This window comes from Saccharothrix sabaoui (genome assembly GCF_051756985.1).
Taxonomy (GTDB): Bacteria; Actinomycetota; Actinomycetes; order Mycobacteriales; family Pseudonocardiaceae; genus Actinosynnema.
This window is the reverse complement of the sequence record NZ_JBPKJK010000032.1, coordinates 1-56788: the sequence shown is the minus strand read 5'-3', so window position 1 is coordinate 56788 and position 56788 is coordinate 1. Positions and strand designations below refer to the sequence as shown.

Sequence of the window (56788 nt, the reverse complement as noted above, 5' to 3'; positions counted from 1 at the left end):
GCTTCGTCTGGATCGGGCTGCACGAGCCGGACGAGGAGCAGATCCAGGGCGTCGCGGACACGTTCGGCCTGCACGAGCTGGCCGTCGAGGACGCCGTGCACGCCCACCAGCGGCCGAAGCTGGAGCGCTACGACAACACGCTGTTCATGGTGCTCAAGACGGTCCGCTACGTGCAGAACGCCTCCCCGGACACGGCGAACGAGATCGTCGAGTCGGGTGAGGTCATGGTGTTCCTCGGCCGCGACTTCGTGGTCACGGTCCGGCACGGCAACCACTCGGGCCTCGCCGCGGTGCGCCGCGACCTGGAGGCCGACGCCGACCGGCTCAAGGTCGGGCCGGCCGCGGTGCTGTACTCGATCGCCGACCACGTGGTCGACAACTACCTGGACGTGACCGACCACATCGAGGACGACATCGACTCGATGGAGGCGCTGGTCTTCCAGCCGCGCAGCCGGGTCAGCGCCGACCAGATCTACCTGATGAAGCGCGAGGTGCTGGAGCTGCGCCGCGCGGTGATGCCGCTGGCCGTGCCGCTGCGCCGGCTGGCCGAGGGCTACACGCCGCTGATCCCCGAGCAGGTGCGCTCGTACTTCCGCGACGTCGACGACCACCTCACCGAGGTGTCCGAGCGCGTCATCAACTTCGACGAGCTGCTGACGACGCTGGTCAACGCCGTGCTGGCGAAGATCACGCTCCAGCAGAACTCGGACATGCGCAAGCTCGCCTCCTGGGTGGCGATCATCTCCGTGCCGACGATGGTGGTCGGCGTGTACGGCATGAACTTCGACCACATGCCGGAGCTGCACTGGCGCTACGGCTACCCCATGGTGATCTCGGTGATCATCGCGGTCTGCCTGACCCTGTACCGAATATTCCGCCGGAACGAGTGGCTGTAAGGACCCTCCGCCCCTTCTCCCCCGACGGGATGTGCCCACGATGACCCGGATGCTCACCAACCTGCGGTTCTGGATCCTGACCTTCCTGCTGGGCTGGCTCGCCACCGTGACGCTGCTCATCGCCAACGGCGCCTGACCGACCCGCGCCCGGCCGTCCCGCCCGGTCACCCGCGCCCGACCGCCCACGACCGTCCACGCCGGACCGCGCCGCGCCGGCCCCCGGGGGTTGTCAGTCCCAGGTCCTGGTGTCCCAGGTGAACGGGATGCCGTGGCCGACGCCGGTGCCGAGCTTGAGCGACAGGCCGGCCGGCCACAGCTTCAGCAGCAGCTGGAACTGGTACTTGGTCGGCCGGTGGGTGCGGCGCGGCTCGAACACGAGCAGCGCGAGCGGCGCCATCGGCGTGGCGCGGGCGGCGGCCTCGGCGAGCACGGCCCGGCCCATGGCCCGGTCGGCGGGTGAGGTGTACTGCCAGACCACCGAGTGCCACACGACGGTGAGCACGTCCCGCTCCGGCCGCACGAGCTGCTCCGCCAGCCACTCGGGGCCGGTGGCCCGCTGCACGGGCACCGGGTCGAGCTGCGCCAGGTCGACCGCGGCCCGCAACCGCTCCAGCCGGGCCGGCTGGTCCGCCCACACGAACGACGACAGGTGCAGCCGGCCGCTCTCGGTGGACACGTCGACGGGGTGCGGGTCGCAGCCCGCGCGGCGGACCAGCCGCAGGTTGTGGTCCAGCGCGACCGACGGCCTGCCGGTCCACCGCGGGTCCAGCGTCAGCGGGCTGCCCGGGTCGCCGTAGCGGACGCCGTCGACGCGGTAGGCGATGCGGTGCGGGCGCAGGTTCAGGCCGCCGGACGCGCCGACCTCCAGCAGCCGGACCGGGAACGGCGTGCGCCTGCCGACCTGCGCCGCGGCCAGGTGGGTGGCGGTCTGGAGGCCGCCGAACAGGGGCGCGCTGCGGCCCGGCTCGTTGGTCTGCACGACCGTCGTGGTGACCGCCGCCCGCAGCTCGTCGGTGTGCTCGTGCAGCACGGGCAGGGCGTCGTCCCACAGCGCGTCGAGGTCGGGGCTGCCGCCCGCGGTCGGGTAGTGCCTGGCCAGCGCGGGCGCCCGGCCCTCCAGGACCAGGCGGTGCAGGGCCGCGGCGAACCGCAGGCCGGGGACGCTGCCCTGGCGGTCGCACTCGGCGCCGGCCATCACCCGCGCGGTGACCCCGCCGCGGGCCAGGTCGTCGGCGGCCGCCGCGAGGAGGGCGTGGGTGAGGGGGCTGTGCGTCCGGCAGGAACGGGAGGCGTCGAGGAACAGCTCGGCGAGCACCCCTGGCACGCTAGCGCGCCTCCCCCCGCGCGGCGGAAGGACCACCGCGTCATTTCACCCTTTCACCGGGGAGGTGTCACCTGCGCGGACAGCGCCTACGCTCGTCGGGTGCCGAAGGTTCTCGCGGTGTCGGACGAGGTGGTCGAGCGGCTGTGGACCGACCGGGTGCGCGCGCTGGGCGTGGACCTGGTCCTCGCGGCCGGCGACCTGCCGTTCGACTACCTGGAGCACCTGGCGGACGTGCTGGACCGGCCGTGCGTGTTCGTGCCGGGCAACCACGACGCCGACCTGGGCGGGTACGTCGCCGTGCGCGGGCTGTGGACGAGGGCGGGCCTGCCGGCGCGGTGGCCGGGACCGGCGGGCGGCGTGAACGCCGACGAACGGGTGGTGGACGTGGCCGGGCTGCGGATCGCGGGGCTGGGCGGGTCGATCCGGTACAACGGCGGGCCGAACCAGTGGACGGAGCGGCAGCAGGCGCGGCGGCTGCGGCGGGTGCTGCGGCTGGCCCGGTGGCGGCGGCTGCGCGACGGGCGGGGCGTGGACGTGCTGCTCACCCACTCGCCGCCGCTGGGCTGCGGCGACGAGGAGGACGCGCCGCACCGCGGGTTCGCCTGCCTGCACGACGCGGTGCGGCTGCTGCGCCCGCCGCTGCTGCTGCACGGGCACGTGCACCCGCACGGCGTGCCGCGGCCGGACCGGGAGCTGGGCGCGACGAAGGTGGTGAACGCGGTGGGCTGGAAGGTGCTGGACGTGCCCTCGGCGGCGGGGGTGCGCCGTGCGCCGTGACACCGGGTTCCCGCGCGCCGACGCGGAGAACGACTTCCAGCGCGCCCGGCGGCGGCAGGTGCTGTCGAGGCTGGCGGCGTGGCTGCGGCGGGAACCGGACGACGTGAACATCACGCTGCCGTTCCACGAGGTCGTGGAGGCGCTGGGGCTGGTCGGCGAGAAGCGGCTGGGGCTGTGCACGGTCCGGTTGGACTCGATCGTGGGCAGCGTGGACCGGACCCGGGACTTCGACCGGCGGTTCCGGCCCACGTCGGCGCGCGTGCGGGAGCGCTGGGAGCGGTTGGCGCTGGCGCAGCGGCGCGGCGAGGCGGTGCCGCCGGTCGAGCTGTACCGGGTGGGCGACCTGCACTTCGTGCAGGACGGGCACCACCGGGTGTCGGTGGCGCACGCGCTGGGCCTGGGGGTGATCGACGCCTACGTGACCGAGGTCGTGACGCGGGTCGCGGCGCACGGCATCCGGCACCGGGGCGACCTGATCGTGAAGGACTACCGGCGGCTGTTCCTGGAACGGGTGCCGCTGGGCGGGCAGGCGCGCGCGGCCGTGTCGCTGTCGGACCCGTGGGACTACGCGGAGCTGGGCGAGCACGTGGAGGCGTGGGGGTTCCGGCTGATGCAGGACGAGGGCCGCCTCCTGGACCGGGCGACCGTCGCGGCCCGCTGGTACGCCGAGGAGTACGTGCCGGTGGTCGACATGCTGCGGCAGGCGGACCTGGTGGGCGACCGCACCGAGACCGAGGCGTACCTGTGGGTAGCGGCCGAGCGCTACCGCCTGATCCGCACCCACCGCTGGGACCCGGACGTGATAGCCGCCCTCCGCACCCCCCGCTGACCCGCGAGTCATGCGCTCACGCCCCGAGAGTCATGCGCTCACGCCCCGCGAGTCATGCGCTTACGCCCCGAGAGTCCAACGCTCACGCCGCGCGAGTCCAACGCTCACGCCGCGCGAGTCCAACGCTCAGGACCCCTGAGTTCTGCGTTCACGACTCACGGCGTTAGCCATGAGCGCAGGACACGAGGGTCGTGAACGCATGACTCGCGGGGCACGAGCGCATGACTCGCGGGTCCTGAGCGTTGGACTCTCGGGTCCTGAGCGTTGGACTCTCGGGTCCTGAGCGTTGGACTCTCGGGGGCTGAGCGTTGGACTCTCGGGGCGTGAGCGTTGGACTCTCGGGTCCTGAGCGTTGGACTCTCGGGGGCTGAGCGTTGGACTCTCGGGGCGTGAGCGTTGGACTCTCGGGTCAGCGGGGGGTTTCGAACTTGGGGAGGGGGCGGGCCTGGTCCATGACGCGGTCGGTGTAGCTGTCCAGGAGGCGGGTGGCGATCTGCTGGCCGTAGCCGAGGATGACGGCCCACAGCAGCAGGGCCGCCTGGGACGCCACGCCGATCAGGCCGGTCGTCACGCCCGCGCCGAGGGCGAGGATGCCGACCACCGCCAGGGCCGCGCCCAGCAGCACCTTGATGAGCGCCTGGTAGCCGACCATCACGTACGGCGACAGGCTGGGCCGGCGGCGCAGCAGCAGCACGACCGCCGACAGCACCGCCCCGAACGCGCCGAGCACCTGCACGAGCCACACGTCCGCCCCCGCCGCGACCTTGCCCGCCGGGCACACCGTGGGCAACCGCTCCGAACCGACGCACATGGGCACCAGACCCGGCTTGAGCAGGCCGATCACCCCGAGCAGGGTGTTGACGACGAACAGCACGACCGAGGTGGCGATGAGCTTGTTGCGCAGCGCCCGCGACCCGGCGTGCGCGAAGTCGGACTTGTCGAACGACGCCCGCAGCGCGTCGACGACCATCTCCCGCTCGATCGACAGCGGGTACTCCCCCGGCCGCATCTCCTCCAGCGCGGTGCGCCGCGGGTCGCCGTCGTCGAGGTTCTCCGCGACCCGCGCCTTGAGGCCGGGCAGCCGCCCGAGGAACCCGCTGCCCGCGGCGACGACCGCGATCTCCGCCTCGTGCAGGGACCGCCAGGCGCGTTCGATGTGCCACCCGGACCACCAGGACGCCACGGCACGCCAGCGCGGCTCCTCGCGGGTGATCATGTCCTCGACCACGGCGGCCTCCGCCTCGGCGACCTCGCGCCACCGCTGGCTCTCCTGGTCGAGGGGGTCGGGCGGGCCGAGGGCGGCGAGGTCGGCGCGCACGCGGTCCAGCCGCGACTGGACCACCAGCCGCCAGTCCGTGACGCGGGGCTTGCGCGCACCCATGCCGCTCATGGTGGCACCTGCCCCGACCTGGGCGGACCGCTCATCGGGTGATCGGGGGGAACGCCCGCGGGCACTCCCCCCGACCGGTCACGCCGTGCGGCCGGGTTCCACGAGCTCACGCAGGCGCGGCGGCATGCGCTTCTCCAGGCCGTACGGTTCGAGGTGGGCCTGGAGGACGCCGTCGAAGGCGCGCTTGACGGACGTGGTGTCCCAGGTGTCGCTCTCCAGGATCGGCTGCTTGAAGTACGGGTGGCCGATGAGGTGGAGCTGCCGCCCGTTGCACCGCACGACCTGCCCGGTGATGCCGGCCGCGTCGTCGCTGAGCAGGAACAGCACGAGCGGCGCGACCTTGCCCGGGGTGCGGTCGGCGGGGATGGCGCGCAGCGACCGTTCCGACTTCCACACCATTCGGGTGTGCGCGACCGGGCACACGGCGTTGACGCGGATGTTCTCGTTCTCCAGGTCGAGCGCCCACGACGCGCTCAACGACGCCACGGCGCCTTTCGTCGCCGAGTACGTGGCGAGTTTCCGCTGCCCCAGGAAGGCGCCGGAGGAAACGTTGACGATGGAGCCGCCGCCCTGCTCCCGCATCGCGCGCATCGCGGCCATACCGGTGAATATGACCCCCAGGAGGTTCACCTCGACGGTGCGCCGGATCGTGTCCGGGTCGTCCTCCCACGGCTGGGTCTCGTAGTTCAGGCCGGCGTTGTTCACCAGGCCGTCGACCCGACCGAACTCGGTCAGGCACATCCCCACGATCTTCTCCGCCTCGCTGGGGTCGGCCACGGTGTGCGCGCTGGCCACCGCCCGTCCCCCGTACGCCCGGATGTGCTCGGCGACCTGGTCCGCCAGCTCGGCGTCCACGTCGTTGACCACGACGGCCGCGCCCGCCTGCGCCGCGTGCATCGCGTACGCCTCGCCCAGCCCCCGACCGGCTCCGGTGATCACCACTGCTTTGCCGTCAAGAATCCCCATCTCAGAACTCTTCTCTGTGCTCGGCGGACTCCCCTGCCCCGACTCCGTATCGGTCGGGGTCGTCCCCGCCTTCGACCAGGGTGGGGACCGGCCGGAGGCGCGGGGCCGCCGAAGCGCCCAGGTGCGTGTTTGATGCGCTGAATGGCCTATGCACTTCGTCCCGACCGATGGTCCCGACAGGTCAGTAACGCCCAGTGAGGTTTGTGACGGTGCAAATAAAAGGGCCGCCCCGAAAGCGGGACGGCCCTTCTTCCGGGTGACCGGTTCAGCCGCTGTAGGTCAGGTTGCGGCCGTTCTTCGGGTCGAACAACTGCACCTTGTCCGCGTCGAACCAGATCTCCGCCGGCTGGCCGGTGGTCGCCGCGGACGCCGCGGAGATGCGGGTGACCAGCGGCACGCCGTCGCCGGGGACGTCCGCGGTGCCCGCGTCGGCGGCCAGCTCGGCGAGCTCCGCCGACGTCGCCTGCTCGCCGGAGAGGCTGAAGTAGGCGAACTTGTCGGAGCCCATGGACTCCAGCACGTCGACCTGGCTGGTGAACGTGACGCCGGACGAGCGGACGTGGTCCTCCACCAGCCGGGCGTCCTCGAAGTGCTCGGGGCGCAGGCCCATGATCACCTCGCGGGGCGCGTCGCCGCCCTCCAGCAGCCCGCGCACCCGGTCGGTGAGCGGCACGTCGCCCAGCGGCGACCGCAGCGAGCCGTTCTCCAGGGCGGCGGGCACGAAGTTCATCGACGGCGAGCCGATGAACCCGGCGACGAACAGGTTGGCCGGGTTGTCGTAGAGGAACTGCGGCGCGCCGATCTGCTGCACCGCGCCGCCCCGCATCACCACCACCCGGTCGCCCAGGGTCATCGCCTCGGTCTGGTCGTGCGTGACGTAGACCATGGTCGTGCCGAGCTGCTTCTGCAGCCGCGCCACCGACGTGCGCATCTGCACGCGGAGCTTGGCGTCGAGGTTGGACAGCGGCTCGTCCATCAGGAACGCCTTGGGGCTGCGCACGATCGCCCGCCCCATGGCCACGCGCTGCCGCTGCCCACCGGAGAGGTTCGACGGCTTGCGGTCGAGGTGCCCGGTGAGGTCCAGGATCTCGGCCGCGTCGCGGACCTTCTTCTCCACGGTGGTGTCGTCGACCTTCGCCAGCCGCAGCGGGAAGGCCATGTTCTCCTTCACCGTCATGTGCGGGTACAGCGCGTAGGACTGGAACACCATGGCGATGTCGCGGTCCTTGGGCGCGCGCTCGTTGACGCGCTCGCCGCCGATGCGCAGCTCGCCGGAGGTGATGTCCTCCAGGCCCGCGATCATGTTGAGGGTCGTGGACTTCCCGCAGCCGGACGGGCCGACCAGGATGACGAACTCGCCGTCGGCGATCTCGATGTCCACGTCCCGCACGGCCACCGCGCCGTCGGGGTACTGCTTGGTCACGCTGTCGAGCACGATCTCGGCCATTGCCTCACCCCTTGACGGCGCCGGAGGTCAACCCGGCGACGATCCGACGCTGGAAGAACAACACGAACAGGATGATCGGGATGGTGATGACCACCGCGGCGGCGGCGATCGACCCCGTCGGGTCCTCGAACTGGGAGCTGCCGGTGAAGAACGACAGCGCCACGGGGACGGTCCGCGACGACTCGGTCGAGGTGAGCGAGATCGCGAACAGGAAGTCGTTCCAGCAGAAGATGAACACCAGGATGGCCGTGGTGAACACCCCCGGCGCGGCCAGCGGCGCGATGACCCGGCGGAACGCCTGACCGGGCGTGGCGCCGTCCATCTTCGCCGCCTTCTCCAGCTCCCACGGGATCTCGCGGAAGAACGCCGACAGGGTGTAGATCGCCAGCGGCAGCGCGAACGTGATGTAGGGCAGGATCAGGCCGGGCCAGGTGTCGAACAGCCCCAGCGTCCGCTCGATCTCGAACAGCGGCGACACCAGCGAGATCTGCGGGAACATCGACACCAGCAGCGAGACGCCCACCAGCACCTTCTTGCCGGGGAAGTCGAGCCGGGCGATGGCGTAGGCGGCCATCGTGCCGAACACCACGGCGATCGCGGTGGCGATGATCGCGATGCCGATGGAGTTGACCAGCGCCCGCACGAACTCGGTGGTGGAGAAGATCGACGCGTAGTTGTCGAGCGTCCAGGCGCGCGGGATGAAGTTGCCGTCGCCCAGGGTCTCCTTGGTCTTGAACGACAGCGACACGATCCACAGCACCGGGAACAGCGCGTACACCACGACCAGGACGTTGAGGGCCGTCCAGCGCGCCTTGCGCGCCGTGGTCTCGGCCCCGCCGATGCCCGCCATCAGCGCCTCCCCCCGCCGTCGCTGCCGGGGGCAGCGGTGCCGAACAGCTTGACGAAGATGAACGCGATGATCGCCACCGCGATGAAGATGAGCACCGACATGGTGGAGCCGATGCCCAGGTTGAGACCCTTGATCAGGTTGTTGTAGGTGGTCATCGAGACGGACGCGGTGCCCTGCGACCCGGCGGTGAGCACGAACAGGTTGTCGAAGATGCGGAACGCGTCGAGCGTGCGGAACAGCAGCGCCACCAGGATCGCGGGCTTCATCACCGGCACGATGACCTTGGTGAACCGCTGCCAGCCGCCCGCGCCGTCCATCGCGGCGGCCTTGAGCAGGTCGTCGGGCACCAGGGCCAGGCCGGCCATGAGCAGCAGCGCCATGAACGGCGTGGTCTTCCAGATCTCGGCGAGGATCACGATCATGATCGCCGGGATCTTCTCGGTGAGCACCGGGTCGCCGCCCGCGATGGTCTCGGCGAGGTAGCCGGTGCCGGGCGTCCACGCGTACCGCCAGGAGAACGCGGCGACGACGGTGACGATGCCGTACGGGATGAGCGTGGCGGTCCGCACGATGCCGCGGCCCACCAGGGTGCGGTGCATGATCAGCGCGAGCGCCATGCCCAGCACCAGCTCGATGACCACGGACACCACGGTGATCACGATCGTGATCCACATGGCGTTCCACCAGTACGGGTTGGTCAGGACGGTGACGTAGTTGTCGAGGCCGACGAACTCGGTGCGGTCCGGGAACTTCAGGTCGTAGCGCTGGAGCGACAGCCACACCGAGTAGATGATCGGCCAGCCCGCGACCGCGGCCATGATGAGGATCGCGGGCGCGCACAGCAGCAGGCCCAGGCGGCGCTCGGCCTTCTTGCCCTCGCTCAGCACGGCCTTCGCCCTGCGCGGCGGGGTGTCCGGCTGTTGCGCGTCGCGGACGGGCTCGGCGTTGATCGCCTGGCTCACGGCAGCACCCCCTTGGAGTCGAGCGCGTCCTGGAGCTCGGACCTGAGCCGCTCGGCCGTCGCCTTCGGGTCGATGCCCGCGGGCGGCGACAGGATCGTGGAGATGACCGTGGAGACGTTCTGGTACGCGGGGGTGGCGGGACGCGCGCTCGCGTTCTTCAGCGTCTCCAGGATCGCCTCCTTCATCGGGTACGGCTCGGCCATCTCCGGGTCGTCGTAGACGGACTCGATGGTGGGCGGCACGCCGTCGTTGATGGCCGCGAACTTCTGGTTCTCGGCGTTGCGCAGGCAGGTGACCGCGTCGAACGACTCCTCGGAGTGCTCGCTGAACGCGCTGACCGCGTAGTTGATGCCGCCGACGGTCACCTTGGACTCGCCGCCGCCGACCGCCGGGAAGGGCGCCCACTTGAGGTTCTTCGCGAACTCCGGGTTCGCCTGCGCGGCGGCGTACACGTACGGCCAGTTGAGCATGAACGCGGCCTTGCCGCCCTCCATGGCCAGGCGCGCGTCGTCCTCGGCGGCGTTGGAGAAGGACGGGTCGACCACGTCGGAGGTCGCGAACTCCTTGAGCGCCTCCAGCGCCTCGACCGCGCCGTCGTCGACGACGGCCTTGGTGCCGCTCTCGTCGATGATGCGGCCGCCCGCGGAGTTGACCAGCGTGTTGTAGAGGACGACCAGGCCCTCGTACTGCTTGCCGGTGGCCTCGACCAGGCCGGGCTTGCCCTGCGCCTTCAGCTCGGAGCCGACCCGGATCATGTCGTCCCAGGTCTCCGGCGGGGTCTGCACGAGGTCACCGCGGTACCAGAGGAGCTGCACGTTCGTGTTGTCCGGCGCCCCGTACAGCCTGCCCTCGTAGCGGGCGGTCTCCAGGGGCGTCTCCAGGGTGCCGTCCTCGACCTCGGCCTTCGCCCGCCCGGTGAACTCCTTGATCCAGCCCGCCTCGGCCAGCTCGGCGGTCCAGGTGACGTCGAGCGCGAGGACGTCCATGTCGGTGTCCCCCGCGGCGAGCCTGCGCACCATCTGCTCGCGCTGGCCGTCGGCCTCGCGGGGCAGCTTGTGGTAGACGATCTCGTAGCCGTCGGCCTGCGCGTTGCAGTTGTCGACGATCTTCTGGAAGTTCTCCTGCGGGTACTTGTAGACGTTGACGACGGTCCCGCCGTCCCCCGAACCGCACCCCGCCAGCACGGATGTCGCGACCAGCGCGACGGCCCCCGTGGCGGCCAACCGATGACGCTTGCCCCTCACCGGCCCTGCCTCCTTCCCGACAACGGAGGAGCCAGACGGCCTGCCCGGCACCTCGTCGTGCCCCCGTCCCGGCAAGCAGCCGGTCGGTGGGTCGAACCTAGGCCCGGTGATCAGGTGCCGCAACCACGTGAGCCCAGACGGGCTCTACCCCATGATCGTGAACGGCAAACGTCAGTCTTTCCTCACGTCGGAGGGGCGCAGGGCGAGCTGGGCGAGCAGGTCGCGGCCGCGTTCGGCGGAACGGGGCTGGCACAGCACGTCGTAGCGACCGGCCACCAACTGGCTGGCGCTCTGGAAGTCCCGCTTGCCGCGGGTGGAGCTGTAGCCGACGGCGGCGAAGATCAGGCCGAAGGCGACGCCGACGAGGAGGCCGGCGACGATCGGCCCGAGGCTCGTGCCGGGGCTGGTGTTGAACAGGCTGAGCAGGACGCCGACGAACAGGCCGAACCACGCGCCCGACGCGGCGCCGGTGCCGAGGACGCGGCCCCAGGTGAGGCGGCCGGTGACGCGTTCGACGAGCATCAGGTCGACGCCCACTATCGTCACCTCCTGCACCGGGAAGTCCCCGTCGGCGAGGAAGTCGACGGCCCGCTGCGCCTCCTCGTAGGTGCCGTAGGAACCGATGGGCCAGCCCGTGGGCGGCGTCGGGAGGCGCGGGGGCACGCCGGGTCGGTTCTGGCCGGAGAAGGAACTCGTCACGGTGACCACCTCTTCGCGGTGCTGATCACCCCATCCTGCCAACACCGCGCGAACCGCGCGAAACGGGTGGAGCCGAAACTGATGCGAACGTGACCTGCGCCGGTCCCGCGCGGCGCGGCGCGGGACCGGCTCCGACGGCGTCGGGGGTCAGCCGCGGGACCGGTACTCGCGCAGCAGGCCGCGGCTGATGATGGTCTTCTGGATCTCGCTGGTGCCCTCGCCGATGAGCAGGAACGGTGCCTCGCGCATCAGGCGCTCGATCTCGTACTCCTTGGAGTAGCCGTAGCCGCCGTGGATGCGGAACGCCTCCTGCGTGACCTCGGCGCAGTACTCGGAGGCGATGAGCTTGGCCATGCCGGCCTCGACGTCGTTGCGCGCGCCGGAGTCCTTGAGGCGGGCGGCGTTGACCATCATCAGGTGGGCGGCCTCGACCTTGGTGGCCATCTCGGCGAGCTTGAACGCGATGGCCTGGTGCTCGGCGATGGCCTTGCCGAACGTCCGGCGCTGCTGCGCGTACTCGACGGCCAGCTCGAAGGCCCGCAGGGCGATGCCGCACGCGCGGGCGGCGACGTTGACGCGGCCGACCTCGACGCCGTCCATCATGTGCCGGAAGCCCTGGCCGGTCTCGCCGCCCAGCACCTGCTCGGCGCCGATCCGGAAGCCGTCGAACACCATCTCGGTGGTGTCGACGCCCTTGTAGCCCATCTTGTCGATCTTGCCGGGGATGGTGAGGCCGGGCGCGACCTCGCCGTAGCCCTCGGGCTTCTCCACCAGGAAGGTGGTGAGGTTCCGGTGCGGCTTGTCCTCGCCCTCGTCGGTCCTGACGAGCACGGCGGTGAGGTTGGACGTGCCGCCGTTGGTCAGCCACATCTTCTGGCCGCTGATGGCGTAGCCGTCGCCGTCGCGGGTGGCCTTGGTGCGGATGGCGGCGACGTCGGAGCCCAGTTCCGGCTCGGACATGGAGAACGAGCCGCGCACCTCGCCCGCGGCCATGCGCGGCAGGTACTTCTCCTTCTGCTCGGGCGTGCCGTGCTGCTTGAGCATGTGCGCCACGATGAAGTGGGTGTTGATCACGCCGGAGACGGACATCCAGCCGCGCGCGACCTGCTCCACGACGAGCGCGTAGGTCAGCAGGGACTCGCCGAGCCCGCCGAACTCCTCGGGGATGGTGAGCCCGAACAGGCCCATCTCCTTCATGCCCTCGACGATGTCCGCCGGGTAGGTGTCGCCGTGCTCCAGCGCCTGCGCGTGCGGGATGATCTCCTTGTCCACGAACGTGCGGACCGTCGACAGGATCTCCTCCTGGACGTCGGTGAGTCCTGCGGTCTGGGCCAGGCGCGCCATCGCACGGTTCCCTTCGTAGGCACGGGAGGTTACCGGCGAGTATGGCCCGGTTAACGCTCGTTCGCGCCACGAGAGTGCTCATCACCACGCGCTGAACCGAAACAGCAGCCCCGCGCCCGCGACCGGCCGCTACGCGCCGATCTCCAGGGCGACCCCGCAGTGGCGGCACACGTCGAAGAACACGTGGACGTCGCGGGTGCAGCGGGGGCAGTTCCGGAAGCTGCGCTCCAGCAGGTCGTCGGCGGGCCTGCGCCGGAACAGCCTCTTCCGCTCGGCTCGATGTCTGGACACGCCCTCCACCATGCACGGGGGACGGGGCGTGATCGCCACTCCGCGCCCCGATCTGTGGGCATGCTCACCGGCGGGGCCACCGGTCCGTGACCCCGCCGGCACGACGCGTCACCGCGCCGGGGGTCACTGCTCCGGCGGCGACCACGCGTTCGTGCGGGACATGCCGGCCGCACGCCCCTTCGAGGAGATCACCAGCGCCATCTTGCGGGACGCCTCGTCGATCATCTCGTCGCCCAGCATCACGGCGCCGCGCCTGCCGCCCGCCTCCGACGTGAAGTAGTCGTAGGCGTCGAGGATGTTCTCGGCGTGGTCGTAGTCGTCCTGCTTGGGGCTGAACACCTCGTTCGCCGCGTCGATCTGGCCGGGGTGCAGCACCCACTTGCCGTCGAACCCGAGGGCGGCCGAGCGGCCGGCGACGCGCGTGAAGCCCCCGACGTCGCGGATCTGGAGGTACGGGCCGTCGATGGCCTGCTTGTCGTGCGCCCGCGCCGCCATCAGGATCTGCATGAGGATGTAGTGGTAGGCGTCGCCCACGTCGTAGCCGGGCGGCTGCTCGCCGACGACCAGCGACTTCATGTTGATCGACGCCATGAAGTCGGCCGGGCCGAAGATGATCGTCTCCACCCGCGGCGAGGCGGTGGCGATGGCGTTGACGTTGATCAGGCCGAGGGCGTTCTCGATCTGCGCCTCGATGCCGATGCGGCCGACCTCGTAGCCCATGGTCTTCTCGATCTGCGTCAGCAGCAGGTCCAGCGCGTGCACCTGCTCCGCCGTCTGCACCTTGGGCAGCATGATGCAGTCGAGGTTGGCCCCCGCGCCCTCGACGACCTCGGTCACGTCGCGGTAGGTCCACTCGGTGGTCCAGTCGTTGACGCGGACGACGCGCGTGCGCGACCCCCAGTCGCCCTCGTTGAGGGAGGCGACGACGGTCTTGCGGGCACCCGGCTTCGCCAGCGGCGCGCAGGCGTCCTCCAGGTCGAGGAAGACCTGGTCCGCGGGCAGCGTGCGGGCCTTGTCGATCATCTTCTGGCTCGACCCGGGCACGGCCAGGCACGAACGACGGGGACGCTGCTGGTCGACCACTGGGGTACCTCCTCGTACCGGCCGGTAACTACCTGTCGGGAAGCCTGGCACGCCCTCCGGGTGCCCGCTATTCCGTGAGTCCCGGCTCACAGGGTCGTGGCAGGCTTGACCGGTGGAGATCGAGCGGGTGCTGGACGCCGCGCTGCGCAAGGCCGCGGCGGTGTGGGTGAGACCGGACGGGCACGACGCGCGGCTGGTGTGGGCGCTGTGGCGGGACGGGGCCGTGCTGGTGGCGGTCGGCGGGTCCGAGCAGGTCGTGCCCGGCCTGGCCGACGGCGTCGCCTGCACCCTCACGGTGCGGTCGCCGACGACCCGCTCGCACCTGGCCGACGTGCCCGTGACGGCCCGCCGCGCCGACCCGGACGCCGACACCGCGACCGCCCTGCGCGCCGCGCGCCTCAACACCACCCCCGCCTGGGCCGACGTCTACCGCCTGGAGCCCGCGTGATCACCGTCCCGGCCGGCTTCGGCACCTACCTCGGCGAGGGCTCCGACGCGTGGCTGGCGTCCCTGCCGGGGCTGGCCACGAGGTTCTGCGCCCGCTGGGGCCTGACCCCGGACGGCCCGCTGCTGCACGGCCTGGTCGCCGTCGTGCTGCCGGTGCGCCGCGCGGACGGCCGCCCGGCCGCCCTGAAGCTGACCTGGCTCGACGAGGAGACCCGGCAGGAGCCGCTGGCCCTGCTGACCTGGGACGGCGACGGCGTGGTGCGGCTGCTCGACCACGACGACGAGCACGGCGCGCTGCTGCTGGAGCGCCTGGACCACACCCGGTCGCTGCTGGACGTGCCGGCCGAGGAGGCGGTGGCGGTCGCGGGCGGCCTGCTGCGCCGGCTGCGGGCGGACGGCGCGGGGTTCCGCCGCCACCGGGTCGACGACCTGGTCGCGGAGAACGAGGAGCTGGGCCGCCCGCTCCCGGACGCCCTGGTCCGGGAGGCGCACGAGGTGGGCCTGGAGCTGGCGCGCACCGCCGGCACGACCCTCGTCAACGAGGACCTGCACTACGCGAACGTGTTGCGCGGCGACCGCGAGCCGTGGCTGCTGATCGACCCGAAGCCGCTGTCGGGCGACCGCGAGTTCGGCGTGATCCCGCTGCTGTGGAACAGGTTCGACGAGCTGTCCGGCGAACGCGGCCTGCGGGACCGGCTCGCCGCGCTGTGCGACATCGGCGAGCTGGACGCCGGGAGGGCGCGGGCGTGGACGTTCTACCGGGCGGTCGACAACCGGTTGTGGGCGCTGCGCGACGGCCACCGCGACGTGCTGCCCGCCCTGGAGGCGATCACCTCCGCCGTCCGTCGGTCCACAGTGGAACGCGGCACCGCCCGCGCCGACGAACTAGCCTGATCCCGTGAACCGCGTCTTCGCCGCCCAGCTCGCCGGCCTGCCCGTGTTCGGGCCCGCTGGCGAGTCGATCGGCAAGGTCCGCGACCTGGTCGTGGGCCTGCGCGTGGACCGGCAGCCGCCGCGCGTGCTCGGCCTCGTGCTGGAGCTGGCCACCCGCCGCCGGATCTTCGTGCCGATGCTGCGGGTCACCTCGATCGAGCCGAACGCGGTGACGCTGGCCACCGGGTCGGTGAACCTGCGCCAGTTCCACCAGCGCGCCAACGAGGTGCTGGTGGTCGGCGAGCTGCTCGACGCCCGCGTCACCCTCGACCAGGGCGCGTCGGCGGTGCTGGTGGACGCCGCGATGGAGCCGTCGCGCACCCGCGACTGGCGGATGACGCGGGTCGCCGTGCGCGAGCGCACCGGGCGGCTGGGCAGGCGCGGACCGGTGGTGGTGCTGCGCTGGGAGGAGATCTCCGGCCCTTCGGCCACGCAGCTCGCCGACCAGCCGCAGGGCGCGCACCACCTGGTCGCCGTGTTCGAGCGGATGCGCGCCGCCGACGTGGCGCTCGCCCTGCACGGCCTGCCGGCCAAGCGCCGCTACGAGGTGGCCGAGGCGCTGGACGACGAGCGGCTGGCCGACATCATCGAGGAGATGGCCGAGGAGGACCAGAAGGACGTGATCGCGCACCTGGACGACGAGCGCGCCGCGGACATCCTGGAGGCGATGAACCCCGACGACGCCGCCGACCTGCTGGCCGAGCTGCCGGAGCGGGAGAAGGACCGGCTGCTGGAGCTGATGGAACCGGCGGAGTCGGCGCCGGTGCGGCGGCTGCTGGCGTACAGCTACGACACGGCGGGCGGCCTGATGACGCCGGAGCCGGTGGTGCTCGCCCCGGACGCGACCGTCGCCGAGGCGCTGGCGCACGTGCGCAACCCGGACCTGACGCCCGCGCTGGCCAGCATGGTGTTCGTGTGCCGCGCGCCGACGGCCACCCCGACCGGCCGCTACCTGGGGTGCGTGCACATCCAGCGGCTGCTGCGCGAACCGCCGTCGGCGCTGGTGGCGGGCGTGCTCGACACCGACCTGACGACCCTGTCGCCGGACGCGTCGCTGCCCGACGTGACCCGCTACTTCGCCGCCTACAACCTGGTGTGCGCGCCCGTGGTGGACGAGGCCGACCACCTGCTGGGCGCGGTCACCGTGGACGACGTGCTGGACCACCTGCTGCCGGACAACTGGCGGGAAACGGGGCTGAGCCGTGCCTGAACTGCTGCCCCGCCGGCGGCTCGACCAGCCGCGCACGCCCGCGCGGTTCCGGCTGCCGCTGGACCCGGACTCGTTCGGGCGGTTCTCCGAGCGGCTGGCCCGGTTCATGGGCACCGGGAAGTTCCTGTTCTGGCAGTCGCTGTTCGTGCTGGTGTGGATCGCGGTGAACATGGTCGCCGTGTCGTTCCGGTGGGACCCGTACCCGTTCATCCTGCTGAACCTGGCGTTCTCCACGCAGGCCGCCTACGCCGCGCCGCTGATCCTGCTCGCGCAGAACCGGCAGGACGACCGGGACCGGGTGTCGCTGGAGGAGGACCGGTCGCGGGCCGCGCAGACCAAGGCCGACACCGAGTACCTGGCGCGGGAGCTGGCGGCGCTGCGGCTGGCCGTCGGCGAGGTCGCGACCCGCGACTACCTGCGCAGCGAGCTGGAACGCGTGTTCCGCGAGCGCAAGCGCGGCGGCAAGGACAGCGGCGGCAAGGACAGCGGCGGCGGGAAAGACGGGGGCAAGGACGGCGGCGGCGGGAAAGACGGCGGGAAGAACGGCGGCGGCAAGGGCAGCGGGAAGGACCGCGACGCGAAGGGCGGTGCGAGGGACGAGGACGCGGTGAAGGACGACCTGCCGTCGTCGCCGTAGTCGGCCGCCGCCCGCCCGGGGCCGGCGCCCGTTCAGTCGTCGGTGGAACCGAGCCGGTCGCACGACCGGCCGAACTCCTCCAGCTCGGCCCCGCCGAACGCCTCGGCGAAGTGCCGCACCACGCCCGTGAGGTGGGTGCCGGACGCCACGCGCAGCCGGTCCAGCCCCTCGGGGGTGAGCACCGCGACGACGCCGCGCCCGTCGCCGTCGGCGCGTTCCCGCAGCACGAGGTTCGCGCGCTCCAGGCGGTCGACCAGGCGGGTCACCCCGGAGCGGGACAGCAGGACGGCGTCGGCCAGCTCCGTCATCCGCAGCCGGTGCTGCGGCGCCTCGGCGAGCTGCACCAGGACGTCGTAGGCGGCCAGCGAGAGGCGTTGCTCGGCGATCAGCTCGGCTTCCATGACCCGCGTCAGCCGTGCGTGAGCCCGGAGGAAGGATCGCCACACCCCCAGCTCGGTTCGGGTGGGCAACCGGGCAGATCCGCTTTCCGGCACGGATACCGATGTTACGGAAAGCACGCGACCGGCTTCGCGCTGCCCCCGACTACGAGGTGACCAGCCGGTAGCTTGGAGGTGCGGGGCCGGTCGTAGCATGGCCCTCCCACCACTGAACCCCCTAAGGCGCTCCCCGTGACTCTTCCTTCCGTTGACGACGTGCAGAAGGCGTTGGCCGGTGTCCAGGACCCCGAGATCAAGCGCCCCATCACCGAGCTCGGCATGGTCAAAGAGGTCGTGGTGGGCGCGGACGGCGTGGTCGACGTCGCGATCTTCCTGACCGTCGCCGGCTGCCCGCTGCGCGACAAGATCACCGCGGACACCACGGCGGCGGTGTCCGCCGTGCCCGGTGTCACCGGCGTGCGCGTGGTGCTGGACGTGATGAGCGACCAGCAGCGCACCGACCTGCGCAAATCGCTGCGCGGCGGGGTCGAGGAGCCGGTCATCCCGTTCGCCCAGCCGGGGTCGCTGACCCGCGTGTACTGCGTCGCGTCGGGCAAGGGCGGCGTCGGCAAGTCGTCGGTGACGGTGAACCTGGCCGTGGCGATGGCGGCGCGCGGCCTGTCGGTGGGCGTCGTGGACGCCGACATCTACGGCCACTCGATCCCCCGGATGCTGGGCACGGACGACAAGCCCACCCAGGTCGAGAAGATGATCATGCCGCCGCAGGCGCACGGCGTGAAGCTGATCTCGATCGGCATGTTCACCCCCGGCAACACCCCCGTCGTGTGGCGGGGCCCGATGCTGCACCGCGCGTTGCAGCAGTTCCTGGCCGACGTGTTCTGGGGCGACCTGGACGTGCTGCTGCTCGACCTGCCGCCGGGCACCGGCGACGTGGCGATCTCGGTGGCGCAGCTCGTGCCGAACGCCGAGATCCTGGTCGTGACGACGCCGCAGCAGGCGGCGGCCGAGGTGGCCGAGCGGGCCGGGTCGATCGCGCTGCAGACGCGGCAGCGCGTGGCGGGCGTCATCGAGAACATGTCGTGGCTGGAGCTGCCCGACGGCACCCGCATGGACGTCTTCGGCTCGGGCGGCGGCCAGGCCGTGGCCGACTCGCTGACCCAGGCCGTCGGTTCGGCGGTGCCGCTGCTCGGCCAGGTGCCGCTCGACCCGCGCCTGCGCGAGCAGGGCGACGTGGGCACGCCGATCGTGCTGGCGCACCCGGAGTCGGCGGCGGGCCAGGTGCTCAACCGGGTGGCGGCCACGTTGTCGACCCGCTCGCGCGGCCTCGCCGGCCGCCTGCTGAACGTCTCCCCCGCCGGTCGCTGACCCCCGTTCCGACCACGAAGGCCCCCACCTCCCGGTGGGGGCCTTTTCGCGCGTACCGGAACCCACCCGGACCGTTGACGAACCCGCCGCCCATCTGAAACCTTCTAGCTCAACTTCGCAATAAGTTGACAACAAGTACTCAAAATCCAATAGATGAGCTGAAAGTTCACGGCAGGCCGTCATGGCGGTCTGCCGCGGCACCGCCCTGCACGGTCCTGTTGTCCCCGATGAAGAGGGCACCATGAACAGAACGCAGCGTCCCCGCCGCCTCCTCGGCGGCCTCCTCGCGATCGGCCTGCTGGCGCCCGGCCTCCCCGCCACGGCCGCCGCCGCCCCCGCCCTCGCACCCGCACCCGGCGTCACCACCACCGCCGACGCCGGTCTCGCCGCCGCCAACCTCGCCGCCGGCAGGCCCGCCTCGGCGAGCGGCTCGCACGGCGAGTACCCGGCCTCCCACGCGACCGACGGCAACCAGCAGACCTACTGGGAGAGCCCGACCACCGCCTTCCCGCAGTGGCTCCAGGTGGACCTGGGCTCGGCCGTCGCCGTCAGCCGGGTCACCCTGAAGCTCCCGACCGGCTGGGGCGCCCGCAGCCAGGCGCTGTCCGTCCAGGGCAGCACCACCGGCACCTCGTTCACGACCCTCGCCGCGTCCGCGCCCCGCGCGTTCGACCCGGCCGGCGGCAACGCGGTCACGATCGACTTCCCCGCCGCCACCACCCGCCACGTCCGCGTGCACGTCACCGCGAACACCGGCTGGCCGGCGGGGCAGCTCTCCGAGCTGGAGGTCCACGGCCCGGCGTCCGGCGACACGCGCGCACCGACCGCCCCGACCGGCCTGACCCTCGCGCAGAGCGGCACCCGGATCGACCTGAGCTGGACCGCGGCCACCGACGACGTGGGCGTCACCGGCTACGTCGTGATCGCCAACGGCGTCGAGCGCGCCACCACCGCGGGAACCAGCCACACCGACACCCAGCCCACGTCGGCCACGGTCGAGTACTCGGTGCGGGCGCGGGACGCGGCGGGCAACACCTCGCCGGACAGCAACCGGGTCACCCGCCCCGGCCAGGGCCCGCAGGGCTCGGACCTGGCGCGCGGCAAGCCGGTCGAGGCGTCGTCGTCGGTCTTCTCGTTCGTCCCGGCCAACGCCACCGACGGCAGCACCGCCACCTACTGGGAGTCGAACGGCTTCCCGTCGACGCTCACCGTGAAGCTCGGCGCGAACGCCGACGTCACGTCCGTCGTGGTGAAGCTCGACCCGGCCCAGGCGTGGGGCCCGCGCACCCAGGCGATCGAGGTGCTGGGCCGCGAGCAGTCCGCCGGCTCCTTCACCACCCTGGGGGCCCGCGCCGACCACGCGTTCAGCCCCGCCACCGGCAACACCGTCACCGTCCCGGTGTCCGCCCGGCTCGCCGACCTGCGCCTCCAGGTGTCCGCCAACAGCGGCGCGCCCGGCGGCCAGGTCGCGGAACTCCAGGTCATCGGCACGATGGCGCCCAACCCGGACCTCACCGTCACCGGCCTGACCTGGTCGCCCACCGCCCCCGTGGAGACCGACGCGGTCCGGCTGTCGGCGACGGTCCGCAACGCGGGCGGCGCGGCGTCCCCGGCGACGTCGGTGGCGATCAGCCTCGGCGGCGCGGCCGTCGGCACGGCGGCCGTCCCGGCGCTGGCGGCGGGCGCGTCGGCGACCGCGACCCTCGACGCGGGCAGGCGCGGCCAGGGCACCTACACCGCGTCGGCGGTGGTCGACCCGGCGAACGCGGTCGTGGAGCAGGACGACGGCAACAACGCGTTCACCGCGCCCACCGGCCTCGTCGTCGGCCAGGCCCCCGGCCCGGACCTCCAGGTCCTCGGCGTCACGCCCGACCCGGCGAACCCGGCGGTCGGCCAGCGGGTCTCGTTCGGCGTGCGGGTGCACAACCGCGGCACCACCGCGGCCGGCGCGTCCGTCACCCGCGTCACCGCGGGCGGCACGGCGCTGAACGCGGACACCGCGCCGATCGCGGCGGGCGCCGAGGTCACCGTCCAGGTCGGCACGTGGACGGCCGCGGCCGGCGGCACGACCGTCACCGCCACCGCCGACGCGACCGGTGCCGTCACCGAGACGAACGAGGCGAACAACGCGTTCGCGCAGGCCCTCGTGGTCGGCCGGGGCGCGGCCCTGCCCTACGTGTCCCACGAGGCCGAGGCCGGCCGCTACCGGGGCACGCTGCTGGAGACCGACCGGCTGCGCACGTTCGGGCACACGAACTTCGCCACCGAGTCGTCCGGCCGCCGGTCCGTGCGGCTCACCGCGCAGGGCCAGTTCGTCGAGGTCACCTCCACCGACCAGGCCAACTCGATCGTGGTGCGCAACTCCGTGCCGGACGCGCCGAACGGCGGCGGCCAGGACTTCACCCTCAGCCTCTACGTGGACGACGCGTTCGTGCGGAAGCTGACCCTGTCGTCCCGGCACAGCTGGCTGTACGGCGACACCGACGGCCCCGAGGCGCTCACCAACACCCCGCAGGCCGACGCGCGGCGGCTGTTCGACGAGTCCCACGCCCTGCTCGGCACGTCCTACCCGCCGGGCACCCGGTTCAGGCTCCAGCGCGACGCGGGCGACACCGCCGCGTTCTACGTCATCGACCTGGTCGACCTGGAACAGGTCGCGCCGCCCGCCGCCCAACCGGCGGGCTGCACGTCCATCACCCGGTACGGGGCCGTGCCGAACGACGGCCTGGACGACACCACCGCCATCCAGCGGGCCGTCACCGACGACCAGAACGGCGTCATCGGCTGCGTCTGGGTCCCCGCCGGCCAGTGGCGGCAGGAGAAGAAGATCCTCACCGACGACCCGCTCGACCGCGGTCAGCACAACCAGGTGGGGATCAGCGGCGTCACCCTCCGCGGCGCCGGCATGTGGCACTCGCAGCTCTACACGCTCACCGAACCGCACCTCGCGCAGGGCGGCATCAACCACCCGCACGAGGGCAACTTCGGGTTCGACGTCGACGGCAACACGCAGATCTCCGACATCGCCATCTTCGGTTCCGGCCGCATCCGCGGCGGCCCCGACGGCGCGGAGGGCGGCGTGGGCCTCAACGGCCGGTTCGGCCGCGGCACGAAGATCAGCAACGTGTGGATCGAGCACGCCAACGTCGGCGTGTGGGTCGGCCGCGACCACGACAACATCCCCGACCTGTGGGGCCCGGCCGACGGCCTGGAGCTCAGCGGCATGCGCATCCGCGACACCTACGCCGACGGCGTCAACTTCAGCAACGGCACCCGCAACTCCACCGTGTTCAACTCGTCGTTCCGCACCACCGGCGACGACTCGCTCGCCGTGTGGGCCAACCAGTACGTCAAGGACCGCACCGTCGACGTCGCGCACGACAACGCGTTCCGCAACAACACCGTCCAGCTGCCGTGGCGCGCCAACGGCATCGCCGTCTACGGCGGCCGCGACAACCTGATCGAGAACAACCTCGTCCTCGACACCATGAACTACCCGGGCATCATGCTGGCCACCGACCACGACCCGCTGCCGTTCTCGGGCCGGACCCTGATCGCGAACAACGGCCTGCACCGCACCGGCGGCGCGTTCTGGGGCGAGGCGCAGGAGTTCGGCGCCATCACCCTGTTCGCGCAGGGCCGCGACATCCCCGGCGTCACGATCCGCGACACCGAGATCGTCGACTCGACCTACGACGGCATCCAGTTCAAGTCGGGCGGCGGGAACGTCCCGGACGTCGTGATCAGCAACGTCCGGATCGACCGCTCCACCAACGGCGCGGGCGTCCTCGCCATGGGCGGCGCGCGCGGCAGCGCCACCCTGACCGGCGTCACCATCACCGGCTCGGCCACCGGCGACGTCGTCGTCGAACCGGGCTCGCAGTTCACCATCACCCGCTAGCCCCCCGCACGGCGGAGGCCCCCCGACCAGTGCGGTCGGGGGGCCTCTTCCGTCGTCATCGGCGGATCAGGTGGCGTCCGGGTCGTACGGCGGGCGCTCGCCCTGCCCCAGGGGCCGGTCGCGGCCCGGCGTCGCCGGGGACGTGCCGCCCACCGCCGGGTAGCCGTTCGGCTTGTCCGCCGGCTGGTCGTCCCACAGGTGCTTGGTGATGGCCCGCTTCGGGTCGAAGTTCCGCAGCTCCCGCAGGTCCTCCAGCGGCTTGCGCAGCTGCTCGAACTCGGGACCCATCTCCTGCTTCAACTGCTCGCGCGCGCCGGTCGCGTAGTCGCGGACCTGGCGGACCGTGCGCCCCACCCACGCCGCCGCCGACGGCAACCGCTCGGGCCCCAGGATGAACAGGCCCGCGACGACGATGATCAGGATCTCGACCCAACCGATGTTCTCGAACACCCGCGTGCCCCGCCTTCCGCGCCACCCGGCCTGATGAGCCCCACGACCAGCGTAGCCGTCAGTCGGACCGCAGGGTCACCTGCACGGTCAGCTCCCGCCCCTGCCGGGCCAGCACCACCGGCACCGTCTCGCCGATCTCGCGGTCCCGCACGGCGACGGTCAGCTCCGCGGCGTTGCGCACCACGCGGTCACCGACCCGGGTGATCACGTCACCCTCCTCGATGCCCGCCGCGTCCGCCGCGCCGCCCTCCGGCACGTTCTGCACCTGCGCGCCCTCGGCGGTCTCCGCCGACGCCGACCGCACGTTCACGTTCATGTCCGCGTGCTTGACCTCGCCGTCCCGGATCAGGGCCTGCGACACCTTGCGCGCGTAGTTCCCGGAGATCGCGAACCCCAGGCCCACCGACCCGCCGGTCTCGGTGCGGATCGACGAGTTGATGCCCACCAGCGCACCCGACGAGTCCACCAGCGCGCCGCCCGAGTTGCCCGGGTTGATCGCCGCGTCGGTCTGGATCGCGTCGTAGGTGACCTGCGGCCCGCCGTTCTCGCCCGCCGCCGTCACCGGCCGGTGCAGGGCGCTGACGATGCCCTCGGTCACCGTGTTCGACAGCGACAGCGGCGACCCGATCGCCAACACCGCGTCACCCACCGCCAGCTCGTCGGAGTTCCCGAACCGCAGCACCGTCGGGTTGTCCACCTCGACCTTGATCACCGCGAGGTCCGTCTTCGAGTCGCGGCCCACCACCGCGGCCACCGCCCGCTTGCCGTCGGTGAACACCACGGTCAGCTTCGCCGACGTGTCCTGCACCGCCGGGGCGACCACGTGGTCGTTGGTCAGCACGTACCCGGCGCCGTCGATGACGACGCCCGAGCCGACGCCCGCCACGTTCGCGCCCTTGAACTCGATCGACACCACGCTGGGCGTCACCCGCTTCGCGATGTCCGCCACCGACCCCACCGGGCGCTCCTTGCCCGGCTTGACCTCGGCCAACGTCACGCCACCGTCCGTCAGCGGGTTGTCCACCCGCCCCAGCAGCCAGCCGACCACACCGCCGCCCGCGCCCACCAGCAACGCCGCCGCCAGCAGCAGCACCAGCGCCGTCGGCTTCACGCGCCGCCCGAACAGCAGCTCCGGCACGCTCAGCAGCGGCCCCGGCGCCGGGTCGGACCGCTCGTCGGTCCGCGGGTCCTCGGTGACGGCGGGCGGGCCGATCACGGCCGACGCGCCCGGGTCGCGCCACGCGTCACCCGCGGGCTGCCCCTCCCAGAACACCGGCTCGACCTCGGGCTCCCCCGCCAGGTCCAGCGGCGGGCGCTGCAACCGCGTGCCCGCGTCACCGGACGGGCGACCGAACGCCGTCGACAGCGCCTCCGGCGGGGGCGGCGACAGGTGGACCGGCCCGTTCGCGCCGTTCGGGGACGGGCGGTCCGCGGCGAACGCGCCCTCCACGCCCGTCGGCCGGCCGAACACGGACGCCTGTCCCGGGTCCACGGCGGGCCGGGCGAGCGGGCGCGGCGCGAGCCTGCGGTGCGCCCCGTCGTCCACACCCGACCTGGGGGTCCCGTTGCCCTGTCCTGGCTCGCTCATCGCTCCCCGCACGTCGTCACGCCAAAGGTTGTCGCGGGGCAATCGTGCCCGGTGACCGGTGAAGTCGCCGTCAGCGGGCCCCGCCCCGGCTCAGCGACCGGGGAGCGTGGTCACGGCCACCGGCCGCATCAGGTCGGTCTCGCCCGCACCCGTCAACGAGGGCGCCACGGCGGGCGCGACCGCGGGCGTGGGCTCCGGCGTGCCGCCCTGGGCGGGCGTGGGAGCCGAGTCCTCGCCGCCGGGCGCGACGAGCGCCAGGGCACCGAGCATCAGACCGGAGACGACGACGCCCGCGCCCTGCCGCGCGCGCCGGCCACCGAACCACCCGCCCCCGAGACGGCTACCGCCGCCGGTGCCGAAAGGGCGTGACTGGCCGAGCACCGGCCCGCCGCCGAACGCGGCCCGGTCCGGGCGCTGCACGGTGACGAGCTGGCCGTCCTCGGTGACCGCGAGGCCGTCGGGCGCGCTGGGCAGCTCCACCTCCTGGGGGATCGCACCCAGCCTGGCCAGCAGGCCGGCCGGCGCGCAGGGGGTCTCGGCGGCGCGGACCGCCGACCTCGCCTGCTGCTGCGAGTACGCCTCGGCCGCGCAGAACGGGCAGCGCTGGAGGTGCGCGGACGCCCGGCCGTGCGCGGAGGCGGTCAACTCGCCGTCGACGAAGGCGACGACCGCGTCGGGCAGCAGGTGCTGCTCGGGCAGTTGCCAGCCTCGCAGTTCGGTCATGCAGAGTCCTCCTGAACAAGACCCCGACGGCGTTCGAGGGACAGCTTCAGGGCCTGGCGGCCCCGGTGGATCCTGCTCCTCACGGTACCCAGTTTGATCCCCAGGGTGGCGCCGATCTCCTCGTAGGAGAGGCCCTCCACGTCGCAGAGCACCACGGCGGCCCGGAACTCCGGCGGCAGCTCGTCGAGCGCGGCCTGCAGCTCCGGGTCGAGGTGGGTCTCGTCGTAGACCTCCTCGGGGCTCGGGTCGTCGCCCGCGATCCGGTCCTGCTCCTCCGGCAGGGCCTCCATGCGCACGCGCGAGCGGCGCCGGGCCATGTCGAGGAACAGGTTCGTCGTGATGCGGTGCAGCCACCCCTCGAAGGTGCCGGGCTTGTACGAGGCCAGCGAGCGGAACACCCGGATGAACGTCTCCTGGGTGAGGTCCTCGGCGTCGTGCTGGTTGCCGGTCAGGCGGTAGGCCAGCCGGTACACCCGGTCGGCGTGGTCGCGCACCACTTGGTCCCACGAGGGCGCGATCCAGTCCGCGTCGTCGATCGGCGCGGTCGGTGCGGCGGCGGTCGGCTGCGTTGGCATCGGGGGTTCGAGCACCTCCAGTGGGCTGGCTGCCCTGCTGCACGGTCCAACGCTCGGCTTCCCGGACGTGTTCCCGCGGTCCTGCTGTCGTGGGACCAGCCTCGCCGGTCCGCTTATAACCATCGTTAGAGTCCGCTGAGAGCAGGCTGAGAATCCTGGTTGCCGGGAGGACCACCCGGATCGACGCCGACGGCGTTAGCCTTCGTGCCGTGGATGCGCCTACGCGCGAGTACGTGGAGGGCTACCTGCCCGAGGACGCGGTGCTGAAGGCCGCGCGGGCCCGGGGTGTCGAGCTGGGGTGCGTGCCCATCGGCGCGGGGGGCGGCGCGGCGCTGCGGTTCCTCGCGGCGGCGCTGCGGGCGCGGGCCGTCGTCGAGGTGGGCACCGGTGCCGGCGTGGGGGCGTTGTACCTGCTCAGCGGGATGCCGGCGGCCGGGGTGCTGACATCCATCGACGTGGAGCCGGCGCACCAGCGGGCGGCGCGGGTGGCGTTCGCCGAGGCGGGCGTGGCCGTGTCGAGGACGCGGCTGATCATGGGGCGGGCGCTCGACGTGCTGCCGAGGCTGACCGACGGCGGGTACGACCTGGTGTTCGTGGACGCCGCGAAGGCCGAGTACCCGAGGTACCTGGAGGAGGGCGTCCGGCTGCTGCGGCCGGGCGGCGTGATCGCGTTCGACAACGTGCTGTGGCACGGCCGCGTGGTCGACCCGTCGCGGCGCGACCCCGACACGGCGGCGATGCGCGAGGTGGCGCGGGCGGTGCGGGACGACGAGCGGCTGGTGCCGGTGATCCTGCCCCTGGGCGACGGCCTGCTGGTGGCGGCGAAGACCGCGTGACCTGCGGGTTCGAGGGGGTGTGGTGGCACCCGATCGAGCGACTGCGGAGCGGACGGGGGTCGTGGCACGCTTGATCAGGGGGAATGGATCGAGCGCGGACCTCTGAGACACGATGGGGTGAATCAGGGCCGCGACATGTACGAAAACGCTGTTTCGCCCATCGGTTGAAACGAAGAGGAGGCCCGGCCAACCACCACCTGCCTACCCACCCCCTGACGCCACACCCCCTGACGCCACACCGCCGGTCGGCCACACCGCCGGCCGGGGACCACCACGAGGAGGTCCCCGACCACACTGCCCGCCACGGGCGTCAGCTCACGGCGTGCCTCTCACGACGTGCGTCACGACGACCCCGACTCCGCGGTGATGCCCTTGCCGAGCACCGTCACCCCACCCGCGGACACGGTGTAGCGCTGCCGGTCCGTCGCCGGGTCGACGCCGATCAGCGCCCCGTCCGGCACGACGACGTTCTTGTCGAGGATCGCCCGCCGCACGACCGCGCCCCGCCCGATCCGCACCCCCGGCAGCAGCACGCTGCCCTGCACCACGGACCCGGTCTCGACGACCACGTCGGACGACACGACCGACCCGTGGACGGTGCCGGAAATGATCGAGCCGGGCCCGACCATCGAGTCCTCCGCGCTGCCGCCCGCGATGAACTTCGCCGGCGGCAGCGGCGGGGTGGCGGTCCGGATCGGCCACGCCTGGTTGTAGAGGTTGAACACCGGCCGCACCGACACCAGGTCCATGTGCGCCTCGTAGTAGGCGTCGATGGTCCCCACGTCGCGCCAGTAGCCGCGGTCGCGGTCGGTCTCGCCGGGCACGGCGTTGTCGGCGAAGTCGTAGACGTGCGCCTGGCCCTGGTCGACGAGCATCGGGATGATGTCGCCGCCCATGTCGTGGTCGGAGTCGGGGTTGGCCGCGTCCGCCCGCAGCGCCTCGATCAGCGCCTCCGTGGTGAACACGTAGTTGCCCATGGACGCGAACGTGACCTCCGGGTCGCCCGGCACGTGCGGCGGGTCGGAGGGCTTCTCCAGGAACCGCGTGATCAGCCCGGACTCGTCGGAGTCGATGCACCCGAACGCCTTGGCCTCGGCCCGCGGCACCCGGATGCCGGCCACCGTGACGCCCGCGCCGCTCCGCACGTGCTGGTCCACCATCTGGCCCGGGTCCATCCGGTAGACGTGGTCGGCCCCGAAGATGATCACGTGCTCGGGCTTCTCGTCGTTCACCAGGTTGAGCGACTGGAAGATCGCGTCGGCGCTGCCGGTGTACCAGCGGGGTCCGAGGCGCTGCTGCGCCGGCACCGGCGTGACGTACTGGCCGAGCACATTGGACAGCCGCCAGGTGGTCGAGATGTGCCGGTCCAGGGAATGGGATTTGTACTGGGTGAGCACGCACAACTTGACGAAGCCGGCGTTCACCAGGTTGGACAGGACGAAGTCCACGAGCCGGTAGTTACCGCCGAAGGGCACCGCGGGCTTTGCCCTGTCGGCGGTCAACGGCCACAACCGTTTGCCTTCGCCACCGGCGAGGACAATTCCTAGAACGTGCGGTTGCCCTTTCACGAGAACGACCCTAACCGGGCCGGCACCGGCCCACCAACGGCGAAGTAACGCAGACTCGCCTTGTTCACCCGGCTGCCCCCGGCAACGGGGTTGCCGCCCCGCCCGCGGGGTTACGGTGAGTCCCGTGCGAATTGGACTGCTGACACGGGAGTACCCGCCGGAGGTCTACGGCGGCGCCGGCGTGCACGTGGGTTTCCTGGTGCCGAGGCTGCGCGAGTTGGTGGACGTGGACGTGCACGCCTTCGGCGGGCCGCGCGCGGACGCCCGGGCGCACAACCCGGCGCACGGCCTGGAGGGGGCGAACGCGGCGCTGGCGACGCTGTCGGTGGACCTGGAGATGGCCGCCGCGCTGGGTGGCGTGCAGCTCGCGCACTCCCACACCTGGTACGCGAACATGGCCGGTCACCTGGCGAAACTGCTGCACGGCGTCCCGCACGTGGTGACGGCGCACTCGCTGGAGCCGCGGCGGCCGTGGAAGGCGGAGCAGCTGGGCGGCGGGTACCGGGTGTCGTCGTGGGTGGAGCGGACGGCGTACGAGGCGGCGGACGCGGTGATCGCGGTGAGCGAGGGGATGCGGGCCGACGTGCTGGACTGCTACCCGTCGTTGGACCCGGCGCGGGTGCACGTGGTGCGCAACGGGATCGACACCTCGGCGTACCACCCGGTCTCGGAGACGGACGCGTTGACGCGGTACGGGATCGACCCGGGCCGGCCGATCGTGACGTTCGTCGGGCGGATCACGCGGCAGAAGGGCGTGGGTCACCTGGTGGCGGCGGCGCACCGGATCTCGCACGACGCGCAGGTGGTGCTGTGCGCGGGCGCCCCGGACACGCCGGAGATCGCGGAGGAGACGCGGGCGGCGGTGGCGGAGCTGGCGGCGTCGCGGCCGGGTGTGGTGTGGGTGCAGCAGATGCTCCAGCCGGCGGAGGTGCGGCAGGTGCTGTCGGCGTCGACGGTGTTCGTGTGCCCGTCGGTGTACGAGCCGCTGGGGATCGTGAACCTGGAGGCGATGGCGTGCGGGACGGCGGTGGTGGCGTCGGACGTGGGCGGCATCCCGGAAGTGGTGGACCACGGCCGGACGGGGTTGCTGGTGCACTACGACGAGCGGGACGTGGAGGCGTTCCGGGTGGGGTTGGCGGACGCGGTGAACGAGGTGCTGGGCGACCCGGCGCGGGCGGCGGCGTTCGGCGAGGCGGGGCGCGCGCGGGCGGTGGAGGAGTTCTCGTGGACGACGGTGGCGGAGCAGACGGTGGACGTCTACCGGGCGGCCCTCGACGCCGTTCGGTGACGACCTGACCCCCTGTGTGACATCTGTCACACTCGATCGAGTGCAACCGCACGGGGTGGCGACCGCCTTTAACCAGTAGGGGCCAGGGGGCTTACTGGTGGGGGTCGAACATGCGGTGGGTCGTTCTCCTGCTCGCGCTGCTGACCGCGGGGTGCGCCACGCCCGCGTTCAGCGCCGAGCAGGTCCGGTTGACCATCGGCGGTCACCCGGTCGTCGACGCGTCCGCGTTGCAGGCGCGCGCCGAGGCCGAGCTGAGCTACACGCTGTCCTTCGGGTACGTGGCGCGCACCAGCAGCGACGCGGTGAGCTGCTGGTTCGCCCGCACCGGTAAGGCGTTCGACGTGGACAGCAGGCTGTGGTGCGGCCCGGTGCAGGTGCCGGGCACGGGGGTCGCGACCGACTGGGTGCCGGTGCCGATGAAGGAGGTCGGGCGCGACGCGTCCGGCGTGCGGCTGGAGGTGGAGCCGCCGCAGGTCCCCGCGCAGGGCGCGCGCAGCACGCCGGTCGGCAAGCTCGTGCGCACCGACGGCCGGGAGACCACGCCCGACCGGGGCGTCGGCGAGGCCGGCCCCGACTTCCTGGCCGTGCTGCCCGACGAGGGCCAGGCGGTGGACGCGGCGTCGGCCGTGGTGCGCGACGACCAGCTGGAGGTGCGGGTCACCGGCTACGCGTCGCCGCCCGCCTGGCCGACCGCCGAGGGCGAGCTGCGCGCTGAGCACGGCGTGGCGCTGCGCGTGCTGAGGCTGCGGGTGGTGAAGCACGGCGAGGTCGACACCGCGTTCCGGCAGACGCCGTGGCGCGGCTGGATGCCGCAGCCGCCGGAGTTGGCGCTGGACCTGCCCGGGCGGCGGCACCCGCTGCCCGCCGACCGGCTGCCCGAGGACGGGACGGTGCTCGTCGTCTACACGGTGCCGGTCGGCGGCGGCCCGGAGGCGCTGGTGCTGGACACGGTGGGCGCGAAGTCGCTGGAGCAGCGCGTCGAGGTGCCGTCGGGCGCGGTCGTGGGGCCGGCGGTGGGCGTGCTGCGGCGGTCGCCCGGACCGGAGTCGACGTCGGCGTCGACGCCCGTGGCGCTCGGCGCGGTGAACGGGTCCGTCGAGGTGGTGCGGGCGCGGCTGGGGCGGCAGCGGCCGGTGTCGTCGGGCGAGCAGTACGAGCTGGCCACGGCCGCGCCCGGGAAGGCGCTGCTGGAGCTGCGGTTGCAGGGGCACGACCTGCCGGCCGTGGTGGGGGCGCCGGTGACGGTGGACCTGGTGGTGGTGACCCTGCCGGACGGCACGCGGGCCCCGCTGGTGGGCGCGCGCCAGGGCGGTGAGGCGTTCCCGGTGGCGGTGGTCGTGGAGGTGCCGGAGGACGTGCGGTCGGTGACGTTCTCCGTGGGCGCGGGCACGGTCGAGCTGCCCGGTCTGGGCGCGGTGGCGGTGTCCGGCGGCGCGCCGGCCGCGATCGGCCTGGAGTTCTGACCGGCCCGCCGGGCGCTCGGCCGGCGGGTGTGCGTGCGTGCGTGCGTGCGTGCGGCCACCGAACAGGTGTCACCCGAACGTGGCCAAGTGGCCCTCGGTTTCCCGCACCTGCTGGGACGGTTGCGGGTGCCGTCACTCGTCGGCGGGTTCCGCGAGAATCACCCGCACGTGCGATCCCACCTGGCCCAGGGCTCGCCCCAGGGGTGCGCGGCCTCGTGGCGGCCGGGTGACCGCGCACCCGCGCGAGGCGGGTGCGCGCGAGGCGGCTGACCGCGAACCCGCGCGGTGGGCCGGCGAGGCCGGGTCAGCAGGCTGGGTGGGGCGGCGTCAGCGGGCAGCAGGCCGGTCAGCGGGCGGCAGGCCGGGTGGGGCGGCGTCAGCGGGCAGCAGGCCGGTCAGCGGGCGGCAGGCCGGGTGGGGCGGCGTCAGCGGGCAGCAGGCCGATCAGCGGGTCAGCGGGCCGGGTCAGCGGGATCGGCGGGACCGGGTCAGCGGGCTGGGGTCGGCGAGGCGGCGGGAGCCGGCAGGGCTGCGGGGAGCCGGCGGGGCCGCAGAGAGCCGGCAGGGCCGTGAGGGCCGTGGGGGCCGGCGGGGTGGTGGCGGAGGGGGTGGTGGGTCGAGGGGTGGTCGGCGGGTTGGTTCCTCATGTTTTCAACCGAGTGGCGAGGGGCCGTTTTCGTACATGTTCGGCCCGATGATCACCCGATCGTGTCCCGCCACCCCCTCAGACCAGGCTTTCCGCCAGCTCGATCAACGTCCTCGCCGCGAAACCGCTCGCCCCCGGCACGACCTCGTCGTACGGCTTGTCCGCCCGCGCCGGCCCGGCGATGTCCAGGTGCGCCCACGGCACGTTCCCGGTGAACTCGCGCAGGAACAGCGCCGCCGTGATGCCACCCGGTCCGGGCGGGCACTGGCGGACGTCGGCGATGTCGCTCCGCACGTCCTCGGCCAGGTCCTCCAGCAGCGGCATGCGCCACCAGGACTCGCCGGTCCGCGCGCCCGCGTCCGCGATCTTCGCCGCCAGGGCGTCGTCGGTCGCGAACAGGCCACCGGTCCGCGTGCCGAGGGTGACCTTCATCGCGCCGGTCAGGGTGGCGACGTCCACGAGGTGGTCCGGGGCGAGGGTGTGCACGGCGTAGGCGAGGGCGTCGGCCAGGACGAGCCTGCCCTCGGCGTCGGTGTTGGTGACCTCGGTGGTGGTGCCGCCGTAGTGCCTGATCACGTCGCCGGGCCGGTAGGCGGTGCCGGAGACGTGGTTCTCGGCGGCGGGCACGAGGCCGGTGACGCGGAGGGGCAGGTCGAGCTTGGCGATGGCGACCAGGGCGGCGATGACGGCGGCGCCGCCGGACATGTCGGTGCGCATCAGGTGCATGCCGTCGGCGGGCTTGATGGAGATGCCGCCGGTGTCGAAGGTGATGCCCTTGCCGACCAGCACCAGGTGGGGGTGGCCGGCCGTGCCGGGCCAGGACAGCTCGATCAGGCGCGGGGGGCGGGCGGAGCCGTTGCCGACGGCCAGGACGCCGTTGAAGCCCTCGGCGGCCAGCCACTTCTCGTCGCGGACCCGGACGTCGAGGCCGGGGACGGCGGACTTGACGGCGGCGGCGGCCAGCCAGGCGGGGTCCTTGACGTTGGACGGCGCGTTGGCCAGGTCGCGGGACAGGGACGTCGCGGCGGCGAGGGTGGTGGCGCGGCGGACGGCGTCGACCAGCGGGGCGCCGGCGGGAGCGGCGGGCACCAGGCGGATCGACTTCACCCGCTTGGGGGCCTCCGCGCCGGTGATCCGGTAGCGGTAGCCGCCGAGGGCCAGGCCGAGGGTGAACGCGGTCGCGGCGTCCGGGGTGAGGTCGTCGGGCACGTGGACGTCGTAGCCGGCCGCGCCGGTGCGGTCGGCCTCGCCGTGCAGGGCCCGGACCAGGGACGCGCCCGCGCGGCGCCAGTCGCGGACCGACGCCTCGCCGACGCCGACGACCCAGGTGGCGCCCTTCTTCACGACTCCGCCGACGCCGCCGACGTCGGTGGGCAGGTCGGTGGTGTCCAGGTCGCCGGGTGCGCCGGGGCCGAGGCGCACCGGGTCGCCCGCGAACGCCACGACCACCGCGGGCACGCCTCGCCGGACGGTGTCGGCCACCTCGACGGCGACCAGCGGGGTGGGCAGCGGCGCACGCACGTCAGTACTCCTGGTGATCGGGAAAGGGGCTGGTCAGAGCCTTGAGGGCGCGGGGGGGTCACGATGCGGCGACGCCCCGGTTCCACTGTGGAACCGGGGCACGCCGAACGCTGTCTCGATCCGGCCGGTCAGGTCAGCCGGCGGCTGCCTTGAGGGCGTCGCCCAGGGCGTTGGCCTCGTCCGCCGACATCTCGACGACTAGGCGGCCACCACCCTCGAGCGGAACGCGCATCACGATGCCGCGCCCCTCCTTGGTCACCTCGAGGGGACCGTCGCCGGTCCGGGGCTTCATGGCCGCCATCGCGTGCTCCCTCCGTCAACATCTTCCCCGTCCGACCAGGGCCGGATACGGGCCCATTCTCCCCTATGCGGACTCACCTGCGAAACCGAACCGATCTTTCCGGCTCGGGGGTGGTTCGCCGGCGATCTTGGCGGAAGGGCTGATCAGGGCCAGGATCGGCGTGTCGCAACGATTTTCGCCCACCGGGTGAAGCGTCACCTGGTCGTGACCGTTCCGGGTGTTGTGGCGTGTCGCGGGCCGGCCCTGACAGACTCGGCTCTCGTGCGAGCCCGTTCGGCCCTCTTCGACGTCTACGGCGGCCACCTGCGCGAGCGGGGTGGCGCGGCGACCATCGCCGCGCTGGTCCGGTTGCTGGAGCCGTTGGACTTCGCCGCGCCCGCGGTGCGCACGGCGGTGTCGCGGACGGTCCGGCAGGGGTGGTTGGCGCCGGTGCGCCTGCCCGGTGGCCCGGGGTACGCGATGACGCCGCGGGCGGAGCGGCGGCTGGACGAGGCGGCGGCGCGCATCTACCGCACCCGGCCGTCCACGTGGGACGGTCGGTGGCACGTGGTGGTGCTGGAGGAGCTGCCGGCGCGGGAGTCGCGGGAGCGGTTGGCGTCGTCGTTGCAGCTGCTGGGCTACGGGGCGCTGGGGCCGGTGACGTGGGTCGCGCCGCGGCCGTCGCCGGAGCTGGGGGACGTGCTGGCGGCGGAGGGCGTGCGGGCGAGCAGGTTCCGGGGCGCGCACGAGGGCGGTGACGCGGAGCTGGCGGCGCGGGCGTGGGACCTGGGCGCGCTGGGCGAGGACTACGCGCGGTTCGTGGCGGAGTGGGAGCCGGTGGTGTCCGCTGTGGACGGCACGTCGCCGGCGACGGCGTTCGCGGCGTCGCAGCGGTTCCTGCACGCGTGGCGGAAGTTCCTGTTCCGGGACCCGGGGCTGCCCCGTGAGCTGCTGCCCGCGGACTGGCCGGGTGCGGGGGCGGCGGAGTTCTTCGACCGGCACACGGCGCGGTTGGCGCCCGCGGTGGCCAAGTTCGTCGACGACAGCCTGGGCGGCGACTGAGCCCCCGGAAGACGGCCCCGGAAGACGGCCCGGAAGACCGGTCGGACGAGACGGCCGGCCCACGACACGACCAGCTCGGAGGTTCACCCCATGTCCGAACTCCTCATCGACGACGCCGAGGGCGTTCGCACGTTCACGCTGAACCGGCCGGAGGCGTTCAACGCGTTCACGGTCGCGTTGAAGGAGCGGCTGCTGGAGGCGGTGGTGGAGACCGCGGCGGACGACTCGGTGCGCGCGGTGGTGCTGACCGGCGCGGGGAAGGCGTTCTGCGCGGGCCAGGACCTCAAGGAGCACGTCGCGCTGCTGGAGGCGGGTGACCCGGCGCCGCTGCACACGGTGGAGCGGCACTACAACCCGCTGGTCAAGGCGATCGTGGGGATGCCGAAGCCGGTGGTCGCGGCGGTGAACGGGACGGCGGCGGGCGCGGGGGCGTCGCTGGCGTACGCGAGCGACCTGCGGATCGCGGCGGCGGGCGCGAAGTTCCTGATGGCGTTCGCGAACGTGGGGTTGACGGCGGACTCGGGCGCGTCGTGGACGTTGCCGCGGCTGATCGGGTACGGCCGGGCGATGGAGATGATGCTGCTGGCGCAGCCGGTGGGCGCGGAGGAGGCGCTGCGGGTCGGCATGGTGAACCGGGTGGTGCCGGACGGGGAGGCGCTGGGGGCGGCGCAGGAGCTGGCGGCGCGGTTGGCGGCGGGTCCGACGACGGCCTACGCGAAGATCAAGGAGGCGATGGCGTTCTCCGGGGAGCTGGCGGCGGCGCTGGACGTGGAGGCCCGGACGCAGGCGGAGGCGGGTGCCACGGCGGACCACCGGGAGGCGGTGGCCGCGTTCGTGGCGAAGCGGAAGCCGGTGTTCACCGGGCGGTAGCGGGAGCGCCGGCCGGGGTGCCCGCGGTGGTGGGGGCGCCGGCGCGGAAGCAGGCCGCGATGTGGTCGTCGACCATGCCGGTGGCCTGCATCAGCGCGTAGCAGGTGGTGGGGCCGAGGAACGTGAAGCCGCGGCGCTTGAGCTCCTTGGCCATCGCCTTCGACTCGGGGGTGACGGCGGGCACGTCGTGGGTGGTGGCGGGCCGTTCGTGGTGCTCGGGGGCGAACGACCAGAGCAGGTCGTCGAGCGGCACGTCGAGGTCGGCGACGGCGCGGGCGTTGGCGATGGTCGCGGTGATCTTGGCGCGGTTGCGGACGATGCCGGCGTCGGCCATGAGGCGGTCGAAGTCGGCGTCGCCGTACTCGGCGACGACCTCGGGGACGAAGTGCGCGAACGCGGCGCGGAAGTTCTCGCGCTTGCGCAGGATGGTGATCCAGGACAGGCCGGACTGGAACGACTCCAGGCACATGCGCTCGAACAGGGCGTTGTCGCCGTGCAGCTCGACGCCCCACTCGGTGTCGTGGTAGTCGGCGTAGTCGGGGGTGCTGTCGCCCCACGGGCAGCGGACGGGTGGCTGGGTCACGCGGTGTACTCCCGGGCGAAGGTGGCGAACCGGCGCAGGGAGAGCTTCACGCCGGGCAGGAAGGCCAGGTTGAGCAGCGGGTTCACGTCCTCGGCCCAGCGGAACTCGCTGCGCTCGCCGCGGGGGACGACGAGGAACTCGCCGGTGCCGCGCACGAGGCGGCCGGTGTGGTCGACGGCGCAGCGCAGGGGCGGTTCCCAGGCGGTGATGCGCATGGTGTCGGTGAACCCGAGGGGGCCGAGGCCGGTGAACGCGGACAGCTCGCTGCCGGGGCCCGCGCCGTCGCCGGCGGTGACGCGGACGCGGGTGAGCAGCATCCACTCGCCCTGCCGGTCCCAGTCGGTGAGGGCGGCCCAGGTGCGCTCGGCGGGTGCGTCGACGTCGACGCGCAGCTCAAGCCGGGTCACGTTCGGGCTCCCGTGCCGGTTCCCGGTCGCGCTCCCCGGCGTCCAGGGCGTCCGCGGAGTCCACGGCGTCCGCGTCGGGTCGGGAGGGCTCGATGCCGAGGTCGGCCTCCAGCTCGGCGACGCGGGCGCGCAGCTGCTCCAGCTCGCCGGCCAGGCGGTCGAGCGCCCAGTCCACCTCGGTCATCTTGTAGCCGCGCAGGACCTGCTGGAACTTGAGGTCGCGCACGTCGTCGGGGGTCACGTCGTCGGCGGGCAGCCGGGTGGGCGACGCACCGGGCGGCAGCGGCGCGAGCTCCTCGCCGCGACCGAACACCAGCGCGGCGAGGAGGAACACCACGGCCGCGACGAGCGCCATGACGACGATGTAGAGGAGCGCTGAGGTCACGTCACGATCGTGGCACACCGCCGCCGGTCAGACCGACGAGAACACCACGGACCTGCGGGCGAGGACGGCGAGCCGGGCCAGGACCAGCAGGCTGACCAGCGACGCGGCCAGCACGGGCGGCGAGGTGAGCAGGCGTGACGCGTCCAGGTGGGCGGTGGCGAGCACGATGGCGACGTTGCCGCCGGCGGCGGTCGTGACGGCGACGGCGGCGACCGCGCCGGCGAGCCGGGCGAGGGTGGTGGCGGCGACGCCGCGGCGGGCCAGGGCGCGGCCGGTGAGCAGCGCGAGCAGGGCGGCGCCGGCGACGACCCAGGAGGCGGAGTCGTTGGCGCGGGCGACGAGCAGGTACCAGTCGGGCGGCGGGGCGGGGAAGGCGCCCCAGGCGCCGATCCAGAACCGGCGGTTGAGCTCCCACAGGACGTGCGCGGTGGGCAGCACGAGCACGACGGTGCGCAGGGTGCGGGCGCCGTGGGCGAGGCCGAGGACGCTCTGGTAGTCGCGGGCGACGGTGGCGACGGGACCGAACTCGGTGACGGCGCGGTGCTCGGCGTCGTGGTCGGGCAGGCCGCGGGAGCGGTGGGCGTCGGCGGCGTCGGCGAGGCTGTCGCGGGCCTCGGCGACCAGGTCGTCCTTGAGGGCGGCGGGGCCGCGCAGGCGGCGGTCGAGGGCGGTGACGTAGTCGTCGATCAGGCTCGCGCGGGCCACGGGCCACCTCCGAGGACGCCGTCGACGGCGGTGGTGAACTCGCGCCACGCGCCGCGCTCGGCGACCAGTGCGCGTTCACCCGCTTTGGTGAGCCGGTAGGTGCGGCGCTGCCGGCCGCCGACGGTGCTCCACTCGCTGCTCACCAGGCCGGCGGTCTCCAGCCTGCGCAGGGCCGGGTAGACGGTGCCGGTGGGCAGGTCCAGCACGCCGCCGCTGCGCCGCTGCAACGCCTCGATGATGGCGTAGCCGTGCAGCCGGCCGCCGTCGAGGACGGCCAGCAGCAGCGCGTCGAGGTGTCCTCGCAACGCGTCGGGCTTCACGGGTAGGCAGTCTACTGGTCGGGACCGGGGGGAACCCCGGTTCTCGCGTCAGGCCAGGGCGCGGAGCGCGCGCGCCGGGGGGCGGGTGCCCGCGATGCTCGCCACCATCTCCACCACGCGCCGCGTCTGCCGCACCTGGTGCGCGCGGAACACCTTCGCGCCCGTCCACGCCGCCACCGAGGTCGCGGCGAGCGTGCCGTCCACCCGGTCCTCCACGTCCGCGCCCAGCGTCTCGCCCACGAAGTCCTTGTTGGACAGCGCCATCAGCACCGGCCACCCGGTGGCGACCAGCTCGTCCAGCCGCCTCAGCAGTTCCAGCCCGTGCCACGTGTTCTTGCCGAAGTCGTGCGTCGGGTCGACCAGCACGCCCTCGCGGGGCACGCCCAGCGCCACCATCCGCTCGGCCCGCGCGACCAGCTCGCCGACCACCGCCGCCACCACGTCGGGGTAGCGCACGCGGTGCGGGTCGGTGCGCGGCGGCAGGCCGCCGGTGTGCGAGCAGACGATGCCCGCGCCGAACTCGGCCGCCACCTCGGCGAGCCTCGGGTCCGCGCCCGCCCACGTGTCGTTGATCAGGTCCGCGCCCTCCGCGCACACCGCGCGGCCCACCTCGTGCCGCCACGTGTCGACGCTGATCACCACGTCCGGGTGACGTTCGCGGACGGCCGCGACGAACGGCACGACCCGCCGCGCCTCCTCGGCCGCGTCGACGACCTCGCCCTTGGCGCCGGCCTTCACGCCGCCGATGTCGACGATGTCCGCGCCGTCGGCGACCGCGCGGTCCACGGCGGCCATCGCGGCGTCGTCGGAGAACGTCGCCCCGCGGTCGTAGAAGGAGTCGCGGGTGCGGTTCACGATCGCCATGACCAGCGCGCGATCGTTCGCGACCTGCCGTGCACCGAACCGCAGCATGACGGCATCGTGCCACGTCACAGCTTCACGTGACCCGCGTCACAGGCCATTGCTACCGCCGAGTACGCATCGCTTTACTCACCGGTAACACTCTGCGTGATCCCGGTCACGGTCAAGGAGGACCCTGTGCGCCGATCACTCCCCCTGCTGCTCGCCGCCCTCGTGGCGCTCGTGCTCGCGCCACCCGCGCAGGCCGCGCCCGGCTTCGCGGTGGGCTACCGGACCATCCCCGGCCAGGGCGGCACCCCGCTCAAGGCGTTCGTCGTCGAACCCACCGGGCGCGGCAGCGGGCCGTTCCCGCTGCTCGTGCTGCCCTCCAGCTGGGGCGTCAACAACATCGAGTACGTCGGCGCCGCCGCCCGCCTCGCCTACGAGTCCGGCTACGTGGTGATCAGCTACACCAGCCGCGGCTTCCACGACTCGGCGGGCGAGATCGACGTCGCCGGGCCGGACACCGTGGCCGACGTCAGCCGCGTCATCGACTGGGGCATCGCCCAGGCCCGCGGCGACGCGTCGAGGGTCGGCGTCGGCGGCATCTCCTACGGCGCCGGCCAGTCCCTGCTCGCCGCCGCGGCCGACCCGCGGGTGAAGGCCGTCGCCGCGCTGTCCACGTGGACCGACCTGGCCCGCTCGCTCTACCCGAACGAGACGGTCAGCGGGCAGGCCGTGGACCTGCTGCTCACCGCCGGGAAGCTCACCGGCCGCCCCGGTCCCGTGCTGCGCGAGGCCGAGGCCGCCTACCGGGAGAAGCGGTTCGAGGACGTGCTGCCGATCTCGCCGCCCCGCTCCCCCGCCTCGCACGTGTCGTCGATCAGGGCCGCCGTGATGATCGGCAACGCGTGGAACGACGGGCTGTTCCCGCCGAGCCAGGTCACCGACTTCTTCACCGCCCTCGGCACGCCGAAGCGGCTCATGCTGTCCCCCGGCGACCACGCCACCGCCGAGCTGTTCGGCGCGGCCGGGCTGCCCAACGAGATCTGGGACTCCGTCGGCCGCTGGTTCGACCACCACCTCAAGGGCGTCGCCAACGGCATCGACCGGGAGCACCCCGTGCAGGTCAAGCCCAACAACGGCGGCGGCTGGCGCTCGTTCCCGACGTGGGCCGCGGCCACCGCGCGCACCGACACCGTGCCGCTGGCCGCCGACCGCATCGGGGCCGGCCGGCCCACCATCGCGGAGAGCGGCACCGTGCTCGTCACCGGCGCGTTGCAGGGCTTCCTGCAACTGCCCGTCGGCGTGTCCACGCCCCTGGTCGACCGGGGCGCGGCGGCCGTGTGGCGCGGCCCGGCGCAGTGGAGCGCCACCACCGTCAGCGGCACGCCCCGCGCGCACCTCACCGTCACCCCGTCCGCGCCGAAAACCACCCTCTACGCCTACCTGTACGAGGTGAACGCCCTCGGCCTGGGCGCGCTGATCACGCACAAGCCCGTCACGCTCACCGGCACGCACACCCGCGCGGTCGACCTGGACCTGGAGCCGACCGTGTGGAACGTCGGCGCGGGCAACCGGCTCGTGCTCGTCGTCGACACCGTGGACGCCCGCTACCAGGGGTCCAGCGCGCCGGGGTCGTCGGTGGCGTTCGGCGCGGACTCCTGGCTCGCGGTCCCGCGCGGGTAGCCCGCAGCGGTGGTCCACGGCGGGTGACCCGCGGCGGTGGTCCACGGCGGGTGGCCCGCGGGGGCGGCCCACGGCGGGTGGCGGGACCGCCTGCCAGGATCACCGGCATGGAATCGCAGTTCACGACCACCCCGCGGGCCCGGCACGGCGTCGTCGTGCCGGGCCCCGAGCAGGGCGTCCGCCGTGGCTGACCCGCGGCAGATCACGAGGGAGCGGGTGATCGCCTACCGGGTCGCCGCCCACCAGTTCGACCGGTCCGCCACCGACCCGGCCGCCCTGCGCGTGCTCGACCTGGGGGTGCAGGACTCCGAGCGGTCCGCCGTGCCCGCGCTGGCCGCCCGCCTGGCCGACGTGCCCGACCCGTCCGGGGAGTTCACCCTCACGTGGACGGTCCGGGGCGCGCCGCACTGGCACCGCACGGCCGAGGTGCCCGCGCTGGCCGCCCGCCTGTGGCCGCTGAGCGACGCCGACGCGCTGGCCCGGATGGACCGGCCGGCCGTGGAGGACGGCGCGGCGGTGCTGCACCGGGTCGCCGACGCCCTGCGCGGGGTCGTCGACCGGCCGATGACCAAGGGCGAGGCGTCCGCGCTCGTCACCCCGCTGGTCCCGGCCGCCGTCACCGCCTGGTGCAGCTCGTGCGGGGCGACGCACGTGCGGGACGCCGTGTTCCGGGCCGCCGTGCTGCCCGCCGGCCTGCGGTTCGACCCGGCGGAGAAGACCGTCACGTTCGTGCCGCTGGAGGGGCGCGGGCCCGTGCCGACGGCGTCCGCCGGCTTCAGCGAGCTGGTCACGCGCTACCTGCGGCTGCACGGCCCCGCCGGGTACGCCGAGGTGGCGGCCTACTTCGGCGCGCCGGTCCGCGACGTCAAGGCCGCGTGGCCCGACGACCTCGTGCCCGTCTCCCGGAAGGCGTGGCTCCCGGCCGACCGCCTCGACGCGTTCGAGAACCCGCCCGAGCCCGAGGTGGTGCGCCTGCTGCCGCCGCTGGACCCCTACCTCAACGCCCGCGACCGGGACCTGCTCGTGCCGGACAAGGCGCACCAGAAGGAGGTGTGGCGCGTCCTGGGCCGGCGCGGCGCGCTGCTCGTCGACGGCGAGGTCCTCGGCACCTGGACCGCCAAGGCCACCCCGACCCGCCTGACCGTGAAGGCGCACCCGTTCGTCCCCCTGGACGTGGGCATGTTCGCCGAGGAGGCCACCCACCTGGCCCGCGCCCGCGGCCTCCCCGAGGCCACCGTCACCTGACCCCCACCCCACCCGAGAGTCCAACGCCCAGGACCCGAGAGTCCAACGCCCAGGACCCGAGAGTCCTGCGTTCGCGACCCCTGTGTTCTTTACTCGCGAGTGAAGAACACAGGGGTCCTGAGCGTTGGACTCACGCGACTTGAGCGTTGGACTCGCGCGGCGGGAGCGTTGGACTCGCCGGGTGGGGTGGGGGATGCCGGGTCAGGGGGCGCAGGCGTCCAGGGCGGCCGTCACGTCGTCCGTGACGACCAGGGAGTCGAGGGCCGACCGGGACACGAACCCGCGCCCGTGCAGCTCGGCCAGCCACTCCAGCAGGCCCCGGTAGTGGCCGTCCACGTCCAGCACGACCACCGGCTTGGCGTGCGCGGCCAGCACCTTCGAGGTCCACACCTCGAACAGCTCCTCCAGCGTGCCGATCCCGCCGGGCAGCGCCAGGAACGCGTCGCCGTGCGCCTCCATCAACGCCTTGCGCTCCCGCATCGTGTCGACCACGAGCAGGTCGTCGGCGTCGGCGTCGGCGATCTCCCGGTCCACCAGGCCGCGCGGGATCACGCCGGTCGTGCGGGCACCGCCCTCCCGGGCCGCCGCCGCCACCGCGCCCATCATCGACGTGCGGCCACCGCCCCACGTCAGCGACCAGCCGCGCGCCGCGATCCCCGCGCCCACCCGCGCGGCCAGCTCCAGGTAGCTCCCCGGCACCGTCCGCAGCGACCCGCAGTACACGGTGACGGTGGTCAATGCGCGTCCGCCCACGCCTTGTGCGCCTCGTTCACCACGCGCACCGCGTCGTCGATGTCGTCGGTCAGGTACAGCAGCTCCAGGTCCTTCTCGCCGACCTTGCCGCCGTCGAGCACCGAGGACTTCACCCAGTCGTACAGGCCCTGCCAGTACTGCTTGCCGAACAGCACGACGGGGAACTTGGTGACCTTCTTCGTCTGCACCAGGGTCAGCGCCTCGAACAGCTCGTCCAGCGTGCCGAACCCGCCCGGCAGGCAGATGAACGCCTGCGAGTACTTGATGAACATGGTCTTGCGCACGAAGAAGTAGCGGAAGTTCACGCCCAGGTCGACCCACGGGTTCAGGCCCTGCTCGAACGGCAGTTCGATGCCCAGCCCGATGGAGAAGCCGCCCGCCTCCGAGCAGCCCCGGTTCACCGCCTCCATCGCGCCCGGACCGCCGCCGGTGATGCAGGCGAACCCGGCCTCGGCGAGCGCGGCGCCCAGCTTGCGGCCGGTCTCGTACTCGGGGTGGTCGCGGCCGGTGCGGGCCGATCCGAACACGGTCACCGCGCTCGGCACCTCGGCCAGCGCGCCGAAGCCCTCCACGAACTCGGCCTGGATGCGCAGCACCCGCCACGGGTCGGTGTGCACCCAGTCGGTGTGGCCGCGCGAGTCCAGCAGCCGTTGGTCGGTGGTGGTCAGCTCCTCCCGGCGACCGCGGCGCAGGACCACCGGTCCGCGCTGCTTCTCCTTCGGGTGCTCGTCCACGCCGTTCTCGCTCATCAACCGGAGTGTAGACGCGGGACGCGGTCAGCTCAGGAAGCGGCGCAACACTTCCGCGCACCGCCGCACCTGGTTCACCGGGACGTTCTCCTGCCGCGTGTGCGCCAGCGTCGGGTCGCCCGGCCCGAAGTTCACCGCGGGCATCCCCAGCGCCGCGAACCGCGCCACGTCGGTCCAGCCGAGCTTCGCCACCGGCTCCCCGCCGGCCGCCTCGACCAGCTCCCGGGTGACCGGCGCGCCCAGGCCGGGCAGGGCGCCCGGGGACACGTCGGTGACCGTGACGTCGTAGCCCTCGAACACCTCGCGCAGGTGCCGCTCGGCCTCCTCGGGGCCGCGGTCGGGCGCGAACCGGTGGTTCACCGTCAGCACGGCCGCGTCGGGCACGACGTTGCCCGCGACGCCGCCCTCGACCTTCACCGCTTGGAGGCCCTCGTGGTACCGGCAGCCGTCGATCTCGGGCTGCCGCGGCTCGTAGGACTCCAGCCGGCGCAGGGCCTCGCCGAGGGCGTGGATCGCGTTGCGGCCCATCCAGCCGCGCGCGGTGTGCGCCCGCGCGCCCGCCGTGCGCACCTCGATCCGCATGGTGCCCTGGCAGCCGGCCTCGACCACGCCGTTCGACGGCTCGCACACGATCGCCAGGTCGCCCGCCAGCCACTCCGGCAGCTCGCGCTCGACGCGGCCCAGGCCGTTGCGGACCGCGTCGACCTCCTCGCAGTCGTAGAACACGAACGTCAGGTCGTGGCGCGGGTCGGTCACGGTCGCGGCGAGGTGCAGCATCACCGCGTCGCCGCCCTTCATGTCGACCGAGCCGAGGCCGTGCAGGACGCCGTCCTCCAGGCGCGAGGGCAGGTTGTCGTTCACCGGCACGGTGTCGAGGTGCCCGGCGAACACGACCCGCGACGGGCGGCCCAGGTTCGTGCGGGCCAGCACGGCGTTGCCGGAGCGCACCACCTCCAGCGGGGTCTGCTCCCGCAGCGAGCGCTCGACGAGGTCCGCGAGGCGCTCTTCGTCGCCGGAGACGCTCGGGACGTCCACGAGCGCGACGGCCAGTTCGACGGGGTCGGCGGAGAGGTGCAGGGTGTCGGCCACCTGCGGCACGTTACCGTTGGCGCTCGTGAGCACCGCGAACCCCACCGGCGCGTACGGCGTCGGCCTGGCCACCGTCACCCCTTCCGGCACCGTGCTCGACACCTGGTTCCCGTCGCCGTCCCTCGGCTCGGACGACGGCGCGCCGGGCGTGGCGCTGCTGTCCTCCGCCGAGGTCGCCGGCGCGCTGGGCGAGGCCGCCGCCAAGCAGCTCGGCGCCGACGCCGACCGGGACGTGGAGGTCGTCGGCGTCCGCGTCGCCATCGCCTCGCTCGACGACGCCCCCGTCTCGGCCTACGACGTGTGGCTGCGCCTGCACCTGCTGTCCGCGCGCCTGGTGAAGCCGCACGGCGCGAACCTCGACGGCGTGTTCGGGCTGCTGGCGAACGTGGTGTGGACGAACTTCGGCCCGTGCGCCGTGGACGGCTTCGAGGAGACGCGGCTGCGGCTGCGCGCCCGCGGCCCGGTCACCGTGTACGGCGTCGACAAGTTCCCCCGGATGGTCGACTACGTGCTGCCGAGCGGCGTGCGGGTCGCCGACGCCGACCGGGTGCGCCTCGGCGCGCACCTGGCGCCCGGCACGACCGTCATGCACGAGGGCTTCGTGAACTTCAACGCGGGCACGCTCGGCGCGTCCATGGTGGAGGGCCGGATCTCGGCCGGCGTCGTGGTCGGCGACGGCTCCGACGTGGGCGGCGGCGCGTCGATCATGGGCACCCTGTCCGGCGGCGGCAAGCAGGTCATCTCGGTGGGCGAGCGGTGCCTGATCGGCGCGAACGCGGGTCTCGGCATCTCGCTGGGCGACGACTGCGTCGTCGAGGCCGGCCTGTACGTCACGGCGGGCACCAAGGTCACCGGCGAGGACGGCGCGGTGGTGAAGGCGGCCCAGCTGTCCGGCATGTCGGGCCTGCTGCTCCTCCGCGACTCCACGACGGGCGCGGTCCGCGTGAAGGCCCGCACGGGCACGGGCGTCGAGCTGAACGCCGCGCTGCACGCGAACGACTGACGTCGTGCCGGACGCCCGGTCGGGACCGACCGGGCGTCCGCGTCACCGGCGGGAGTCGATCCACTCCGCCAGGGCCCGGGCCTCCCCGCCCTCGGTGAGGACGAGGAACGCCCTCGTCCGCTTGAGGAACAGCCGCAGCGGGAACGGCTGCTCCGCCTCCAGCAGGCAGCGGTCCTCCAGCCTGACCACCGCCTTCAGCTCCCGGGGCCTGACCACGTACCACCGGTCGCCGCCGTAGAGCACGAGCCGACCGGGCTCGGTGTCCAGCCACACCACCCTCACGACCAGGGCTCGCGCGACCCTCGGGTCGGGCTCGGCGACCGTCGCGGCCGGCCGGCGCGCGCCCTTCGACGACGTGGCCGAACCGCTCGTCCCCCCGGTCCGCTCGACCGCGGTCGAGGCGGTCGTGGTCCGGGCGGTCGCGCCCCGGGTGCCCGCGCCCCGGTCGGCGTCCACCTCCCCCGGCGGCGGGAGGGCCGGCGACGCGGTCCGCGCGAGCAGGGCGGCCACGCCGAGCGAGTCGTCCACCGCGAGCACCGCGGCGCGCAGGTAGTCCGACAGCAGCAGGACCGGCCCGCCCCGGCTGGACAGCGTCGCCACCCTCCCCCGCTCCGCGACCGCGTCCCAGATCGCCCACGGGCGGTCGGTGCCCTGGTTGGACCGCGCCATCGCGAGCCAGGCGACGGCCGACCCGCTGCAGTCGTGCACCAGCGCCGCGACCGGGGACGGCGGCGCGCCGTGACGGGTCGGGAGGCGCCAGGACCCCTTCCCCTCCGCTCCCTCCACGGCGTCGAGCAGCTCTCGGACGTCCGCGCCGCGCTCGGCCATCCGCCGCACCACCCGCGCCACCCGCCCCAGGGAGCCGACCGACACCACGCCCGCGACCCGCTGCACGAGGTCCACCACGTCGACCTCGTCGTCGATCAGGCCGTGCAGCAGCGTGATGCCCTCCCGCCCGTACTCGTCGTGCCCGTCGACCAGCAGCCCGTACAGCACGAAGGACCCGCCGCCGGGGGTGCCCGAGGCGTACAGGTAGGGACCGCCCGGCTGCTCGGACAGCAGGTCGTCGACGACGCCCTGGGCGTCCGTGAAGTCCGGCGGCAGCACGTCGGAGCGCACGTCGAGCGGCAGCTCCAGGGGCGCGCGGTCGCCGTCGCAGAGGTACAGCGCGTGCCCTTGACCGGCGACGTTGACGCGGAACACATGACGCATCGGACTCACCCCGTGACCGCTAGAAGTTCCGCGCCATGAAGCTGGTGGCCCGCTGCTCGCCCACGAGCCGCTCCGCGACGTCCCGACCGGACAGCGACTCGACGATCCCCCGGGCCACCTCCCCGAACACCACGTTCGCGCCCTGGCTGCGCAGCAGGTTGTCCCGGTCGAGCACGGTGACGGCCTCGCACACCCGCTCCTGGTTGCAGGCGCCGTACAGCGGCCGGAGGGTCGGGCCGAACACGTCGACGCACAGTTCGAGCAGCGCCTCGGTCGATTCCCCGGGCTTTCTCGCCTGCAGCACGTCGAACTTGTTGAACACGACGACGAGCCGCTGGACGTCCACGTCGCGGTGCGACACGAGCGTGCGGATGTTCGCGAACAGGTCGCCGTTGTAATAGCGGATCGTCCCCTCCTTCGGACCGCTCACCGCTTCTTCGGCGTCGAACATGCACACCAGCACGACACCGAGGTTGCGGCCGGTCTTCTCGCGCAGTTCCGCGGTTTCCCGGCGAGCGGTCTCCACCGCGCCCGCCTGGGCGGCCAGTTCACCCGGGAAGTCGTGCACGCGGAGCTTGACGTGCACGTCCACCGCGGTCCGCACGTCGGGGTCGGCGAAGTGCGGCACCGCGTCGGGCCTGCGGAAGTCGTGCACCGGCACGGCGGCCTGCCGGTGCCTGCGGGTGGCGGCCAGGGGCGCGTGGTCCCAGGGCGTGTGCCACTGCGCCAGCAGCGAGGACTTGCCCACGAACCGCGGTCCCAGCAGCAGCACCGGCTGGTGGAACTCCTGCACGACGCTCGACCTGGCGAGCCGGTCGCGGACCTCGTGGTAGTGGGCCTGGACCGCGGTGAGGGCCGTGATCCTGGCCCCGGCCTCGGTCAGCTCCGCGGCGCGCCGGTCGAGTTCGCCCGTCGCCTCGCGCAGTTCCGCCGCGAGCAGGGTGTTCTGCTGTCCGACCGCGTTGCCGGTCGTGCGGCGGGTGATGGCGAAGGTGAGGGCGGCGGCCAGCACGGCGCCGATGCTGGCGCCGATGACCTCGTTGCTGAAGAACCACGGCGTGCTGTCCGGTTCGGCCTCCAGGACCCGGTGCAGCACGGCGAGCACGAGCCGTTCGTCGATCAACTCCCGAACCACGCAATCTGTCGGCACTCGGCGCGGTCGGCGGCCGTGAGCGGAAATCGACCGCGCGGGACACTGTTGTCCTGCCAGATCGCGACGCCCTCCGACGCCGTTACACGTCGACGGCCCGGGAAAGGGTGAATCGGCCGCATTCATGCGGAATGGATGAAAAAGGCCGCCGTTCCCGCGCGGGATCGACGGCCTCCGATTTCCCGGGCGGCGCCGGGTAAAGGTGGACTCAGGTGGTGAGGCGCTCCACGGCCGCCGCGACGCGCTCGTCCGACGCGGTCAGCGCGATCCGCACGTGCCGGTCGCCGGTGGGCCCGTAGAACGTGCCCGGCGCGGCCAGGAGGCCCCGGTCGGCCAGCCACGACACGGTGTCCCACGCCGACTCGCCGCGCGTCGACCACAGGTACAGCCCGGCCTCCGAGTGGTCCACGGTGAACCCGGCCGCCTCCAGCGCCGGCAGCAGCGCCGCGCGCCGCGCCCCGTACCGGGCGCGCTGGGCCGCCACGTGCTCGTCGTCGGCCAACGCCGCCGTCATCGCCGCCTGCACCGGCCGCGGCACGATCATGCCCGCGTGCTTGCGCACCTCCAGCAGCGACGCGACCAGCGCCGGGTCGCCGGTGACGAACCCGGCCCGGTAGCCCGCGAGGCTGGAGGACTTCGACAGCGAGTGCACGGCCAGCAGGCCGTCGAGGGACCCGCCGTTGACCTCGGGCCGCAGCGCGGACACCGGTGACGCGGTCCACGGCAGCGCCAGGTAGCACTCGTCCGACGCCACCACCGCGCCCACCGCGCGCGCGTCGGCCACGGCCCGGGCCAGCGCCTCCGCCGACTGCACGCGCCCGGTCGGGTTGGACGGGGAGTTCAGCCACACGAGCCGGGCCCCGGCGGGCGCGGGTTCGCCGTCGGCCAGCCGCACGGGCGTCGCGCCCGCCAGCCGGGCGCCCACCTCGTAGGTCGGGTAGGCCAGCTCCGGGATGGCGACCACGTCGCCCGGCCCCAGGCCGAGCAGCGTCGGCAGCCACGCCACCAGCTCCTTGGAGCCGATGGTGGGCAGCACGGCGGCCGGGTCGAGGCCGTCGACCCCGTACCGCCTGGCCAGGGAGCCCACGACGGCCTCGCGCAGCGCGGGCGTGCCGTGGGTGGTCGGGTAGCCGGGCTCGTCGGCCACCGAGGACAGCGCCCGCCGGATCACCTCGGGCACCGGGTCGACCGGGGTGCCGATGGACAGGTCGACCACGCCGCCGGGGTGCGTGCGCGCCTTGGCGGCGTGGTCGGCCAGCGCGTCCCAGGGGAAGTCCGGGAGCCTCCTGCCGGTCGTCACTCGTGCGACGCCTGCGGGGGGAGAGCCTTCACGAACGCGGGGTCCGCGCTGACCTTGCCGACCTTGGACGCGCCACCGGGGGACCCCAGTTCGTCGAAGAAGTCCACGTTGGCCTTCGTGTACTCCTTCCACTCGTCCGGCACGTCGTCCTCGTAGTAGATGGCCTCGACGGGGCACACCGGCTCGCAAGCACCACAGTCGACGCACTCATCCGGGTGGATGTAGAGCATCCGGTCGCCTTCGTAGATGCAGTCGACGGGGCACTCTTCGATGCACGCCTTGTCGAGCACGTCCACGCACGGCTGGGCGATCACATAGGTCACTGCGCTCTCCTGCTCTTGTCCTGGTCCACACCGCGCAAGCCGGAGAGTACGCGGCGGAGTCGATTGTCCCCCGGTGAGGCTCGCCTTATCCGCGCTCGCCCGCACCGTGCGCCAGCTCACAGCCCACCGGTCGCCCGGTCGGGTGACCATGCGTGCGTGGACGACATCACCTCATTGGAGCAACGCTGCGCCGACGCCTGGCCGGCCCTGGTGGACGTGCCCCTGGGCCGGTGGCGGCTGCGCGCGGCGGGCGGGTTCACCGGCCGCGCGAACAGCGCGCTGACCACCGGCGACCCGGGCCTGCCGGTCGCCGAGGCGCTGGACCGGGTGGTCGCCTTCGCGCGGGGGAACGCGATCCGGCCGACCGCGCACGTCGTCGTCGGCTCGCGCTGCGAGGCGGGGATCGGGGCGGCCGGGTGGCGGGTCGACGAAGATCACCCCGGAGGGGCGGAGTCGCTCGTCATGACGGGTCCGCTGAGCGGGTTCGCCTCCCCGAAGCCCCACCCGGGCCGCGGGGGCGGCGACGCGCGCGTGACGGACGTCCCACCTCCCGCCTGGTGGGAACTGGCGGCCCAGCGGGAGCCGACGCGGGCGCAGCGGCACGTGCTGACCACCGGCGACGCCGTCGGGTTCGGCACCGCCGTCCGCGACGGGGTGGTGGTGGCCGCGGTGCGCGGCGCCGTGGTGGGCGACCTGCTGCACGTGGCGCGGCTGGCGGTGCGGCCGGAGGCCCGGCGGACCGGTCTGGCGCGCGAGCTGATGGGCGCCCTGGCCGACTGGGGCCGGGCGCGCGGGGCGACGACGTGCGCGTTGCAGGTGGCCGAGCACAACAAGCCCGCGATCTCGCTGTACGAGTCGCTGGGCTGCGCCGAGCACCACCGCTACCGGTACTGGGTGCCGAACCAGGCGTAGGCGGCGGCGCGGACCCGCTTGAGCGCCGACCGCTCCCCGAAGTAGTCGCCGACGACGCCCACGACGGGCAGCATCCCGAGGGCCTGGTGGTAGAACCGGCCCTGCGGGCGCTTGTCCAGCTCGTCCTCCAGCCGCCACAGCACCTTGGCGAGCTTCCACACGGTGGCCCCGATGGCCCGGAACGTGGACCGCTCCCCCAGCTCGGAGGTCAGCTCCTCGGTGGCCCGGTCCTCCGCGGCGCGGTCCTCGGCGGCCCGGTCCTCGTCGTCGCGGTCCACCGGCAGCCCGTCCACCTCGCGCTGGAACAGCACGTGCGCGAGCAGCCGCACCCGGTCCTCGGTGGAGGTGAACCCGTGCTCGCCGGCCACCGCCGACAGCAGCAGCCCCTGGCCGGCCGCGCCGAGCGCCGCCTGGATCGGCAGCCGGTCGGCGAGCACCCCGCCGATGCCGGGCAGCGCCGAGAGCAGCGACACGAACCGGCCCAGCCGGTTGAGCCACCACTCGTCGCGCTGGTGCACGTCCATGCGCGCCCACGCGGCCGTGCCGGGCACCTTGACCTTCGCCAGCCCGTCCCACAGCCGGTCGACGAGCTTGCGGTCGGCGCCGTGCTCGGCCTCGCGGTCGCGCAGGCCGAGGAGGTTCGCCTCGCGCAGCGTGTCCAGCAGCGGGCCGGTGGCCCGCACGAACGGCCGCAGCGCGCGGACCACGTCCCTATCGGTGATCGCTTCCGACACCCGTCCGTCCTCCCGCGTAAGACCCCACCGCGACGGCACCGGGCAGCGCGCCCCCGGCGAACAGCAGCAGGGTGCGCCAGTCGTTGAGCAGCACGGCGTCGCCGCCCGGCCCGAGGACGGCGAACAGCAGCAGCGTCCCCGCCCACACCAGCAGCGGCGAGGCGGCGGCCAGGGTGCGGTGGGCGTACCGGGAGGCCAGCATCACCAGCGCGGGCGTGGCCACCGCCGCCAGCGCCGCGGTCACCGGGAACGGCCAGTCGCCCCAGCGCGGCAGGAGCGTGCCGTCCCACCGCACGGGCAGGAAGAACAGCTCCAGCACGGCCAGGGCGAACGAGGCCGCCGCGATGCCGGCGAGCGCGAGGCGGTCGGTCAATCCAGCCCCCCGAACAGGTCCGTCTCCGCCCCCGCGGCCGAGCCCTTGGCCAGCACGTAGTACTCGGCGGACACGACGGGCTGCGCGATGCCGTTGGACAGCGCGTACGACGCGCCGCCCGCCCCGTCCTGCCACACGCCGACCTGCGTGGAGTGGGCGCGCAGCGCGCGCAGCTTCGCCACCAGGTGCTCGGAGACGTCGACGACGGTGGTGATCTCGGCGTCGTCGGTGGTCGGCAGCTCGCCCTCCTCGGGCAGCCGCCACGGCAGGTCGGCGAACCCGGCGAGCTTCGCGATGCCCTCCGTGACGGCCGCGCGGGACGTGACGGCGTGGAACACGCGGTCCACGTCGACCGCGGCGGCCGTGGTGATCTCGTGCGCCCGGACGTGGTCGGGGTGGCCGTAGCCGCCGAACGCGTCGTAGGTGACGACGACCTGCGGCTTCACCGAGGCGATGATCTCGCCCAGCGCCTCGACCTGCTCGTCGGGCGAGCCCTGCGCGAACGCGCGCGGGTGGGAGTTGGCGGCGACGCCCGCCATGCCCGAGTCGCGCCAGCGGCCGATGCCGCCGAGGAACCGGTGGTCGGTCACGCCGAGGGCGGCGCAGGCGGAGCGCAGTTCGGCGACGCGGTACCCGCCGAGCTGGTCGGCGGCGTCCGCGGCGAGTTCGCGCAGCGCGGGCGGGATGATCTCGCCCTCCTCGCCGAGGGTGCAGGTGACCACGGTGACGTGCACGCCCATCGCCGCGTAGCGGGCGATCGTGCCGCCCGTCCACAGGCTCTCGTCGTCGGGGTGCGCGTGGACCAGCATCAACCGTGGTGGAGCAGTGAGCGTCACCGGATCAGGGTAGATGTGGGGTGCCGGGCCCCGTGCCGTCAGGGCCACCAATGCGGGCAGGTGGCCCCGACGGCACGCGGGTCAGCCGACGAGCAGCGGCTTGACCTCGGCGAAGTGGCACGCCGACAGCGTGCCGTCGCCGTCGCCGCGGCGCTCCAGCCTGGGCTCCTCGGTGGCGCAGATGTCCTGCGCCTTCCAGCAGCGGGTGCGGAACCGGCAGCCCGACGGCGGGTTCACCGGCGACGGCACGTCACCGGTGAGCACGACCCGCTGGCGCTGCCGCTCCAGCTTCGGGTTCGGCACGGGCACCGCGGACAGCAGGGCCTGCGTGTACGGGTGCATCGGCCGGGCGTAGATGTCCTCGCGGTCGCCGATCTCGACGATCTTGCCGAGGTACATCACGGCCACCCGGTCGGAGATGTGCCGCACCACCGACAGGTCGTGCGCCACGAACAGGTAGGCCAGCCCGAGGCGCTCCTGGAGCTCCTCCAGCAGGTTCACCACGCCCGCCTGCACCGACACGTCCAGCGCGGACACCGGCTCGTCGAGCACGACGAGCTTCGGGTTGAGCGCGAGCGCGCGGGCGATGCCGATGCGCTGGCGCTGGCCGCCGGAGAACTCGTGCGCGTACCGGTTGCGGTGCTCCGGGTTGAGGCCCACGAGCTCCATCAGCTCGTTGACCCGGGACTGCACCGACCGGCCGTCGCCGCCGCCCTCGCCGTGGATCTTGAACGGCTCGGAGATGAGCTCGTTGATCTGCCAGCGCGGGTTGAGCGAGGCGTACGGGTCCTGGAAGACGATCTGCATGTCCTTGCGGACCGACCGCAGGCCCCGGCCCTTGAGCTTGGTCAGCTCGCGGCCCTCGAACTTCACCGAGCCGGACGTCGGCTTGTGCAGCTGGAGGATCGCGCGGCCGGTCGTGGACTTGCCGCAACCGGACTCGCCGACCAGGCCCAGCGTCTCGCCGGGGTACAGGTCGAAGGTCAGGCCCGACACGGCCTGCACCTGGCCGACCGTGCGCGGGATGATGCCGCCGCCGCGCACCGGGAACGACTTGACGAGGTCCTTGACCTCCAGCAGCGGCGCCCGGTCGGTCGGGCCCGAGTCGGCGCCCCCCGCCTGGGGGTTCACATCGGTCGGGGTCGTCATGAGGTCGGCTTCTCCTCTTCGTGCAGCCGCGCTTCCACCACGGCGAGGTCCTCGGCGACCGGGATGTCCGGGTTCGCCGTGGTCAGCGACGCGGGGTTCTCCACCACGCCGATCTCGTCGTGGGCGAACAGCCGCTGCGGGTTCTCCAGGGTCGCCAGGTGCGCGGAGCGGTGGCACCGCGCGAAGTGGCCGGCCCGGTCGGTCTCCAGCAGCGCCGGCTCGACCTCGCGGCACTCGTCGATGGCCAGCGGGCAGCGCGGCGAGAACGAGCAGCCGCGCGGCAGGTTCATCAGCGACGGGGGCGCGCCCTTGATGGGCGTGAGCCGCTTGCCGAGCATCTGCGGGTTCGGGATGGAGCCGAGCAGCCCCACCGTGTACGGCATCCGCTGGGCCTCGAAGACCTCGTCCACGGTGCCCTGCTCGACGACCGTGCCGCCGTACATGACCTGGACGCGGTCCACCATGCCCGCCACGACGCCGAGGTCGTGGGTGATGATCACGATGCCCGCGCTCGTCTCGTCCCGGATGCGCAGCAGCGTGTCCAGGATCTGCGCCTGCACGGTCACGTCGAGGGCCGTGGTCGGCTCGTCGGCGATGATCACGTCGGGGTCGTTGATGATCGCCATGGCGATCATCACGCGCTGCCTCATGCCGCCCGAGAACTCGTGCGGGTACTGCGTGGCGCGCCGGTCGGGCTGCGGGATGCCGACGAGCTCCAGCACCTCGACGGCCTTCGCGAACGCCGCCTTCTTCGACACGTCGTGGTGCGCCCGGTGCGCCTCGGCGAGCTGCCAGCCCACCGTGTAGACCGGGTTCAGCGACGTCATCGGGTCCTGGAAGATCATCGAGATGCCGTTGCCGCGGACGGGCTGCATCTGCTTGTAGCTCAGGCCCACGAGCTCGCGGTCCTTGAACTTGATCGACCCGCCGATCCGGGCCGTCTTGGGCAGCAGGCCCATGACGGCCATCGACGACACCGACTTGCCGGAGCCGGACTCGCCCACGACGCCCAGCACCTCGCCGGGGCCGAGCGTGAACGACACGTCGCGCACCGCGTGCACGGTGCCGTCGTCGGTCGGGAAGTCCACCGACAGGTTCTCGACGCGCAGCAGCTTCTCGCCGCTCGCGGCCGAGCTGCCCCACGAGGACTCGGGTGCGTTCATCACGTCCACCTCGCTCATGCCTTCACCCTCCTCTGCCTCGGGTCGAAGGCGTCCCGGAGACCGTCACCGATGAAGTTGACCGCCAGCGAGATCAGCACGATGAACGCGAACGGCAGGAAGAACAGCCACGGGTGCAGCGTCAGCTCGTTCTTGTTCTGGCTGATCATCAGGCCCAGCGAGGTGTCCGGGCTCTGCACGCCCAGGCCGATGAACGACAGCGCGGCCTCCAGCAGCACCGCCTGCGCGATGGCGAGCGTGGCGTTGACGATGATCACGTCGATCGTGTTCGGCAGGATGTGCCGGAACACGATGCGGAACGTGGACGCGCCCAGCGCGCGGGCGGCCTCCACGAACTCCTTCTCGCGCAGCGACAGCACCATGCCGCGGATGACCCGGGCGATGGACAGCCAGCCGATCAGGCCCAGGTACAGGGCGACGATCAGCCAGTTCGAGTTGCCGCCGCCGGCGACGGACACGACGAAGCTGTTGCGCACCAGCACGGCCGCGATGACCAGGCTGGGGATCACCAGCAGCAGGTCGATGAAGCGGCTGATGAAGGTGTCGACCCAGCCCCTCATGTACCCGGCGAGCGCGCCCAGGATGACGCCGATGAAGGTGGACAGGAACGCCACCACGATCGCGATCTGGAGCGAGAACTGCGTGCCGCGGATGATCTGGGCGACCATGTCGCCGCCCAACCGGTCCGTGCCGAACGGGTGGTCGCCGCTGGGCGGCAGGTACCGCTTGAAGCCCAGGTCCGTGTACGGGTACTTCCAGAACAGGCCGCCGAGGAAGGCGACCAGCACCAGCACGACGAACAGGATCAGGCCGAACAGCGCGGCCCGGTGCCGGGTGAACCGGCGGAGGATGACCTGCCACTGCTTGCGGGCGGTCGTCGTGTCGAACTGGCTCGCCTCGGCCTTTTCGGGCGCGGGCGCCTGCGCCAGCGGGGAACCCATCTCAGTCAAGGCGAATCCTCGGGTCCAGGAAGGCGTACAAGATGTCCGCGATCAGGTTGAACGCGATGATGAAGACGGCCGTCAGCATCATGAAGCCGAGCACCTGGAAGGGCTCGATCTTCTCGATGGCCTGGACGATGAACCGCCCCATGCCGGACCAGCCGAACACGGTCTCGGTGATCACCGCGCCGCCGAAACCGGCGCCGATGTTCAGCGACGACACCGTGATGATCGGGATCAGCGCGTTGCGGAACGCGTGCTTGAAGATCGCCCGGCTCTCCGAGACGCCCTTCGCCTGCGCGGTGCGCACGTAGTCGGCGTTCAGCGTCTCCAGCATCGAGGCGCGCTGGAACCGGCTGTAGAGGGCGAACTGGATGACCACCAGCGAGATGGTCGGCAGGATGTAGGCGCCGCTGTACTGGAAGACCTGCTGCCCGAAGCCGCCGCTGAAGCCCTCGCCCGGCGGTCCGGCCGTGATGATCCACCGGTCCGCGCCCAGGGACTCCAACCAGTTGTTCAGCTCGATACCGCCGGCTTTCAGCACGAGCGCCACGCAGAACAACGGCATCGAGAACATCGCGAACGATATTCCGGTCGCCGCGTAGTCGAACAGCGAGTACTGTCTGACCGCGCCGATGACACCGACCGCGATACCGAGTATCAGCGCGATGAGCTCGGCGGCGAGGATCAGCCGCAGCGTCACGCCGAACGCCCTGAGCAGCTCGTCCTTCACCGGACGGCCCGCGTTGCCGGGGACGACGGACTCGCCCCAGTCGCCGGTCACGAAGTCGCCCGCCCAGTCGACGTAGCGCTCGACGAACGGCTTGTTGTAACCGGTCCGCTCGTAGGCGGCGGAGATCTCCGCCTCTGTCCGGGGCTTCTGGAGCTTCCACTCGCCGAGGGGGTCGCCCATGGCGTTGACCAGACCGAAGCAGAGGAATGAAGCGACGATCAACAGCGGAATCGAGATCAACAACCGCCGGATTATGTAACGGAACATGACGAGTCTCTAGTCTCCCTAGGCACCCCCGCGTGCGAGCGTGGGA

55 protein-coding genes and 2 pseudogenes (1 of these 57 cut by a window edge) are annotated in these 56788 nt (G+C 72.9%); 18 read left to right on the top strand and 39 right to left on the bottom strand.

Features of this window, described 5'->3' with window-relative positions; all coding sequences use genetic code 11:
- Positions 1-896, top strand: partial view of a magnesium/cobalt transporter CorA gene (gene corA, locus ACR807_RS12975; RefSeq protein WP_438921517.1) — the 3' portion only. The gene continues 181 nt to the left of window position 1, outside the view; only the last 896 of its 1077 coding nucleotides appear in the window; the start codon falls outside the window, past its left edge; the stop codon is at positions 894-896.
- Between the two features lie 229 nt (positions 897-1125).
- On the opposite strand, the gene ACR807_RS12970 is transcribed toward corA, so the two are convergent.
- Entirely contained in the window at positions 1126-2211 is a 1086-nt protein-coding gene (locus ACR807_RS12970; protein WP_438921516.1) for a DUF2332 domain-containing protein, read from the bottom strand.
- Positions 2212-2319: 108 nt separating this feature from the next.
- On the opposite strand from ACR807_RS12970, the gene ACR807_RS12965 reads away from it, so the two are divergent.
- Together ACR807_RS12965 and ACR807_RS12960 are read left to right on the top strand one after the other, a co-directional pair.
- On the top strand, positions 2320-2997 hold the full coding sequence (locus tag ACR807_RS12965) for a metallophosphoesterase family protein (protein ID WP_438921515.1): 678 nt from the start codon (positions 2320-2322) through the stop codon (positions 2995-2997).
- On the top strand, positions 2987-3826 hold the full coding sequence (locus ACR807_RS12960) for a chromosome partitioning protein ParB (RefSeq protein WP_438921514.1): 840 nt from the start codon (positions 2987-2989) through the stop codon (positions 3824-3826). Before ACR807_RS12965 ends, ACR807_RS12960 begins: the two co-directional genes overlap by 11 nt.
- A gap of 409 nt (positions 3827-4235) precedes the next feature.
- On the opposite strand, the gene ACR807_RS12955 is transcribed toward ACR807_RS12960, so the two are convergent.
- The 10 genes from ACR807_RS12955 to ACR807_RS12910 all read right to left on the bottom strand — a co-directional run bounded on the left by ACR807_RS12955 (position 4236) and on the right by ACR807_RS12910 (position 14102).
- Complete coding sequence (locus ACR807_RS12955) at positions 4236-5216, bottom strand: hypothetical protein (RefSeq protein ID WP_438921513.1); 981 nt, start codon at positions 5214-5216, stop codon at positions 4236-4238.
- 78 nt (positions 5217-5294) lie between these two features.
- The gene (locus ACR807_RS12950; RefSeq protein ID WP_438921512.1) at positions 5295-6182 is read right to left on the bottom strand and encodes an SDR family NAD(P)-dependent oxidoreductase; all 888 of its coding nucleotides are present in this window, start codon (positions 6180-6182) and stop codon (positions 5295-5297) included.
- 265 nt (positions 6183-6447) lie between these two features.
- Positions 6448-7629, bottom strand: coding sequence for an ABC transporter ATP-binding protein (locus ACR807_RS12945; protein ID WP_438921511.1), 1182 nt, complete (start codon positions 7627-7629; stop codon positions 6448-6450).
- Between the two features lie 4 nt (positions 7630-7633).
- A complete protein-coding gene (locus tag ACR807_RS12940; RefSeq protein ID WP_438921510.1) occupies positions 7634-8479 on the bottom strand; it encodes a carbohydrate ABC transporter permease in 846 nt (281 codons plus the stop codon).
- Positions 8479-9429, bottom strand: a complete 951-nt coding sequence (locus ACR807_RS12935; protein ID WP_438921531.1) for a carbohydrate ABC transporter permease — start codon at positions 9427-9429, stop codon at positions 8479-8481. Before ACR807_RS12935 ends, ACR807_RS12940 begins: the two co-directional genes overlap by 1 nt.
- 8 nt (positions 9430-9437) lie before the next feature.
- On the bottom strand, positions 9438-10685 hold the full coding sequence (locus tag ACR807_RS12930) for an ABC transporter substrate-binding protein (RefSeq protein WP_438921509.1): 1248 nt from the start codon (positions 10683-10685) through the stop codon (positions 9438-9440).
- 171 nt (positions 10686-10856) lie between these two features.
- Positions 10857-11393, bottom strand: coding sequence for a YflT domain-containing protein (locus ACR807_RS12925; protein ID WP_438921530.1), 537 nt, complete (start codon positions 11391-11393; stop codon positions 10857-10859).
- A gap of 138 nt (positions 11394-11531) precedes the next feature.
- Positions 11532-12728, bottom strand: coding sequence for an acyl-CoA dehydrogenase family protein (locus ACR807_RS12920; RefSeq protein WP_438921508.1), 1197 nt, complete (start codon positions 12726-12728; stop codon positions 11532-11534).
- A 129-nt stretch (positions 12729-12857) separates the two neighbouring features.
- Positions 12858-13019, bottom strand: a complete 162-nt coding sequence (locus ACR807_RS12915) for a hypothetical protein (RefSeq protein WP_438921507.1) — start codon at positions 13017-13019, stop codon at positions 12858-12860.
- A 123-nt stretch (positions 13020-13142) separates the two neighbouring features.
- Entirely contained in the window at positions 13143-14102 is a 960-nt protein-coding gene (locus ACR807_RS12910; protein WP_438921506.1) for an HpcH/HpaI aldolase/citrate lyase family protein, read from the bottom strand.
- A 112-nt stretch (positions 14103-14214) separates the two neighbouring features.
- Here ACR807_RS12910 and ACR807_RS12905 point away from each other — a divergent pair, with 112 nt between their 5' ends.
- From ACR807_RS12905 to ACR807_RS12890, 4 genes and pseudogenes are all read left to right on the top strand, one after another.
- Positions 14215-14550 (top strand): hypothetical protein, encoded by a 336-nt coding sequence (locus ACR807_RS12905; protein WP_438921505.1) that lies wholly within the window; start codon positions 14215-14217, stop codon positions 14548-14550.
- Positions 14547-15443: an aminoglycoside phosphotransferase family protein gene (locus ACR807_RS12900; protein ID WP_438921504.1), complete on the top strand. Its 897-nt coding sequence runs from the start codon at positions 14547-14549 to the stop codon at positions 15441-15443. Before ACR807_RS12905 ends, ACR807_RS12900 begins: the two co-directional genes overlap by 4 nt.
- A gap of 4 nt (positions 15444-15447) precedes the next feature.
- On the top strand, positions 15448-16692 hold the full coding sequence (locus ACR807_RS12895) for a magnesium transporter MgtE N-terminal domain-containing protein (protein WP_438921503.1): 1245 nt from the start codon (positions 15448-15450) through the stop codon (positions 16690-16692).
- Positions 16685-17131 (top strand): annotated as a pseudogene (locus ACR807_RS12890) (DUF1003 domain-containing protein); the annotation flags it as partial. The gene ACR807_RS12895 and the pseudogene ACR807_RS12890, both read left to right, overlap by 8 nt.
- Before the next feature lie 230 nt (positions 17132-17361).
- On the opposite strand, the gene ACR807_RS12885 reads toward ACR807_RS12890, so the two are convergent.
- Positions 17362-17847, bottom strand: a complete 486-nt coding sequence (locus tag ACR807_RS12885; RefSeq protein WP_438921502.1) for a MarR family winged helix-turn-helix transcriptional regulator — start codon at positions 17845-17847, stop codon at positions 17362-17364.
- Positions 17848-17958: 111 nt separating this feature from the next.
- Here ACR807_RS12885 and ACR807_RS12880 point away from each other — a divergent pair, with 111 nt between their 5' ends.
- A complete protein-coding gene (locus tag ACR807_RS12880; protein ID WP_438921501.1) occupies positions 17959-19092 on the top strand; it encodes an Mrp/NBP35 family ATP-binding protein in 1134 nt (377 codons plus the stop codon).
- Between the two features lie 241 nt (positions 19093-19333).
- The gene (locus tag ACR807_RS12875; RefSeq protein ID WP_438921500.1) at positions 19334-22993 is read left to right on the top strand and encodes a CARDB domain-containing protein; all 3660 of its coding nucleotides are present in this window, start codon (positions 19334-19336) and stop codon (positions 22991-22993) included.
- Positions 22994-23059: 66 nt separating this feature from the next.
- Here ACR807_RS12875 and ACR807_RS12870 read toward each other — a convergent pair whose 3' ends face one another.
- The 4 genes from ACR807_RS12870 to sigE all read right to left on the bottom strand — a co-directional run bounded on the left by ACR807_RS12870 (position 23060) and on the right by sigE (position 26329).
- The gene (locus ACR807_RS12870; RefSeq protein WP_438921499.1) at positions 23060-23443 is read right to left on the bottom strand and encodes a sec-independent translocase; all 384 of its coding nucleotides are present in this window, start codon (positions 23441-23443) and stop codon (positions 23060-23062) included.
- Positions 23444-23501: 58 nt separating this feature from the next.
- Positions 23502-25031: a S1C family serine protease gene (locus tag ACR807_RS12865; protein ID WP_438921498.1), complete on the bottom strand. Its 1530-nt coding sequence runs from the start codon at positions 25029-25031 to the stop codon at positions 23502-23504.
- Between the two features lie 90 nt (positions 25032-25121).
- Positions 25122-25754: an anti-sigma factor family protein gene (locus tag ACR807_RS12860; protein ID WP_438921497.1), complete on the bottom strand. Its 633-nt coding sequence runs from the start codon at positions 25752-25754 to the stop codon at positions 25122-25124.
- On the bottom strand, positions 25751-26329 hold the full coding sequence (sigE, locus tag ACR807_RS12855) for an RNA polymerase sigma factor SigE (RefSeq protein ID WP_438921496.1): 579 nt from the start codon (positions 26327-26329) through the stop codon (positions 25751-25753). Before sigE ends, ACR807_RS12860 begins: the two co-directional genes overlap by 4 nt.
- A gap of 209 nt (positions 26330-26538) precedes the next feature.
- On the opposite strand from sigE, the gene ACR807_RS12850 reads away from it, so the two are divergent.
- Entirely contained in the window at positions 26539-27165 is a 627-nt protein-coding gene (locus tag ACR807_RS12850) for an O-methyltransferase (RefSeq protein WP_438921495.1), read from the top strand.
- Positions 27166-27506: 341 nt separating this feature from the next.
- Here ACR807_RS12850 and glgC read toward each other — a convergent pair whose 3' ends face one another.
- On the bottom strand, positions 27507-28733 hold the full coding sequence (gene glgC / locus ACR807_RS12845; RefSeq protein ID WP_438921494.1) for a glucose-1-phosphate adenylyltransferase: 1227 nt from the start codon (positions 28731-28733) through the stop codon (positions 27507-27509).
- Between the two features lie 124 nt (positions 28734-28857).
- Between glgC and glgA the strand changes: the two genes are divergently transcribed.
- Both glgA and ACR807_RS12835 read left to right on the top strand, forming a co-directional pair.
- Positions 28858-30021 carry a glycogen synthase gene (glgA, locus tag ACR807_RS12840; protein WP_438921493.1) on the top strand — a complete coding sequence of 388 codons (1164 nt, stop codon included), beginning with the start codon at positions 28858-28860 and terminating at the stop codon, positions 30019-30021.
- A 110-nt stretch (positions 30022-30131) separates the two neighbouring features.
- Positions 30132-31484, top strand: a complete 1353-nt coding sequence (locus ACR807_RS12835; protein ID WP_438921492.1) for a hypothetical protein — start codon at positions 30132-30134, stop codon at positions 31482-31484.
- Positions 31485-32208: 724 nt separating this feature from the next.
- Here the strand turns inward: ACR807_RS12835 and ACR807_RS12830 are convergent.
- On the bottom strand, positions 32209-33651 hold the full coding sequence (locus tag ACR807_RS12830) for a leucyl aminopeptidase family protein (RefSeq protein WP_438921491.1): 1443 nt from the start codon (positions 33649-33651) through the stop codon (positions 32209-32211).
- 133 nt (positions 33652-33784) lie between these two features.
- Positions 33785-33952 carry a DUF3117 domain-containing protein gene (locus tag ACR807_RS12825; RefSeq protein WP_012783412.1) on the bottom strand — a complete coding sequence of 56 codons (168 nt, stop codon included), beginning with the start codon at positions 33950-33952 and terminating at the stop codon, positions 33785-33787.
- 261 nt (positions 33953-34213) lie between these two features.
- On the opposite strand from ACR807_RS12825, the gene ACR807_RS12820 reads away from it, so the two are divergent.
- Positions 34214-34993, top strand: coding sequence for a PaaX family transcriptional regulator (locus ACR807_RS12820; RefSeq protein ID WP_438921490.1), 780 nt, complete (start codon positions 34214-34216; stop codon positions 34991-34993).
- Between the two features lie 90 nt (positions 34994-35083).
- A complete protein-coding gene (locus ACR807_RS12815) occupies positions 35084-35863 on the top strand; it encodes an enoyl-CoA hydratase-related protein (RefSeq protein ID WP_438921489.1) in 780 nt (259 codons plus the stop codon).
- On the opposite strand, the gene ACR807_RS12810 is transcribed toward ACR807_RS12815, so the two are convergent.
- The 6 genes and pseudogenes from ACR807_RS12810 to folP all read right to left on the bottom strand — a co-directional run bounded on the left by ACR807_RS12810 (position 35850) and on the right by folP (position 39175).
- A complete protein-coding gene (locus tag ACR807_RS12810; protein ID WP_438921488.1) occupies positions 35850-36446 on the bottom strand; it encodes a DNA-3-methyladenine glycosylase I in 597 nt (198 codons plus the stop codon). The two genes, ACR807_RS12815 and ACR807_RS12810, sit on opposite strands and share 14 nt — an antisense overlap.
- The gene (locus tag ACR807_RS12805) at positions 36443-36853 is read right to left on the bottom strand and encodes an SRPBCC family protein (protein WP_438921487.1); all 411 of its coding nucleotides are present in this window, start codon (positions 36851-36853) and stop codon (positions 36443-36445) included. Before ACR807_RS12805 ends, ACR807_RS12810 begins: the two co-directional genes overlap by 4 nt.
- A 100-nt stretch (positions 36854-36953) precedes the next feature.
- Positions 36954-37238, bottom strand: a pseudogene (locus ACR807_RS12800) (DivIVA domain-containing protein); the annotation flags it as partial.
- Between the two features lie 27 nt (positions 37239-37265).
- Complete coding sequence (locus ACR807_RS12795; RefSeq protein ID WP_438921486.1) at positions 37266-37943, bottom strand: permease prefix domain 1-containing protein; 678 nt, start codon at positions 37941-37943, stop codon at positions 37266-37268.
- Positions 37925-38263: a PadR family transcriptional regulator gene (locus ACR807_RS12790; protein ID WP_438921485.1), complete on the bottom strand. Its 339-nt coding sequence runs from the start codon at positions 38261-38263 to the stop codon at positions 37925-37927. The genes ACR807_RS12795 and ACR807_RS12790 overlap by 19 nt, the downstream gene beginning before the upstream one ends.
- A gap of 48 nt (positions 38264-38311) precedes the next feature.
- Positions 38312-39175: a dihydropteroate synthase gene (gene folP, locus ACR807_RS12785; protein WP_438921484.1), complete on the bottom strand. Its 864-nt coding sequence runs from the start codon at positions 39173-39175 to the stop codon at positions 38312-38314.
- A 126-nt stretch (positions 39176-39301) separates the two neighbouring features.
- Between folP and ACR807_RS12780 the strand changes: the two genes are divergently transcribed.
- Together ACR807_RS12780 and ACR807_RS12775 are read left to right on the top strand one after the other, a co-directional pair.
- Entirely contained in the window at positions 39302-40792 is a 1491-nt protein-coding gene (locus ACR807_RS12780; RefSeq protein ID WP_438921483.1) for a CocE/NonD family hydrolase, read from the top strand.
- Positions 40793-40975: 183 nt separating this feature from the next.
- Complete coding sequence (locus ACR807_RS12775) at positions 40976-42037, top strand: DNA glycosylase AlkZ-like family protein (RefSeq protein ID WP_438921482.1); 1062 nt, start codon at positions 40976-40978, stop codon at positions 42035-42037.
- A gap of 201 nt (positions 42038-42238) precedes the next feature.
- On the opposite strand, the gene ACR807_RS12770 is transcribed toward ACR807_RS12775, so the two are convergent.
- The 3 genes from ACR807_RS12770 to dapE are packed head-to-tail and all read right to left on the bottom strand — an operon-like array spanning position 42239 to position 44628.
- Complete coding sequence (locus tag ACR807_RS12770) at positions 42239-42775, bottom strand: LOG family protein (RefSeq protein WP_438921481.1); 537 nt, start codon at positions 42773-42775, stop codon at positions 42239-42241.
- On the bottom strand, positions 42772-43539 hold the full coding sequence (locus ACR807_RS12765) for an LOG family protein (protein ID WP_438921480.1): 768 nt from the start codon (positions 43537-43539) through the stop codon (positions 42772-42774). The genes ACR807_RS12770 and ACR807_RS12765 overlap by 4 nt, the downstream gene beginning before the upstream one ends.
- A 27-nt stretch (positions 43540-43566) precedes the next feature.
- Complete coding sequence (dapE, locus tag ACR807_RS12760) at positions 43567-44628, bottom strand: succinyl-diaminopimelate desuccinylase (RefSeq protein WP_438921479.1); 1062 nt, start codon at positions 44626-44628, stop codon at positions 43567-43569.
- Positions 44629-44653: 25 nt separating this feature from the next.
- On the opposite strand from dapE, the gene dapD reads away from it, so the two are divergent.
- A complete protein-coding gene (dapD, locus tag ACR807_RS12755; protein ID WP_438921478.1) occupies positions 44654-45631 on the top strand; it encodes a 2,3,4,5-tetrahydropyridine-2,6-dicarboxylate N-succinyltransferase in 978 nt (325 codons plus the stop codon).
- Positions 45632-45673: 42 nt separating this feature from the next.
- On the opposite strand, the gene ACR807_RS12750 is transcribed toward dapD, so the two are convergent.
- The 4 genes from ACR807_RS12750 to fdxA form a co-directional block, all read right to left on the bottom strand.
- Positions 45674-46843 (bottom strand): hypothetical protein, encoded by a 1170-nt coding sequence (locus tag ACR807_RS12750; protein ID WP_438921477.1) that lies wholly within the window; start codon positions 46841-46843, stop codon positions 45674-45676.
- A 19-nt stretch (positions 46844-46862) separates the two neighbouring features.
- Complete coding sequence (locus tag ACR807_RS12745; protein ID WP_438921476.1) at positions 46863-47966, bottom strand: hypothetical protein; 1104 nt, start codon at positions 47964-47966, stop codon at positions 46863-46865.
- 235 nt (positions 47967-48201) lie between these two features.
- On the bottom strand, positions 48202-49293 hold the full coding sequence (gene dapC, locus ACR807_RS12740) for a succinyldiaminopimelate transaminase (protein ID WP_438921475.1): 1092 nt from the start codon (positions 49291-49293) through the stop codon (positions 48202-48204).
- On the bottom strand, positions 49290-49616 hold the full coding sequence (gene fdxA, locus ACR807_RS12735) for a ferredoxin (RefSeq protein WP_033430540.1): 327 nt from the start codon (positions 49614-49616) through the stop codon (positions 49290-49292). The genes dapC and fdxA overlap by 4 nt, the downstream gene beginning before the upstream one ends.
- 156 nt (positions 49617-49772) lie before the next feature.
- Here fdxA and ACR807_RS12730 point away from each other — a divergent pair, with 156 nt between their 5' ends.
- On the top strand, positions 49773-50528 hold the full coding sequence (locus ACR807_RS12730; protein WP_438921474.1) for a GNAT family N-acetyltransferase: 756 nt from the start codon (positions 49773-49775) through the stop codon (positions 50526-50528).
- On the opposite strand, the gene ACR807_RS12725 is transcribed toward ACR807_RS12730, so the two are convergent.
- From ACR807_RS12725 to ACR807_RS12695, 7 genes are all read right to left on the bottom strand, one after another.
- A complete protein-coding gene (locus ACR807_RS12725) occupies positions 50498-51262 on the bottom strand; it encodes a hypothetical protein (RefSeq protein WP_438921473.1) in 765 nt (254 codons plus the stop codon). The two genes, ACR807_RS12730 and ACR807_RS12725, sit on opposite strands and share 31 nt — an antisense overlap.
- A complete protein-coding gene (locus tag ACR807_RS12720; protein WP_438921472.1) occupies positions 51240-51635 on the bottom strand; it encodes a hypothetical protein in 396 nt (131 codons plus the stop codon). The genes ACR807_RS12725 and ACR807_RS12720 overlap by 23 nt, the downstream gene beginning before the upstream one ends.
- Entirely contained in the window at positions 51632-52471 is an 840-nt protein-coding gene (gene mshB / locus ACR807_RS12715; RefSeq protein WP_438921471.1) for an N-acetyl-1-D-myo-inositol-2-amino-2-deoxy-alpha-D-glucopyranoside deacetylase, read from the bottom strand. Before mshB ends, ACR807_RS12720 begins: the two co-directional genes overlap by 4 nt.
- 81 nt (positions 52472-52552) lie before the next feature.
- The gene (locus ACR807_RS12710) at positions 52553-53620 is read right to left on the bottom strand and encodes an ABC transporter ATP-binding protein (RefSeq protein ID WP_438921470.1); all 1068 of its coding nucleotides are present in this window, start codon (positions 53618-53620) and stop codon (positions 52553-52555) included.
- Positions 53617-54801 (bottom strand): ABC transporter ATP-binding protein, encoded by a 1185-nt coding sequence (locus ACR807_RS12705; protein ID WP_438921469.1) that lies wholly within the window; start codon positions 54799-54801, stop codon positions 53617-53619. Before ACR807_RS12705 ends, ACR807_RS12710 begins: the two co-directional genes overlap by 4 nt.
- Positions 54798-55742: an ABC transporter permease gene (locus ACR807_RS12700; RefSeq protein ID WP_438921529.1), complete on the bottom strand. Its 945-nt coding sequence runs from the start codon at positions 55740-55742 to the stop codon at positions 54798-54800. The genes ACR807_RS12705 and ACR807_RS12700 overlap by 4 nt, the downstream gene beginning before the upstream one ends.
- 1 nt (position 55743) lies before the next feature.
- The gene (locus ACR807_RS12695; protein ID WP_438921468.1) at positions 55744-56742 is read right to left on the bottom strand and encodes an ABC transporter permease; all 999 of its coding nucleotides are present in this window, start codon (positions 56740-56742) and stop codon (positions 55744-55746) included.
- Positions 56743-56788 lie beyond the last annotated feature (46 nt).

Bases quoted from the DNA above. Each gene is read 5' to 3' on its own strand.
- ACR807_RS12695 (WP_438921468.1), bottom strand. From the start codon at position 56,742: ATGTTCCGTTACATAATCCGGCGGTTGTTGATCTCGATTCCGCTGTTG.
- folP (WP_438921484.1), bottom strand. From the start codon at position 39,175: ATGCTGCGGTTCGGTGCACGGCAGGTCGCGAACGATCGCGCGCTGGTC.
- ACR807_RS12920 (WP_438921508.1), bottom strand. From the start codon at position 12,728: ATGGCGCGCCTGGCCCAGACCGCAGGACTCACCGACGTCCAGGAGGAG.
- ACR807_RS12825 (WP_012783412.1), bottom strand. From the start codon at position 33,952: ATGGCGGCCATGAAGCCCCGGACCGGCGACGGTCCCCTCGAGGTGACC.
- sigE (WP_438921496.1), bottom strand. From the start codon at position 26,329: ATGCCAACGCAGCCGACCGCCGCCGCACCGACCGCGCCGATCGACGAC.
- ACR807_RS12950 (WP_438921512.1), bottom strand. From the start codon at position 6,182: ATGGGGATTCTTGACGGCAAAGCAGTGGTGATCACCGGAGCCGGTCGG.
- ACR807_RS12815 (WP_438921489.1), top strand. From the start codon at position 35,084: ATGTCCGAACTCCTCATCGACGACGCCGAGGGCGTTCGCACGTTCACG.
- ACR807_RS12945 (WP_438921511.1), bottom strand. From the start codon at position 7,629: ATGGCCGAGATCGTGCTCGACAGCGTGACCAAGCAGTACCCCGACGGC.
- ACR807_RS12765 (WP_438921480.1), bottom strand. From the start codon at position 43,539: ATGAGCGAGAACGGCGTGGACGAGCACCCGAAGGAGAAGCAGCGCGGA.
- ACR807_RS12865 (WP_438921498.1), bottom strand. From the start codon at position 25,031: ATGAGCGAGCCAGGACAGGGCAACGGGACCCCCAGGTCGGGTGTGGAC.
- ACR807_RS12710 (WP_438921470.1), bottom strand. From the start codon at position 53,620: ATGACGACCCCGACCGATGTGAACCCCCAGGCGGGGGGCGCCGACTCG.
- ACR807_RS12705 (WP_438921469.1), bottom strand. From the start codon at position 54,801: ATGAGCGAGGTGGACGTGATGAACGCACCCGAGTCCTCGTGGGGCAGC.
- ACR807_RS12875 (WP_438921500.1), top strand. From the start codon at position 19,334: ATGAACAGAACGCAGCGTCCCCGCCGCCTCCTCGGCGGCCTCCTCGCG.
- ACR807_RS12955 (WP_438921513.1), bottom strand. From the start codon at position 5,216: ATGAGCGGCATGGGTGCGCGCAAGCCCCGCGTCACGGACTGGCGGCTG.
- ACR807_RS12750 (WP_438921477.1), bottom strand. From the start codon at position 46,843: ATGCGTCATGTGTTCCGCGTCAACGTCGCCGGTCAAGGGCACGCGCTG.
- ACR807_RS12835 (WP_438921492.1), top strand. From the start codon at position 30,132: ATGCGGTGGGTCGTTCTCCTGCTCGCGCTGCTGACCGCGGGGTGCGCC.
- ACR807_RS12700 (WP_438921529.1), bottom strand. From the start codon at position 55,742: ATGGGTTCCCCGCTGGCGCAGGCGCCCGCGCCCGAAAAGGCCGAGGCG.
- ACR807_RS12860 (WP_438921497.1), bottom strand. From the start codon at position 25,754: ATGACCGAACTGCGAGGCTGGCAACTGCCCGAGCAGCACCTGCTGCCC.
- ACR807_RS12940 (WP_438921510.1), bottom strand. From the start codon at position 8,479: ATGGCGGGCATCGGCGGGGCCGAGACCACGGCGCGCAAGGCGCGCTGG.